Annotated in this window: 52 protein-coding genes, 1 rRNA gene and 1 riboswitch (2 of these 54 only partly in view); of the genes, 14 read left to right on the forward strand and 39 right to left on the reverse strand. The window is 41.9% G+C overall.

Annotated features, from left to right (window positions below; genetic code table 11):
* A 16S ribosomal RNA gene (locus QPK24_RS20330) occupies positions 1–1,004 on the reverse strand; it reaches 548 nt to the left of the window's first position.
* Between the two features lie 624 nt (positions 1,005–1,628).
* Entirely contained in the window at positions 1,629–2,507 is an 879-nt protein-coding gene (locus tag QPK24_RS20335) for a nucleotidyltransferase-like protein (RefSeq protein ID WP_285744227.1), read from the reverse strand.
* Positions 2,508–2,637: 130 nt separating this feature from the next.
* Between QPK24_RS20335 and QPK24_RS20340 the strand changes: the two genes are divergently transcribed.
* A complete protein-coding gene (locus QPK24_RS20340; protein WP_285744229.1) occupies positions 2,638–3,003 on the forward strand; it encodes a YgzB family protein in 366 nt (121 codons plus the stop codon).
* 165 nt (positions 3,004–3,168) lie between these two features.
* Here QPK24_RS20340 and QPK24_RS20345 read toward each other — a convergent pair whose 3' ends face one another.
* The 11 genes from QPK24_RS20345 to QPK24_RS20395 all read right to left on the reverse strand — a co-directional run bounded on the left by QPK24_RS20345 (position 3,169) and on the right by QPK24_RS20395 (position 14,332).
* A complete protein-coding gene (locus QPK24_RS20345; protein WP_285744231.1) occupies positions 3,169–4,899 on the reverse strand; it encodes a glycosyl hydrolase family 18 protein in 1,731 nt (576 codons plus the stop codon).
* A gap of 115 nt (positions 4,900–5,014) precedes the next feature.
* A complete protein-coding gene (gene perR, locus QPK24_RS20350) occupies positions 5,015–5,434 on the reverse strand; it encodes a peroxide-responsive transcriptional repressor PerR (RefSeq protein WP_191804064.1) in 420 nt (139 codons plus the stop codon).
* Positions 5,435–5,647: 213 nt separating this feature from the next.
* Positions 5,648–7,558: a DUF4097 family beta strand repeat-containing protein gene (locus QPK24_RS20355; RefSeq protein ID WP_285744235.1), complete on the reverse strand. Its 1,911-nt coding sequence runs from the start codon at positions 7,556–7,558 to the stop codon at positions 5,648–5,650.
* Between the two features lie 232 nt (positions 7,559–7,790).
* Positions 7,791–8,504 (reverse strand): MgtC/SapB family protein, encoded by a 714-nt coding sequence (locus QPK24_RS20360; protein WP_285744237.1) that lies wholly within the window; start codon positions 8,502–8,504, stop codon positions 7,791–7,793.
* A gap of 34 nt (positions 8,505–8,538) precedes the next feature.
* Positions 8,539–9,021, reverse strand: coding sequence for a GNAT family N-acetyltransferase (locus tag QPK24_RS20365; protein ID WP_285744240.1), 483 nt, complete (start codon positions 9,019–9,021; stop codon positions 8,539–8,541).
* A gap of 74 nt (positions 9,022–9,095) precedes the next feature.
* Positions 9,096–10,535 (reverse strand): Asp-tRNA(Asn)/Glu-tRNA(Gln) amidotransferase subunit GatB, encoded by a 1,440-nt coding sequence (gene gatB / locus QPK24_RS20370; protein ID WP_285744242.1) that lies wholly within the window; start codon positions 10,533–10,535, stop codon positions 9,096–9,098.
* 28 nt (positions 10,536–10,563) lie between these two features.
* Complete coding sequence (gatA, locus tag QPK24_RS20375; RefSeq protein ID WP_285744244.1) at positions 10,564–12,021, reverse strand: Asp-tRNA(Asn)/Glu-tRNA(Gln) amidotransferase subunit GatA; 1,458 nt, start codon at positions 12,019–12,021, stop codon at positions 10,564–10,566.
* A 23-nt stretch (positions 12,022–12,044) separates the two neighbouring features.
* Positions 12,045–12,332, reverse strand: a complete 288-nt coding sequence (gene gatC / locus QPK24_RS20380; RefSeq protein ID WP_285744246.1) for an Asp-tRNA(Asn)/Glu-tRNA(Gln) amidotransferase subunit GatC — start codon at positions 12,330–12,332, stop codon at positions 12,045–12,047.
* Positions 12,333–12,466: 134 nt separating this feature from the next.
* A complete protein-coding gene (locus QPK24_RS20385) occupies positions 12,467–12,853 on the reverse strand; it encodes an ATPase (protein ID WP_160035831.1) in 387 nt (128 codons plus the stop codon).
* A 276-nt stretch (positions 12,854–13,129) separates the two neighbouring features.
* Positions 13,130–13,765 carry an MBL fold metallo-hydrolase gene (locus tag QPK24_RS20390; RefSeq protein ID WP_285744250.1) on the reverse strand — a complete coding sequence of 212 codons (636 nt, stop codon included), beginning with the start codon at positions 13,763–13,765 and terminating at the stop codon, positions 13,130–13,132.
* Entirely contained in the window at positions 13,766–14,332 is a 567-nt protein-coding gene (locus QPK24_RS20395) for a thioredoxin family protein (RefSeq protein WP_285744252.1), read from the reverse strand. It abuts the gene before it with no gap.
* Positions 14,333–14,581: 249 nt separating this feature from the next.
* Here QPK24_RS20395 and QPK24_RS20400 point away from each other — a divergent pair, with 249 nt between their 5' ends.
* Positions 14,582–14,920: a hypothetical protein gene (locus QPK24_RS20400; RefSeq protein ID WP_285744254.1), complete on the forward strand. Its 339-nt coding sequence runs from the start codon at positions 14,582–14,584 to the stop codon at positions 14,918–14,920.
* Here QPK24_RS20400 and QPK24_RS20405 read toward each other — a convergent pair.
* The 5 genes from QPK24_RS20405 to yyaC all read right to left on the reverse strand — a co-directional run bounded on the left by QPK24_RS20405 (position 14,917) and on the right by yyaC (position 20,077).
* Complete coding sequence (locus QPK24_RS20405) at positions 14,917–16,404, reverse strand: O-antigen ligase family protein (RefSeq protein WP_285744256.1); 1,488 nt, start codon at positions 16,402–16,404, stop codon at positions 14,917–14,919. The two genes, QPK24_RS20400 and QPK24_RS20405, sit on opposite strands and share 4 nt — an antisense overlap.
* A 118-nt stretch (positions 16,405–16,522) precedes the next feature.
* Positions 16,523–17,689, reverse strand: a complete 1,167-nt coding sequence (locus QPK24_RS20410) for a class I SAM-dependent methyltransferase (RefSeq protein ID WP_285744258.1) — start codon at positions 17,687–17,689, stop codon at positions 16,523–16,525.
* Between the two features lie 103 nt (positions 17,690–17,792).
* Entirely contained in the window at positions 17,793–18,443 is a 651-nt protein-coding gene (locus tag QPK24_RS20415) for a DUF6483 family protein (RefSeq protein WP_285744260.1), read from the reverse strand.
* 140 nt (positions 18,444–18,583) lie between these two features.
* Positions 18,584–19,375: an alpha/beta fold hydrolase gene (locus tag QPK24_RS20420; RefSeq protein ID WP_285744262.1), complete on the reverse strand. Its 792-nt coding sequence runs from the start codon at positions 19,373–19,375 to the stop codon at positions 18,584–18,586.
* 126 nt (positions 19,376–19,501) lie between these two features.
* A complete protein-coding gene (gene yyaC, locus QPK24_RS20425; protein WP_285744264.1) occupies positions 19,502–20,077 on the reverse strand; it encodes a spore protease YyaC in 576 nt (191 codons plus the stop codon).
* A 101-nt stretch (positions 20,078–20,178) separates the two neighbouring features.
* On the opposite strand from yyaC, the gene QPK24_RS20430 reads away from it, so the two are divergent.
* The gene (locus QPK24_RS20430) at positions 20,179–20,403 is read left to right on the forward strand and encodes a DUF1128 family protein (RefSeq protein ID WP_160035815.1); all 225 of its coding nucleotides are present in this window, start codon (positions 20,179–20,181) and stop codon (positions 20,401–20,403) included.
* Between the two features lie 144 nt (positions 20,404–20,547).
* On the opposite strand, the gene QPK24_RS20435 is transcribed toward QPK24_RS20430, so the two are convergent.
* Positions 20,548–21,558 carry an asparaginase gene (locus QPK24_RS20435; protein ID WP_285744267.1) on the reverse strand — a complete coding sequence of 337 codons (1,011 nt, stop codon included), beginning with the start codon at positions 21,556–21,558 and terminating at the stop codon, positions 20,548–20,550.
* A 173-nt stretch (positions 21,559–21,731) separates the two neighbouring features.
* On the opposite strand from QPK24_RS20435, the gene QPK24_RS20440 reads away from it, so the two are divergent.
* The 4 genes from QPK24_RS20440 to QPK24_RS20455 all read left to right on the forward strand — a co-directional run bounded on the left by QPK24_RS20440 (position 21,732) and on the right by QPK24_RS20455 (position 23,822).
* Positions 21,732–22,409, forward strand: a complete 678-nt coding sequence (locus tag QPK24_RS20440; protein ID WP_285744269.1) for a phosphatase PAP2 family protein — start codon at positions 21,732–21,734, stop codon at positions 22,407–22,409.
* Between the two features lie 86 nt (positions 22,410–22,495).
* Entirely contained in the window at positions 22,496–22,753 is a 258-nt protein-coding gene (locus tag QPK24_RS20445) for a GlsB/YeaQ/YmgE family stress response membrane protein (protein ID WP_285744271.1), read from the forward strand.
* Positions 22,754–22,814: 61 nt separating this feature from the next.
* Positions 22,815–23,372 (forward strand): YtxH domain-containing protein, encoded by a 558-nt coding sequence (locus QPK24_RS20450; RefSeq protein WP_407082932.1) that lies wholly within the window; start codon positions 22,815–22,817, stop codon positions 23,370–23,372.
* Positions 23,373–23,465: 93 nt separating this feature from the next.
* The gene (locus tag QPK24_RS20455) at positions 23,466–23,822 is read left to right on the forward strand and encodes a DUF5665 domain-containing protein (protein ID WP_285744273.1); all 357 of its coding nucleotides are present in this window, start codon (positions 23,466–23,468) and stop codon (positions 23,820–23,822) included.
* A gap of 87 nt (positions 23,823–23,909) precedes the next feature.
* Here QPK24_RS20455 and QPK24_RS20460 read toward each other — a convergent pair whose 3' ends face one another.
* From QPK24_RS20460 to QPK24_RS20510, 11 genes are all read right to left on the reverse strand, one after another.
* Entirely contained in the window at positions 23,910–24,905 is a 996-nt protein-coding gene (locus tag QPK24_RS20460; protein ID WP_285744275.1) for a magnesium transporter CorA family protein, read from the reverse strand.
* Between the two features lie 100 nt (positions 24,906–25,005).
* Positions 25,006–25,779 carry a sigma-70 family RNA polymerase sigma factor gene (locus QPK24_RS20465; RefSeq protein WP_285744277.1) on the reverse strand — a complete coding sequence of 258 codons (774 nt, stop codon included), beginning with the start codon at positions 25,777–25,779 and terminating at the stop codon, positions 25,006–25,008.
* The gene (gene rsbW, locus QPK24_RS20470) at positions 25,776–26,228 is read right to left on the reverse strand and encodes an anti-sigma B factor RsbW (protein ID WP_160035803.1); all 453 of its coding nucleotides are present in this window, start codon (positions 26,226–26,228) and stop codon (positions 25,776–25,778) included. The genes QPK24_RS20465 and rsbW overlap by 4 nt, the downstream gene beginning before the upstream one ends.
* A gap of 18 nt (positions 26,229–26,246) precedes the next feature.
* Entirely contained in the window at positions 26,247–26,585 is a 339-nt protein-coding gene (locus QPK24_RS20475; RefSeq protein WP_285744280.1) for an STAS domain-containing protein, read from the reverse strand.
* Positions 26,586–26,675: 90 nt separating this feature from the next.
* Positions 26,676–28,331 carry a response regulator gene (locus tag QPK24_RS20480; RefSeq protein WP_285744282.1) on the reverse strand — a complete coding sequence of 552 codons (1,656 nt, stop codon included), beginning with the start codon at positions 28,329–28,331 and terminating at the stop codon, positions 26,676–26,678.
* Positions 28,332–28,348: 17 nt separating this feature from the next.
* On the reverse strand, positions 28,349–29,221 hold the full coding sequence (locus QPK24_RS20485; protein WP_285744284.1) for a CheR family methyltransferase: 873 nt from the start codon (positions 29,219–29,221) through the stop codon (positions 28,349–28,351).
* Positions 29,222–29,317: 96 nt separating this feature from the next.
* Positions 29,318–33,028, reverse strand: a complete 3,711-nt coding sequence (locus QPK24_RS20490; protein WP_285744286.1) for a response regulator — start codon at positions 33,026–33,028, stop codon at positions 29,318–29,320.
* 4 nt (positions 33,029–33,032) lie between these two features.
* Positions 33,033–34,205, reverse strand: coding sequence for a SpoIIE family protein phosphatase (locus QPK24_RS20495; protein ID WP_285744288.1), 1,173 nt, complete (start codon positions 34,203–34,205; stop codon positions 33,033–33,035).
* 241 nt (positions 34,206–34,446) lie between these two features.
* The gene (locus tag QPK24_RS20500) at positions 34,447–34,791 is read right to left on the reverse strand and encodes a YflT domain-containing protein (RefSeq protein WP_285744290.1); all 345 of its coding nucleotides are present in this window, start codon (positions 34,789–34,791) and stop codon (positions 34,447–34,449) included.
* 93 nt (positions 34,792–34,884) lie between these two features.
* Positions 34,885–35,415 carry a hypothetical protein gene (locus QPK24_RS20505; RefSeq protein ID WP_285744292.1) on the reverse strand — a complete coding sequence of 177 codons (531 nt, stop codon included), beginning with the start codon at positions 35,413–35,415 and terminating at the stop codon, positions 34,885–34,887.
* A 121-nt stretch (positions 35,416–35,536) separates the two neighbouring features.
* Complete coding sequence (locus QPK24_RS20510; protein WP_285744294.1) at positions 35,537–36,061, reverse strand: DUF948 domain-containing protein; 525 nt, start codon at positions 36,059–36,061, stop codon at positions 35,537–35,539.
* Between the two features lie 356 nt (positions 36,062–36,417).
* Between QPK24_RS20510 and QPK24_RS20515 the strand changes: the two genes are divergently transcribed.
* Positions 36,418–36,579, forward strand: coding sequence for a DUF1328 domain-containing protein (locus QPK24_RS20515; protein WP_160035785.1), 162 nt, complete (start codon positions 36,418–36,420; stop codon positions 36,577–36,579).
* Positions 36,580–36,901: 322 nt separating this feature from the next.
* The gene (locus tag QPK24_RS20520) at positions 36,902–37,378 is read left to right on the forward strand and encodes a hypothetical protein (protein WP_285744296.1); all 477 of its coding nucleotides are present in this window, start codon (positions 36,902–36,904) and stop codon (positions 37,376–37,378) included.
* Positions 37,379–37,496: 118 nt separating this feature from the next.
* On the opposite strand, the gene QPK24_RS20525 is transcribed toward QPK24_RS20520, so the two are convergent.
* Positions 37,497–38,372, reverse strand: a complete 876-nt coding sequence (locus QPK24_RS20525; protein ID WP_285744297.1) for a cation diffusion facilitator family transporter — start codon at positions 38,370–38,372, stop codon at positions 37,497–37,499.
* Positions 38,373–38,693: 321 nt separating this feature from the next.
* Between QPK24_RS20525 and QPK24_RS20530 the strand changes: the two genes are divergently transcribed.
* The gene (locus QPK24_RS20530) at positions 38,694–38,879 is read left to right on the forward strand and encodes a hypothetical protein (RefSeq protein WP_160035779.1); all 186 of its coding nucleotides are present in this window, start codon (positions 38,694–38,696) and stop codon (positions 38,877–38,879) included.
* A gap of 85 nt (positions 38,880–38,964) precedes the next feature.
* On the opposite strand, the gene QPK24_RS20535 is transcribed toward QPK24_RS20530, so the two are convergent.
* Positions 38,965–40,590, reverse strand: a complete 1,626-nt coding sequence (locus tag QPK24_RS20535; RefSeq protein ID WP_285744301.1) for an ABC-F family ATP-binding cassette domain-containing protein — start codon at positions 40,588–40,590, stop codon at positions 38,965–38,967.
* Positions 40,591–40,856: 266 nt separating this feature from the next.
* Between QPK24_RS20535 and QPK24_RS20540 the strand changes: the two genes are divergently transcribed.
* Positions 40,857–41,993, forward strand: coding sequence for a virulence factor (locus tag QPK24_RS20540; RefSeq protein WP_285744302.1), 1,137 nt, complete (start codon positions 40,857–40,859; stop codon positions 41,991–41,993).
* Positions 41,994–42,133: 140 nt separating this feature from the next.
* Positions 42,134–42,345, forward strand: a riboswitch (Lysine riboswitch).
* Between the two features lie 105 nt (positions 42,346–42,450).
* Positions 42,451–43,902, forward strand: a complete 1,452-nt coding sequence (locus tag QPK24_RS20545; RefSeq protein ID WP_213534683.1) for an amino acid permease — start codon at positions 42,451–42,453, stop codon at positions 43,900–43,902.
* 41 nt (positions 43,903–43,943) lie between these two features.
* Here the strand turns inward: QPK24_RS20545 and QPK24_RS20550 are convergent, their stop codons facing one another.
* The 4 genes from QPK24_RS20550 to xylA all read right to left on the reverse strand — a co-directional run bounded on the left by QPK24_RS20550 (position 43,944) and on the right by xylA (position 50,844).
* Positions 43,944–45,065: a transglutaminase domain-containing protein gene (locus QPK24_RS20550; RefSeq protein WP_249717617.1), complete on the reverse strand. Its 1,122-nt coding sequence runs from the start codon at positions 45,063–45,065 to the stop codon at positions 43,944–43,946.
* A 194-nt stretch (positions 45,066–45,259) separates the two neighbouring features.
* Complete coding sequence (locus QPK24_RS20555; RefSeq protein WP_285744309.1) at positions 45,260–47,620, reverse strand: YcdB/YcdC domain-containing protein; 2,361 nt, start codon at positions 47,618–47,620, stop codon at positions 45,260–45,262.
* 261 nt (positions 47,621–47,881) lie between these two features.
* Complete coding sequence (xylB, locus tag QPK24_RS20560) at positions 47,882–49,375, reverse strand: xylulokinase (protein ID WP_285744311.1); 1,494 nt, start codon at positions 49,373–49,375, stop codon at positions 47,882–47,884.
* A gap of 152 nt (positions 49,376–49,527) precedes the next feature.
* On the reverse strand, positions 49,528–50,844 hold the full coding sequence (gene xylA / locus QPK24_RS20565; RefSeq protein ID WP_213534688.1) for a xylose isomerase: 1,317 nt from the start codon (positions 50,842–50,844) through the stop codon (positions 49,528–49,530).
* Between the two features lie 346 nt (positions 50,845–51,190).
* Between xylA and QPK24_RS20570 the strand changes: the two genes are divergently transcribed.
* On the forward strand, positions 51,191–52,351 hold the full coding sequence (locus QPK24_RS20570) for an ROK family protein (RefSeq protein WP_285744314.1): 1,161 nt from the start codon (positions 51,191–51,193) through the stop codon (positions 52,349–52,351).
* Between the two features lie 463 nt (positions 52,352–52,814).
* On the opposite strand, the gene nagZ is transcribed toward QPK24_RS20570, so the two are convergent.
* Together nagZ and trxB are read right to left on the reverse strand one after the other, a co-directional pair.
* A complete protein-coding gene (gene nagZ, locus QPK24_RS20580; protein ID WP_285744317.1) occupies positions 52,815–54,140 on the reverse strand; it encodes a beta-N-acetylhexosaminidase in 1,326 nt (441 codons plus the stop codon).
* Positions 54,141–54,357: 217 nt separating this feature from the next.
* Positions 54,358–55,305, reverse strand: a complete 948-nt coding sequence (gene trxB / locus QPK24_RS20585) for a thioredoxin-disulfide reductase (protein WP_285744319.1) — start codon at positions 55,303–55,305, stop codon at positions 54,358–54,360.
* Positions 55,306–55,640: 335 nt separating this feature from the next.
* Between trxB and QPK24_RS20590 the strand changes: the two genes are divergently transcribed.
* The gene (locus QPK24_RS20590) at positions 55,641–56,372 is read left to right on the forward strand and encodes a ZIP family metal transporter (protein WP_285744321.1); all 732 of its coding nucleotides are present in this window, start codon (positions 55,641–55,643) and stop codon (positions 56,370–56,372) included.
* Between the two features lie 130 nt (positions 56,373–56,502).
* Here QPK24_RS20590 and QPK24_RS20595 read toward each other — a convergent pair whose 3' ends face one another.
* Positions 56,503–57,671, reverse strand: partial view of a heavy metal translocating P-type ATPase gene (locus tag QPK24_RS20595; RefSeq protein WP_285744324.1) — the 3' portion only. It continues 781 nt past the right edge of the window; 1,169 of the gene's 1,950 nt are visible here — the last part of the coding sequence; its start codon lies beyond the right edge, outside the window; its stop codon occupies positions 56,503–56,505.

Raw genomic sequence — 57,671 nt, forward strand, 5'->3', positions numbered from 1 at the left:
TCAAGACCTGGTAAGGTTCTTCGCGTTGCTTCGAATTAAACCACATACTCCACTGCTTGTGCGGGTCCCCGTCAATTCCTTTGAGTTTCAGTCTTGCGACCGTACTCCCCAGGCGGAATGCTTAATGTGTTAACTTTGGCACCAAGGGTATCGAAACCCCTAACACCTAGCATTCATCGTTTACGGCGTGGACTACCAGGGTATCTAATCCTGTTTGCTCCCCACGCTTTCGCGCCTCAGCGTCAGTTACAGCCCAGAAAGTCGCCTTCGCCACTGGTGTTCCTCCACATCTCTACGCATTTCACCGCTACACGTGGAATTCCACTTTCCTCTTCTGTACTCAAGTTACCCAGTTTTGGGTGCGACCCGAGGTTGAGCCCCGGGATTAAACACCCAACTTAAATAACCGCCTGCGCGCGCTTTACGCCCAATAATTCCGGACAACGCTTGCCCCCTACGTATTACCGCGGCTGCTGGCACGTAGTTAGCCGGGGCTTTCTTCTCAGGTACCGTCACTCCTTGAGCAGTTACTCTCAAGGACGTTCTTCCCTGGCAACAGAGCTTTACGATCCGAAAACCTTCATCACTCACGCGGCGTTGCTCCGTCAGACTTTCGTCCATTGCGGAAGATTCCCTACTGCTGCCTCCCGTAGGAGTCTGGGCCGTGTCTCAGTCCCAGTGTGGCCGATCACCCTCTCAGGTCGGCTACGCATCGTCGCCTTGGTAGGCCTTTACCCCACCAACTAGCTAATGCGCCGCAGGCCCATCCATAAGTGACAGATTGCTCCGTCTTTCTTTCTTCTCTCATGCGAGAGAAGAACCTATCCGGTATTAGCTACCGTTTCCGGTAGTTATCCCAGTCTTATGGGCAGGTTGCCTACGTGTTACTCACCCGTCCGCCGCTAAGTCTCAGAGAAGCAAGCTCCTCATTGACTCCGCTCGACTTGCATGTATTAGGCACGCCGCCAGCGTTCGTCCTGAGCCAGGATCAAACTCTCCAATAAAGATTTTTCGAGCCAGACATCCCTTGAATTGCTTCAAGAAAATATCTAACCTTCAAAACATATCGAAAAGAGCGATAAGCTCATTTAGAAAATGCTGACGAGAACTTAACGTTCTCTATTCAATTTGTTATGACCAACAAATTGAATTTGTATTAATTCACTCACGAGTTTTACTTGCGTAAAACTCCTCGTTGTTCAGTTTTCAAAGATCAATCTTCAATGTGAAACTTGATTTTTGTCGTTCGCTTATTTCAAGCGGCGACTTTTATAATATAACACATTGCCATTCATTTCGTCAAGCACTTTTTTTAAAAACTTTTTTCAAACTTTCTCAATGATTTAGTCCATGTAGTATGTCTAACCTGAAAGTTTGTCGCCTTTTTAACGGGCGATTTATAATTTATCATATTAAGAAGGGATGAGTCAAGCTATATAACTAACTTTTTTTAAGATTTTTCATCTCTCCTACTTCAATAGCCCTGTTGTACATGTAACAAGGAGATTTGTTAGTATAAAGAGCTGTACACCCGCTTATCCTCTCACACTTTACAAACTTATTTGATAAAAAAAGATAAGAGAAGATCATCCTCCTCATCTCCTCTATCTTTAACATACGAATTCGAATCAATTCACAAAGTATCGAATCTCTCTCCCGCTTTCAGTTAATGAAGGGATCCAGCTGCCTGTTTCCTTAATAATGGAACGATGCACTAACTTACGCAGCATGAGCGGGAGCTCCTCATGAAAATACATAAGATCTGGATTCATCATTAACTCAGCTAAACTTACAGGATGATTGCTTTTGCGAAGAACTTCTAATAATAACTCACAACAACCTTCCATTTTGGACATGACCGAAAACTCACAGGCTAACAAAGTTAATTCCACACGTTGTTCCAAGGTCTCTTCACTCGCTATAAGCTCGTCATATAACTTATATACCGCTCTGTCCATGTCTCTGATCTGTGCCCATACAGCCTGCTCGGGAGGAGTCCCCCTCTCAATTACTACGATTTTTGCCCAATGTTTGAGTGATTTCAGAATACTCTGGTATGCATCAATTACCTGTCCATCTGCGAGCCAACGTTTTGCCTCAATACAAGTATTTAAAAAACAAGAGTACTCGTAAAACATTTTTTGCTTACGCATCTTACTGCCAAACGCTAACACAGAATCTCTAAGTAAATGAATTTTCTCGTCTCGATCCCATAAGATATCTCCATCCATAAAAGCTTCCGTTACACTTCGCTCTTCTCCTGTTATCAAATCTCGATTAAGCTTCACCCAGTCCATGTAAACAATCTGGTAACGGAGTTCACCTATAATAGAGTGTCTAATTTTATTATGCAAAGAGCTGTCTTCGTGCAAAATCAACACGTACACTTCAAAATCCTGCATAAGAGATCCCTGAAAATGCTCTCCCGAATGAGGGTACGCAATAGCTCCAACGACGCCCTGATTATCCGACTCTTCGGATAGAAAAGACAAATTAGTTAATTCCACGCTTTCCCTCCATACAATAAATGGTGATTTTTTACCAATTAAGTTATAATATAGTTCTACATTCTACATAAGAACATAGGTTTCCTGCTATACAGTAAAGACAACTACTCTTACGTTAGGAGCATTGATAATGATTTTTAAATCAGCTAAGATTGAAGCCTTTCGAACCTGGGGATTGCTGCTGACCATGATGGGAATGGGACTTATGGTACTTGGTACAGCAGGTATTGTTTTTTTTGGTTCCGCTGGTAAGATCGCCGCAGGTATTGGACTTGTTATTGGTCTGATTTCGATGATGGGAAGTCTCGGGATCTATTTTTGGGCCGGTATGATGTCTGTCAGTGCGGTTCAGATCGAGTGCCCCGAATGTCATAAACTTACTAAAATGCTGGGTAAAACAGACCGCTGTATGTTCTGCAAAACAATCATGACGTTTGACCCTGCTCAAGCAAACATAACAGCAGACCAACTTAACGTCCAAAAATCAAGATCCTAGCAATCATCTCCTACAGAAAATAATAGCTACACTCTTTATACACAAAAAAAGCCGTGCCAACTCTCCTAGGAAGAGAAACACTCCCGTTGTTAGACACAATCTAACAAATCGGAGTGTTGCTCAAGAAGGAGCCGCAGCACGGCTTTTCTATATTATAAGATCGTATTAGTTCATATGAATTCGGTTTAGTACAGCCCAGGCGCCTTCATTCGCAAAACTTCTGCTCCAAGATGCGACTCCTGCTAATTCCAGTTTTTTTGCCAGTTCAACTCTTGCTCTAAGCGATGTCTTATCTTCAAGCCAGATTTTTTTAAGGACTCCTTGCTCCTCGTACTCTACATAATGCTGACCTGTATCTTCTAAATACTGAGGGGTCAGTTTCTGTGCCGAGATTATTTCCTGAGCAGTATCCATTCCAATTGCTTTGGAGCTCACTTTGACCTCTCCCTCAGTCATTTCCTCAGTCCAAACTCTTGTATAGGTCGGCACACCGAGCAGGAGTTTTCCCGCTGGTACTTCATCCTCATCCATAATTTTCGTCATCGCAGCTGCAGCCCACGGTATGGACGATACCGATCCGGCTATTGGACTTGTAGCCCAGTGCTCATCGTAAGTCATCACCATCATGTAATCAATAATCTGTCCAAGGGATCTGCGGTCAAGAAATTTACTCCATCGTTCACTATTTGATTTAGGTGTTACCGCTATCGAGAGCACTAAATCATTCTCCTTCGCATAAGGGCGAAGCTCTCTCATCAACTGAGTAACATTAGGACCGTCTTCTGTATATACATTCTCAAAATCAACATTAATGCCGTCCAGCTGATAAGTTTTTGCATATTCAATAATTTGGGTGATAATGGTGTTCCGCTTTTCATAAGTAGATAGCGCTGTTGCTGTTAGGTCAGCATCAAATGCATTACTTATGAGACCCCAGACTTCTATACCGAGTGACTTTGCTTTCTTCACATAAGCTAGATCGGCCTTACTTGCTACATTCCCTTTGTCATCTGAAATCTCGAACCATGTAGGACTAACTACATTCACACCTTTAAGAACAGAAAGATGATCTGGGTCAGCTGCTCGATTGTAAACTGCCTCCCATGTAAGATGAATCGTTTTATCTTTCCATCTTCGTTCTGCTGCTGTAGGCGCCACTTCCAGTTTCGGGACGGTTACCGTTTCTGCCTTTTTCACTTCACTAGCTAAAACATAACCCGTATAACCGCTGTCCATCTGCACAAATAGCCATTTTCCATCAGAAGACCATATTCTAACCCGGTCACCATGATTTATTTTTTTCACGGTCACCGCTTGATTGTTAGGTTTTTGATAAAGTGATATGCGTTCTTCTTGTTCTTTATGCTGGCCACTCCCTGCTACTACTGCATATTCTATGGTTTCACCTTGATTCATGAGCAAAACAGCTCCTGTGTCTGCGCTCTCATGAACGCTGATTCCGTACACTTCTTTCAATGCTTGTACAGGAATGTAAAGTTCGCCGTCCGTTTCTTCAGCTACGTTTTGTAAAATATAAGGCTTTCCATTTAGTTCTCCCTGTTCTTTCCCTTTTGTTAGCTGAAGCACCTTATCAGGGGACGTTAAAATAATTGTACCTTCTGACTCCTCGTAACGAATGGAAGGATCTACTTCCTCTTGGAGCACAGAAAGAGGGAGTTTCAAACTCTCCTTAGAGCCTTTTGCCTCCGCATCCATAAGTTCTCCTTGAACAAAGATTGGTTTTTCAAATCCTCTCCAATCCGTAATATCATCCACACTGCGAATCACAAAAGTCGTAATCAATAGGTAAGCAAGCGTGACGATACAACCTAAACCCAGGGCTTGTTTCCAAAAGGACGCTCTTGTCCCTCTTTTTCGTGTTTTTCTTCTCACCATGTAAGTATCCTCCATCTGATATAACAAGAGTAAAAACACAAAAGTTTTATAAAGAAATAAAAAACGCGAGAAATTCCAAAAAAGGAATTCTCACGTAATTGTAACAGTTTTCTGCTTACCTACAACTTTTACATACACCATAAAGTTCAAGACGATGACCATGCACTTCGAAATCCGTGCAGGCTGCGGCTTTCTCTTCTACGTCATGCAGTGAAGGATAACTGAAATCTTTAATTGTTCCGCACTTTTCGCAAATAATATGATAGTGTTCCGATATATTCGCATCAAATCGGCTGGAGTTATCACCATAAGTCAGCTCTCTCACCATACCTGCTTGTGTAAACATCTTTAAGTTATTATATACAGTGGCCACGCTCATACTAGGAAATTGAGGTTCCAGCGCACGATAAATTTCATCGGCAGTTGGATGTCCCATTGATTCCATTAGATAATTAAGAATCGCATGGCGTTGAGGCGTAATGCGGACACCAGTCGTTTTAAGTTGTTCTAACGCATGTTGGACACGTGTTGCCATAAGCCCACCGCCTTACCTTTCTTACACTCGCACCCTTACTAGGGATTAAATATTTAAATTATTAGACAAAATTTTTCCAAGTTAAGTGACAGACTTCATATTTATTGTAAATTGTTATTCTTACCGTTGTCAACGCATATAGGAAAAGGAAAGGTACATTAGACAAAAAAGAATTAATCTGAGTATAAGATAAATAAGAAAATACTCAAGCAATTAGAGTTCATCCCGCGGAGTTTTTTGCTGTTCTTTAATATCCTCCGTGATTTGGGTCTGATTGATGATCAAATCGCTATTTCCCTCAACTTTGATTTTATACTCCCCTTCACCAACGGTTCCTTGAATTTCTCTGTTCTTAATGATAAATGGCAATTCACTATTTAAGTTGCCATATGTGCTGGAACCTTCAAGGGTATAGTCTCCGTCATGAGGTAATGATAGATTAATATCCCCTACTGCACTATATATATTCCAATTGCCACCTACCATACTTGATGTTACCTGAACGGCTCCGTTCAATGTTTCCAGACTCAGATCCTGTAAAGGATTCATTACTTTTATATTCCCATTACGTGTTTTTGCTTCTATATCTCCTACAATACCGGAAGCCTGGATATGACCTACCTGTGTCGATAAACTGATTTCTTTGGATACATCTTCCGCTCGGAGATCTCCTCTATTCGTATCTAACGAAGCACTTCCTGTCACATTAGCAACCGATATATTTCCGTTTAGTGTCTTAGCACGTATATCACCGATAGCACTATGAATATAAATTTTACCGTTACCCGATTCGACATTAATGTTGTTAATCGCTTGCGGTCGGTCCATGTATATAGCACCGTTAGACGTTCTAACCTCCAGATCAAATCTGCGGTCGTCTGGGATGGTAATCGTCATATTGAGTCTTGGCTGGCGTTTCGATTCACTCCCATAACCTTGGGGCGAGGTAGAAACGTGAATGGTCTTACCTTCGCTCACCTTCACCTCTGAAGCTTCTGCTACTGCCTCTGCTTCTATTTCTTCTACCTGATCTACCCATACGATGGTGTTAATCTGAATTTCGTCCACATCGCCTCGATTCACTCTAATATCTCCGTTAACATTCTCAACAAGAACAGATGCAGTACTCATCTCTACAGGAACAGTAATGGTATCTTTGACAATCCGATTGTCTGCAGCTTCACTATAATCCATCGATGCAGAGGTAAGGTTCAAGCTCACTCTGTTCCATAGATGAGTGTAATGGTCTTGCTGTGTTACAACAAAGATACAAGCGATAAGCGTAACGGAGAAGACGATCCCTTTAAAATCAGGCTTAAATCTTGATTTATATTTTCTTTTACTGGAAGGCCGAAGTTGTTGATGCAGAATAAATGAAATAATAAATTCAATTCCCCATACTACTAGAATAAACGGCCAGTATCTTAAAAGTTCAAATGTATACTCCGTCTGATCAATCTGATCAAGGAGCAGAAGAGTGCCCGTTACCATAATAAATAAAGCAGCTGTATATCGACCAATTCGAATCTTATAAGGTAATGCCACTCTTTTCTTTTTTTGTTTTTTCCAAAAGCTCAGGGATAGTAAAATCTCTCTAACGAGAAGAATACCGCCAATTAAAATCAAGATAACGGCTGTACCCGTGGTTCCATATAGGGCAATGTACTGCTGCAACCACCTTGGTCGCTGAATGAACAGCACCATTAAAGTTCCGCCAAAAATAAGGAGTATTCCGAAAGAGATTCCTCGTTCCCACGCTAAAAATCTAATATGAGGAGCTAAAGTTTTGTCCTCATCATCGCTCTGCCCCTGGGGCCTGCGTTTGCGCATTACAATCTGATCTGCAAGCTGGAGAACTTCATAAATATTAATGAAATAGAGAACAGGAATAAGAAGACCCAGCAATATGAGCAGCGGTACATTAATTTGTATCCCGATCGTAGAGAAATAAAGAAGTGCTGATAGATCAAGTAACAAGAGAAAAATAAATGTCAGGCCCTTAATGTATACACCAAGATATAAATGACCCAAACCCGGTAATAAAGCAGATAAAAGACCTGCTATAAACTTATGTTTTTTTCGTGTAAATCGTCTTGATGAGCCAGATTGCATGGAAGGCTGCATGTGAATATCCACCTCCTGAATAACAACAATGAACGGTAAGTCCATTTTCTTTTTGATACTACCCTATTCTCTATTGTCTGTAACTGGAAATCAAATGGTATTTATTAGTCTAGCCCTTGTAAATAGGATGATTTTTAAAATAACATAAAAGAACTGTTCAGTAAGTCTGAACAGTTCTTTTATATGATCTTTATAAGATTAAAATTATAGCCTTTTTATGAAAAGAAATCTTCTATTCTACTGAAATTGAGCGAAATTGATGCCATTCCTGCAGCTTCGTAACAAGAGACACTGTATTAAAACTGTTAGGGACTAGCACATGAAGAGTAACCTCAACATGCCTTTCTAACTCTGATCGATAGTTTGATGAACTGATATCCAGATCATTTACTGTCATTTTACGAACGGCAATCTTCTCTTCCTCCATAAAATGAGAGATCTTCTCGATCAGTACAGGTGTAGATACCGCACTAAGTGTAATAATGTGTGGTTTATTCGCTTTCAGATAACGTCTCTCCACTTTATTAAACACCCAAAGGTTTAGAAGGACTAATACGGTGGATACGATAGCAGCAAAATAAAATCCAGCACCTACGGCAAGTCCAATACCCGCAACTACCCAAATAGAAGCTGCCGTTGTAAGTCCTGTAATAGACTTTCCTGTAAATAAAATGGTCCCCGCACCCAAAAAACCAACCCCTGTAATTACAGCGGCCGCTAAACGGGCAGGGTCCATACGTACATTTGCTTCATTCGCGAAACCAGCAAAACCATAAGCTGATAATAACATAATAAGTGTAGAGCCTAAGCAAACTAAAATATGTGTCCGAAAACCAGCTGCATGGTTAGACCGCTCTCTCTCAATTCCAATTAATCCACCAAGTGTCATTGCTGCGAGCAGCCTTAAGAGGATATCCCATTGTCCAATGTACCATGGATCGCCCATTTTATCTTACCCCTTCCGTTAAACTCATCCAGTATTAGGAACGATCGTTTATCCTATTCAAATGAAAAGTCGTTAATTCCACTCCAGGAGCAACCTCCTGCGTTTCTACGGGTTTAAATCCGTATTTTTGATATAAGTTCGAAGCGGGTATATTCTTAAGACCTGTTGAAACGATCATTTTGGGTACATCCCGGTAAAGATCCAGTACATACTCAATGAGCTGTCCTGCGATCCCTTTACGAAAATGAAGCGGATGAACCATCATCCGGGAGATCGTTCTTGTCCCTTCCTCTTCTGTCTCTACCGCTATCGCTCCAAGTAGTTCCATATCATCTGTTATATAACCAAAAAACGATTCACCGCATCCCTGAATCGTCTCTACGGTATCTAAAAGCGGCGGAATTTCGTTAAAGCCAATCCACTGTGCTTCGAGGCGATATGCCAAATGCTGAAGTCTCCAAATCTCAAGGACCAGATCTGTGTCCTGCAAAGAGATGGGTATGATTTTGCCTTCCATCTAAGCTAGTTCCTCCTACCATAAAAGAAGCCCGTCATCATAGACGAGCTTCTATCAGTATATTCAAGCATAACCTAGCGGCTTAAAACTTCAACAAGCAGTTTATTGGCTAGTCCAGGGTTTGCTTTCCCCTTACTTTCCTTCATTACTTGTCCAACTAAGAAACCGATCGCTTTTTGCTTTCCTGCTTTGTAATCCTCTACGGACTGCGGATTAGCTGCAACAACCTGTTCAACAATCGTCAGAATGGCTCCTTCATCACTGATCTGTACGAGCCCCTTCTCTTCTACAATCTGCTTAGGAAGTTTGCCGCTTTCGAGCATTTCCTTAAATACGGTCTTGGCAATCTTGTTGCTGATCGTTCCCTTCTCAATAAGACCGACCATTTCCCCAAGACCTTGTCCAGTCAACTGGAGTGCTGTGATTTCTACCCCTTCACTGTTAAGGTAGCCAAGCAAGTCGCCCATAATCCAGTTGGATACGGCTTTTGCATCGGAAGTGTATTTCATGCTGTCTTCAAAAAGATTAGCAAGATGCACAGAGGAAGTAATGACGTCCGCATCGTAGGTTGGAAGGCCATATTCCGAAGTATATCTTGCCTTGCGCTCATCCGGAAGTTCTGGAATCGAAGCCCGAACGCGGTCTTTCCATTCCTGACTTATATGAAGAGTAACTAGATCCGGATCCGGGAAATAACGGTAGTCATGAGCTTGTTCTTTACTGCGCATGGATAACGTTTTACCAGCAGCCTCATCCCAGCGGCGTGTTTCTTGAACAATCTCTTCTCCGTCATCAAGCAGTTCCGCTTGGCGAATCTCTTCGTATTCAAGTCCACGCTGCACTCCGCGGAAAGAGTTCATGTTTTTCAGTTCTGCTTTTGTTCCGAGTTTGGTCTCACCAAAAGGACGAAGACTGATATTAGCGTCGCAACGCAGCGATCCTTCTTCCATCTTCACATCAGATACATCGCAGTACTGCATAATAGCACGGATCTTTTCTAGATACGCACGCGCTTCTTCTGGAGACGAAATATCCGGTTCAGATACAATCTCAACAAGCGGAGTTCCCACACGGTTGAAGTCAGCAAGCGATGCATATCCGCCGTCAACGTGCGTCAGCTTTCCTGCGTCTTCTTCCAAGTGCAAACGAGTGATACCAATGCGTTTTGTTTTGCCATCTACTTCAATGTCTATCCAGCCATTCTCACCGATAGGCTGATCGTACTGTGAAATCTGATATGCTTTTGGCGAATCTGGATAGAAATAATTCTTACGGTCAAATTTACTTACATCCGCAATAGTACAGTTAAGAGCCATCGCTGCTTTCATGGCATATTCCACTGCTTGACGGTTAAGTACCGGCAGTACTCCGGGGTGTCCTAAACAAATCGGACATGTATGTGTATTAGGCGGTGCTCCAAATTCGGTAGAGCAGCCGCAGAAAATTTTGGATTTCGTATGGAGTTCAACGTGAACTTCCAGCCCAATGACAGTCTCATATTTCTTGGATGACATATTCTATTTCCTCTCTTTCCTCTGTGAATTACAGCTGTGGACGCTGTTTATGGTAATCGGTGTGCTGCTCAAAAGCATGGGCTACACGCAGAACGGTTGACTCGTCAAAAGCCTTTCCGATAATCTGCATACCAACAGGCAATCCATCTGCAAAACCACAAGGGACGCTGATCGCTGGAACACCGGCGAGACTTACAGGAATGGTAAGAATATCATTTAGATACATCGTCAGCGGGTTATCCACTTGAGAACCAAGTTTAAATGCGGTTGTCGGAGCAGTAGGCCCGATAATGACATCATAGTTTTTAAACACTTCATCAAAATCATTTTTGATCAAAGTGCGTACTTTTTGAGCTTTCAAATAATATGCATCATAGTAACCTGAGCTAAGTGCATAGGTTCCCAGCATAATACGGCGCTTCACTTCTGATCCGAAACCTTCACTGCGGGAACGGTGATACATATCCAGCAGATTGTCCGGATTCTCAGCACGAACGCCGTAACGTACTCCATCAAACCTTGCGAGGTTAGAGGAAGCTTCAGAAGAAGCGAGCAAGTAGTAACTTGCTACTGCATATTCGGTATGTGGAAGAGAAACTTCTTCCCATGTAGCGCCCAGGCTTTCAAGCACTTTCAGGCCAGCCATGACCGTTTCTTTAACCGATGCATCGACACCTTCTCCTATATATTCCTTGGGAACCGCAATTCGCAGCCCTTTCACATCGCCGGTCAAAGCACTGAGGAAATCAGGTACTTCTACATTAGCTGAAGTAGAGTCCATTGCATCATAGCCAGAAATGGCTTGGAGTACATAAGCCGAATCTTCCACATTTTTGGTAAGCGGTCCAATCTGATCAAGAGAGGATGCAAAAGCTACGAGTCCAAAACGAGAAACACGGCCATAGGTAGGTTTGAGTCCAACCACGCCGCAGTAAGATGCAGGCTGACGGATCGAACCTCCTGTATCAGAACCTAGTGTGAAATAAGCTTCACCCGCAGCCACAGCTGCAGCTGATCCACCACTGGAGCCGCCAGGTACATGATCTAAATTCCAAGGGTTACGTACGGGATAGAAACTGGAATTCTCGTTGGAACCCCCCATAGCAAACTCATCCATATTTAGTTTGCCGAGCGTAATCGTATCGGCTGCTTTCAGCTTTTTAACTACTGTTGCATCATAGACAGGGTCGAAATTTTTCAAAAACTGACTGGCACATGTAGTTCGAATACCTTCAGTTACGATATTATCTTTGATTCCTGCAGGTAGTCCAAACAGCAAACCTCGCTCTTCACCAGCCGCAAGCTTGTCATCAAGACGTCTTGCAGCCGCTTGTGCTCCTTCTTCATCTAAAGTCAGATAAGCACGAACCTGTTCTTCTACTTTGCTGATTCTTGCATAAGATGCAGCCACTAATTCAGAAACTGAAAACTCCTTGGCATGCAGCTTATTATGTATTTCAGGTAATGTAAGATTAAGCAAACTCAACGGTATTTACCTCCCTATGGTATCTATTCAAGTATAGCCGGAACTTTAATCTGACCCTCTTCTTCATCCGGCGCGTTCAGCATCACTTTTTCTATTGGCAAACTTTCACGTACTTCATCTTCACGCATTACATTGGATACATGCAGTACATGTGTAGTCGGCTCGATCTCATCGGTGTCTAGCTCGTTCAGCTTCTCAGCATACTGCAAAATCGCGTTCAATTGCTCCGTTAGCTGTGTTTCTTCCTCATCGCTTAGGTTAAGACGTGCCAGCTTTGCTACATGCTGGACATCCTGATTCGTAATACTCATACTAAGTTCGTTCCTCCTTCAAATTAACCCTATCTATTCATATTGTGTCCATTTTAACACGTCCATGCAGTGAATCAAATGAAATCGTTATAAAGAAACAAAAGGAGCCGGAAAATTGATCCGGCTCCTTACCATTAAATCCATGCACGTAGATTAACTTGCTTTATAAAATCCGCTTGTGACATTGGTTCGTTCGCGGCCTCTTCTTCCTCTTCCACTAATTCCAGTTCATCGCCATTTAATAACTGACGGAACAACTTCTCATTATGTGTGGCCAGTGCGTAATCAATAAGGGCATCCCTCTCAATACGCTCTGCTTCCTGTCTCAAGATTTGTTCTTCCGGTTCGATATCACCTGATGGAACAAAAAAGTTGCGATTTACCTGAGGAACACGAATCACATAGTCAAAAGCGTTATCTGGATTCCGATCATAAGCAATAATATAACCGTAATCTCCTACAGGAAGATTCTGCTCAAAGGCGTCCGCGACGATGATAATCTTTTCCCCTAAATTCAGCATCGTCTACCTCCTGATTCATTATTGTCTGTATAGTCTACTAAAAAAAAGTAACGATGTCTATGGAAAGAATCGCCCCATACAAGATAAAAAGATAGATAAAGATAGATAAAGATAGATAAAGATAAAGAGAGCTACATAAAAAAAGAACGCAAACCGGGACGAATCCTCAGTCTGCGTGCTTGTCATAGTTGGGTGTTTCTAATAAAGTTCATTCTACTCATTAACAAGAGCGTTGTCCATACTTTTTGAAGAAAAATGTCGGATTCTCTACTATTTTTAGCGAGAAGCACGAACATATGGATTATTTTGTTTCTCAAATCCGATAGTCGTTTTCGGTCCATGACCGGGATATACCACAACATCCTCATCAAATGTATAAAGCGTATTCTGTATGGAATCAATCAACTCTCGCTCACTGCCTCCAGGAAGATCCGTACGTCCAACACCCGAACGGAATAACACATCTCCGGCAAAAAGATCTTTACCGCTAAGCAGACTCACACTGCCTGGGGAATGTCCTGGAGTGTGGAATACTTTAAAGGTATGTCCTACTAAATTCAGAGTCTGACCCCCAGCAAGGTCATATTCCGCCGGGCCTGTCATGAGCGGTTCCGTCACATCAGGCCAGCGAAGCGATCCATTCCATTTAGGAGATTCCAGCCATTCTGCTTCCGCTGCATGCAGATAGACAGGGCACCCTTTCCACTTCCGAATTTCTTCTACACCGGCCATATGATCAAAATGAGCATGAGTAAGCACGATGGCTTCAATCTCAAGATTCTCAATTGCCCGGACAAGCGGCTTAGGATTCATACCTGGATCAATAATAAAAGCTTTACTCGTATCTTCTCCTTGCACCAGATATGCATTGGTTTGCATTGGTCCAAGGTTAAATGTTCGTATATTCAGCATCTAAAAACCGGAAATCAGTTCACGCAGCTCACGTATAATCGCTGCCTGATACTCCGTACCCTCCCCGTAACGTTGTATAATTTCCTTGCGTGTTTCTGTAAGTTTGTCCTGATAATCTGCCGCCTCAGGATCTTTATTCTCTGTCTTAAATTGAACCATCGCCTCCTGCACATGAGCAGGTCGAGGTCCCCAAGTTCCAAGCACGTGACCGCCAGAGTCAGCAAAGATAACTACCGGAATCGAACGTCCTCCCAAGGTTAAAAATTGATCCATAATTTCAAGGTGATTCTCCATAATCAGTACTTCTGTAGGAATTCCTGTAATCTCCATTGCTTGGAATACAACCGGAATATTACGAACAACATCCCCGCACCAATCAGCCGCCAGAATAAGAACACGCAAATCATCACGATAATTTAAGCTTTCAAAGAATGCCTGATCTTCGGCATTTGTCCACTCAAACCGTTGATACCAATCCTGAAAAGCCTCTTTATTCTGAGTCATGTTCGAAACAAATTCTTCTGGTGATAATCCTTTACCGAATTTATGCGATAAATTTGGAGCCATGAGAAGCACTTCCTTTCCGTTTCAGAATGTGATCAATTGATATAATGATTACATATAAACCAAATCGATAAAATACAAACAGAAAAGGGAAATATGAGCATCCTTACCTTATATAAATACGGAGAATACCCTGTATAGATCAAAGCCTCTTCTTTTTCCATCATATCATGAAGTTCTTATTTTCTTCTACCAAGACAGGTTTCCACTGCAGCTCCGTCCGCATATGGTACAAAAAAGGAGGTCGATGGCATGAATCACGCTGCCCGTCCCGGACAGACCGCTCCCTACGCGAAAGGACCCAAGACGAAGCTGCCCTCAGCTCGAAAAATCCGCAGGGCTTGCAACAAAGAATTGTACCGGACTATCAAGCGACTCAAGGTTTATATTGCACCAGACCTTGTAACACAAGGAGAAAATCTATATTACCGAAAAGTGATCGGCAACCTAATCTGGGTGAACGAAAATCATAATAACCGAAAAGCTCAGTGTGACTGGTGGGACAAAGATGTACTCCCTGAGCTTGCCGCACTTTGGGATATCCCAGAAGCCAAACTTTCCGCCGCATTTCGGGATTCCTATGGAGGTTAATCCCTGCTCCTTATGGCGAAGGTTCTTTTTCTCTCCGGTTCATCAGTGCGGTGGCGTCGAACAGGTAAAGCCAGGGCTCCCAGTAAGATAAGAATCATCCAGAACACCGTATAGCTAAAGTCAAAATCAATCCCGCCATGCAGGATAAGAAGCAGTCCGGCAGGTAAGAGTTCCGGGGCATGCCGCCGCAAAAGTCCTCCTATGTAGATAAAGAGACCCACCATTAGCAGCAGCCCTATTAAACCGGTATCGAGCCACATATCGAGATATGCGCTATGTATTTCATTCCCTGCATACGGAGCTGATTGTACCGTATGCACGGCATGTTTCCAGGCATCCCCGCCATGGCCCAGCCAAGGGGAGTGCAGAGCAAATCTGGCTGCATCTTGCCACATCACCTCCCGGGAGACCCAAGTCTCTCCGGAGGTTATTCTTGCGGATGCAGTGCGGATTACGAGCCAGGCGCAGCTGGCAAGGCTCGCTGCACTTACTGCGGCAGCGGCCACCCTCCGGCCGCGCGCAAGCAGTGCATGAAGCAGCAGCGCACCTGTGAGCGCTGCGATCTCTCCCCCGGCCAGCCACAGCAGGCCGGGGGCGGTTGCCGGCGCCAGGCTCGCGCCGGCAAGGGCTCGGTGCGTGACTGCCGCCGCAAGAAGCGGCGCAGCACCCGCACCGAGCAGCAGCAGGCGCTGTCCGCGCTGCTGCAATAGGATCATTGCGGCGGCGCATACGCATGCCGCCAGCCAAGCACCGCGCGACTCGCTGAGGAGAAGCGCGGTTGCCGCTGGATATAGAGCAAGAGAGGAGACGATCACTTGCTCCCTTGCCCCTTTTCCACTGCTTCTAAAGCCAGATGCTGCCGCCCTAAGGCGCTCCAGTAGAAACATCCCAACAAGCGCTGCATAGGCATTGGGGTATTCAAGCACCCCGGATAATCTTGCTCCCGCAAAGCTAATTAACGGATCATCCGTACGCATAATGGTATAAGGCAAGACAAACAAGCCGCATACAGCAGATAAGCCGCTGATTACAAGAAACCAGCCTGTTACCTGAATACTTGCAACAAGCCATCTTTTTCCGTGACGTTTTGTGCCAAGTAGAAAACAGACTGCCGCATAAACACTAATAAATCCAAACCGGATCATATTATGAAAAGTCCCTTCGAGACTGATTGGATTTCCCGATACGAAATGGACTGCATATATAACAGATAGAAGCAGAGGAATCACATATAAAAAAGTTCCTTGGCCGTAAAAATGATCATACCAAAATCTACTTCTCTTTCTTAAATTAAGCCATACATATAAGTACATAACAAACAGAGCACAAAGCAACGCTCCTCCAAGTTTATATACATCCTCTATATAAAAAAGGCCGCGGTCTATGATTCCCATTACGAGTACAAAGCCAGTAAGAACACCTAAAACTGAATATAACCATCGTTCTTTTTTCGCAGATTGTCCTCTTAACTTTTGATGTATCATGAGCTGAACAATCCCTCTTTTCCTTCCTATCTACCTATCTACTATTCCCTATAAAAAAGAGATCAACCCTATATTAGGATTGACCTCTTAACTAACATTTTGTTTTATTCTACACCATCTACGATGTAGGAAGCAGATCACGACAAGCCCGTTCCAGGTAAGGATCGACATGCAAAAAGTCCCGGTAAGCCTCGTATTCTTTCCACAAGACAGCCCGATCGCCTGCTTGTCCGCGCACTGCTCGGATCAGAATATTTTTAGGTGTATGTTCCATATCTATAAACTCCAGCAACTGAGTTCGATATCCCATCATATCAAGTAATTTCGCTCGAATGGAATCTGTAGCAAGAGCAGCGAAACGCTCTTTCAGAATGCCGTGGGACAATAATGGATTCATAACGGAAGCTTCCATCTGCGCAAACAATTCATGCTGACAGCAAGGTACCGATAAAATAACCGAAGCACCCCAGCGAACTGCTTTATCGAGTGCGGCATCGGTTGCCGTATCACAGGCATGAAGCGTCACTACCATGTCTACTTGTTCGAGCTCATTATATTCCGCTATATCCCCTACCAAAAACTTCAGATTCTGATATCCCAGATTTTTGGCGATCTGACTGCAATGTTCAATGACATCGGCCTTCAAATCAAGACCAACAACTTGAATTTTCCGTCTTTGCTTCACTGCCAAATAATGATAAAGGGCAAACGTCAGATACGACTTACCACACCCAAAGTCCACGATTGTGATCGGTCTCTCCTCCGGCAGACTAGGCAGAATATCCTCAACCATTTCTAAAAAGCGATTGATTTGCTTGAATTTATCATATCGGCGAGCAAATACTTTTCCTTCCTCACTCATGATACCGAGTTCAATGAGAAAAGGAATCGGTTTGCCATCTTCAAGTACATATCTTTTTTTACGATTATGTGAAAGGTCAATCTCCTTTTTGGACGGAGAACGCGTTAGAATGGACACCTTGTATTTTTTACTAATTAAAATTTGATAGTCCGCTTCTGGTGTACATAGCATACCTTGTCTAAAGGTTTCCTCAAACATCGCAGTCACAGCCTTAACTGCCTGCTCTGGTTCTAAATTTTCATGAATTACCTTATTGTTCTGATGATATGCAAACTGATAGTGCAATTTATTCTTTAACAATACAGGTTTAATCTGTACTTTTGAATAAAGCTGGCCTTCTCGTTTGCGTAATTGGCTGAGTGTAGCATTGATCAGTGCCTGCTCTTCAAATATATCTGTAATTAATTTTCGTAAAGAATCCAAAATGGTACATCTCACTTTCTATATAACTTTATCTTAGTAACGATAACATATTAAACCATTATGTTCAGTAAGTTTATTTTTATCACGGAATGACCGAATCATACTACTTTCTTTGCAAATGATGAAGTCCTTCTTCTACCTCTTGACGAGGCAGTCCACCTTGTTTAAGCTTCCCATCTTCCAGTTTCAAAAGACGCTGATAGAATAAACGTGCTTCTTCTTTGTATTGTTCTTCAAGGTCACGGTCCACCAAACGATACCAACTATTCTCAGCTTCCGCATATTGGCCTATTTCTTCATGGTATAATGCCGATAATCTTTCCGTTTTGTCCGGAAGTTCATATCCTTTCACTTTCACATATAGCTGCTGAATTCGTACCGGTGCTTGCAAAATATCCGGATTTGCCCCATTCAGCATACAGTACAGATATAAATGCAATGCTTTCATATACCGAATTAAGCCTTCATCTGTGTGTCCTTGATCCTGATAGATCTCGCCTTCTTCTTCTAGAATGCGGGCAACCTGCTGAACTTGATCTACTTCGATCCCGCTACCTTGACGGAAGAAATCAATGATATCCTCGGTAGATAATGAATTCAGGAGCTGAGAATTTAAACGAAACTGGCGTTTCAGCCACTCATCGAGTTCCCATAAAGCTTCTATGTGTTTTTTCTTCTGTTTGAGTTCAAACACTTTACCGATCATGCTGGTCATTTCCTCCACCATACGAAGGAGATAATCTCTTCTGAACATATGGATTTTCACTCCTTAAACAGCTTATCCGTACTGTATGTATTGATTTTACCTGCATTCATACGAAAAAGCCAAACCACACAAAAAAGCGAACAGGTTCTATCCTTCACCTGTCCGCTTCCCTTATCTATTCTAGATTATTATTTTATATTCTTATCCAAAAATTCTAAGATTACTCGTGTCAGCTCATCAGGTGCCTCTACCATACTCATATGTCCAGCACCACGAATTAGAGCCTGTGTAACTCCTTCACCCTCTGCCGTAAAGGTTCTATCCGGCGGTACGACTCCATCGGATTCTCCCGCGATAAGCAAAACGGGGACACTCGATTTCTCTAGAACATGACGCCGATCAGGACGTTCTCTCATAGCGATTGCGGTGCTTGATGCTCCCAGCGGAGAAGTACGATATCCAATCTCCTGAATTTTGTCGATTACACTGGACATTTGTTCACGATTTTCCTCTGCAAACAAACCCGGTACAAGAGAATCCACAAAATTTTGAATTCCTTTTGATTGAATGGTAGAGACGGCTGCTAATCTTTTCTCTTTTGCTTCTTCGCTGTCTGGATAAGCAGTGGAATGGACAAGTCCAAATGCCTTTACCCGTTCAGGGTAACGTTCCGCTATAGAAAGAGTAATGTATCCGCCAAGTGAATGACCAAATACACTTACCTTAGCTAATTCAAGTGCATTTAACACTCCGATTACGTCGTCCGCCATCTGATCTATGCTGTAACTGCTATTTGGAGCATCTGACTGACCATGTCCTCTTAGATCAGGAACAATGCAGCGATAATTCGCTGTGAGCTCAGGCAATATCTCGTCAAAATAAGCCGAGCTGCCGCAAAAACCATGTAATAATAAGACGGCCTCTCCGGCTCCTTGATCCTTATAAGCAATGTTCTGGTTTCCAAGTTCCACTTTCTTCATCAGTTACGCCTTCTTTCTGTTAGCAGTATATAGCCGTATCAAAATTAAAACACCTGGATTAGACTTATCTATTCTATTACTCTTTTTATGACCTATTGAAACACTTGTCTTATCTGTAATTATTTCCTAGACCTTAGCAGCTGATTCATTTACTTGACTCATTCTCGTATAGTCCACACCCGCTTTAGCAGCGTCTGCAATCTGTGCTGCCATATTCATTACCTGGAAGAGTGAGGTCATCTGCAAGATGGAGTACGGTCTGGGACCATTTTTATTTACAATGCCGGCAATACTATAATTCCCAACAGGAGGCAGTTGTCCTTTTACGGACTGTCCCGGGAACAAGGCAGTTGACTTACTTATAAATCTGCCTATATTAGCTGCGTCTCCAAGACAGGCATCTATAGCAATCACGATCTGATTAGGAGGAATCTCTGCAAGATACGACTCTAGGTTCGTTGCATCACAAGGACTTGAGAGCGTGCCGATCACTCTTGTAAAACCATGGTCACACAGATAGGTTCCGGTCAGCGGACCAAGTGCATCGCCAGTAGAGCGATCTGTTCCAATACATACGAAAGTAATCTCTTCTTCCTTGTGTTTGGTATATATTTGTTTAAAAAAAGAGACAAGCTGATCCGCTGTTACCGCGTTCCCCACTGACATTCCGCTCCGAGAAGTAGGGGGAGTGAATTTAGACAATACCCGTCATCTCCTTTTCGTGTCTTCTTTTTCTTTCTATCCTGCTCCTTACATGATACAATACGAACAAACTTTACTGTACCGAAAGGAATGGACGGAATATGGATTTATCTCAAAAAAGCCCGGAAAATATCGAATACATGATTGAAGCTATTAAAGAAAAATTAAAAATGGCGAGCGCTTCTGCTCTGCAATCTTCTGCTTTTTCCGTGGAACAATATGATGATATCTATGACCTATATGATGTTGTCAATTCAAAAACAAATCTTAGTATATCAGAAGTGGAAGCGCTAGTGTCTGAGCTTGGTCGGCTGCGCCGCGTGTAACACATGCATCATAAAATATAAAAACAGCTCTGTGCTTACGATGGCATATAGATCATTTCCTTAATTAGGAAAAAGTCTATAGGATCCACGTTAAGTTTACAGAGCTGTTTTTATATAATAAAGAAAGAAGAAACGTTCTACATTCTATGCATGGGATTCCAGTATGAAAGCAGATTCTGCTTTGCCTACCACATTACGTGCGTCATTCCGAATTTCTCCGGGGAACTGCTCCGTAAGGCGCTGCAGCGTCTCTTCATTGTCATAACCAATCTGTGTAAGAATGGATTTCACAATAAGTCCCCACTCTTCGTCTGAACCATCCAGTACTTTAAAACTAATACCTAATCGTTCCTTCCGTAAAGCCAAACAAAATACACCCTGAAAACCGCCTTTGGCTACAATATTATCATCATGGAGCAGGACAGAGTCAACCCGGCCTGTTCCTCCGACCATCTCGGGGGCTCTATTCATAGCTGCAGTAATCATCTCTGCCGCTTTGCGGGTTTCTTCATCTTCTATGAGATCAGGGCAAGCCAGTTTGAGAAATCCCGTTGCCATGGTTGAAATAGGTAAGGCGAATACGGGAAATCCACAGCCGTCCACTCCGGCTGCCATATCACTTGGATCAATTTCACCTAGTTGAGATATCACTTGTTTAATTTCTTGTTGAACCGGATGATTCGGATCAGCATAGGAAGCAAGATCATATCCTTTTAACTTACTGTACGCAAGAACTCCCATATGTTTACCTGAACAATTGTGAAGGAGTCTTCTCTTATCTCCTTGTTGCCGAATATACTCTGTACGGCTCTCCTCATGCAGAGGAAAACTTGGGGCACATACGAGTCCGCCTTCATCCAGGTTTATCTTTTCTTTCATTTGCTCTAATGTATTTCTATGAAAAGCTTCTGATCGATGGGAAGATACCATAAGTGCGATTTCTTCTTGGCTAAAATCGTATGCATCTACAATTCCTGCCCGAATTCCGGGTATGGCTTGAAGCGGTTTTGCAGCAGAACGGGTAAATGTCCTGAAATGAGGATCGCCTGCCGAATAAACAACCTGCTTCTTATCATTCACGATACATATATGTCCTCGGTGTGCACTTTCAAGTACACCCGAACGATATTCCTGTATTAACGTTGTGTCTGTCATGCTGGTTCTCTCCTTCTAAGTAAAGGGACCTATTCTTCATGTGACAGGGTCCCTACGTTCACCATAATACAGTATAGTACAAAGATGATATTTTGACAGAGAAAATAGGTAAACTATTATGAAAGGTTCATATTTAGATTGAAAGTTTCCACTGTAAAGGAGCTCATTAAAACATGCGAAAAATTAAAAACCATTCGTTATTATGGACAATTATCGGTCTTGTTGCAAGTCTCAGTATTATTTTCCTAATCGCTTTTCTAATGTACATCGTGGGGATGGACCGTATACAACAACTTGATATTCGTATTCAAAAGCTGTTGTTTCCTTCTGCAAATAGCTCGTATTACACTCTCCTCCCTCTTATGCGGGCTGTCACTTCCTTTGGGTCCTTTCCTTATTCTTTATTGGTGGCACTTGCCTTCGCTTGTTATTACATAATCTACCGAAGTCGTTATCTGGAGGGAAACATCGTACTCCTTAGTTTTCTCGGAATGTGGGGAATAAACACCCTTAGTAAATTTATTGTGCGCCGAGAGCGCCCGGACCTTGACTTTCTTATCAACGTCAGCGGATATAGTTTTCCAAGCGGACATGCCATGGTTGCTGCTGGATTCTACGGTACCCTGCTATTAATCGCAATCTATTCGAAGAAACAGAAAAAAGGAGATCCCACTTTACTAGCCATGATGGGTATCTCTGCTATTCTCTTGCTTGGATTTAGTCGTATTTATCTTGGTGTCCATTACCCTTCCGATGTGTTAACTGGATTCATTTCGGGGAGCGTATGGTTGGTTTGTATAAACCAGGTCTTTCGAATAGAATTTGCATCCTCTCCCTCTGCAAAACACTAGATGTTACCATCCTTGTTTCAATACTGGCAAGGGACGTTTATATATCGAATAGCAAGGCAAATGATCAAGCAAAGGAGGCGATTGTTATGTGGGCCATCATCTTAAGTATCGTAATGGCGATTCTTATTGGACTTATCGGCGATGCTCTCGTTGGCCATCACATGCCAGGCGGTATTTTAGGATCGATGATTGCGGGTTTAGTCGGTGCTTGGATCGGTTCGATGCTATTCGGTGACTTTGGTCCCGTCATCGCTGATTTTGCCGTCGTCCCAGCCATTATCGGAACAGCTGTCTTTGTTTTTCTTCTCGGACTTATTGGAAAGTTGTTTAGAAAAGCAGCTTAAAGGGGTAAGAAAAGAACAAGAAGTAATGAACTTATAAAAATTATAAATTAGAGGAGCGATTATGATGAATCAAAATGACATGGACTACAATAGATCAATTTCGGACTACAGGAACCAAGATACGGGAAATAGCAGCAGCTTTTCAAAAGGGTTATTTATCGGAGGACTCATTGGTGCTGCAGCAGCACTGCTTTTCGCACCGAAACCGGGCCGCGAACTTCGCGGTGATTTATCTTACCGAATGGGCGAAGTATCCGATAAAACGAAAGAAGTGGCTTGTGTAGTTGGCGATAAAGCTTCTGAAATTGCAAAAACAGTTTCTTCTAAAACTACAGATTTGGCTAAAACCGTTAGTGATAACACTTCTACTGTCCTTTCCAGTGTGAAACAAGCAACTGCTGACGTAACGGATGAAGCTAGAAAAGCTTCTCAGAATGTAGCAGAGGAAGCAAAAAAAGCTTCTGAAAATGTAAGCAGCGAAGCACAGAAATCTTCAAACAACATTGCTAACGAAGCAAAAAATGCAACCTCTCAGGTTGCTGCAACTTCAGAAAAAGCAGCGGGTGAAGCGAATCGTGAACTGAATCGCAGTTCTAACCATTCATCCACTAACCATTAATCTCGATCATTCATCTACGTAGCGTATAGCCAGCTGTATACAGCTGGCTATTTTTTCATCATTTTAACGATACGGCTTAAAGGAGGAGAATCGATGAGTACGATGAACATAAACACAGATAAGAAAAAAACGGAACAAAAGGCGATCGTAAATGATCATCCTTTTGAGCTAAGACATGAAGTAAAGAATCTCAATTCACGTCTTGATGGAATCTATAAAGCAATGGAAAGTGTAGAATTTAAAGATTTGTTGGAAAACTACAGCAGTACAAAAAGACGCCTTATGTCCAATTTCACTGCTGGGATTGCTAGGGGTTTAGGCATGTCTCTGGGTACTGTAGTTGTACTCGCTTTATTAGGATGGCTACTCAGTCTAATTGTGGATATGAATCTGCCAGGTATCGGAAGATATATCGCTGAACTGCAAGGTTATATAGACCAGGCCAAATAAATAATTTCTACGATTTCGGACATCATTTATATTATTATAAAAAGCCTTATCATTATCTACCAAAGATAATGATAAGGCTTTTTAACTTCATTCCAGACTCTTCCTTTTTCGAGCCTTGCCAGTTTTGATTCTGAGAATATCCCCTGTCCAGCCTTTAAAATACATCCATAAGAGCATGCCTACCATGCTGAGTAAAGTAACCGTCATTGTCACGGTAAATCCCCATGGCGTCGTAATCCAAGGTAAATTCTCAAAGTTCATCCCCCAAATCGCACCTACCGCAGTAGCTGGAGTAAATACAGAGGTGACAATAGTCAGCGTCTTCATAATATCGTTTCCTCGAATGGAGGAGGAAGCATCATCGATGGAAATGAGTGTATCAATCTCTTTTTCATAGTGTTTAAACAGACTATCCATGCGTTTCATTCGGTAGTAAAGCTTATTATAAGACAATCTATCCTTCAAATTCAGCTCATAGAAAGCTTCATTTGCTGCATACATCAATTCCTGAAAAGAAATAAATTGATTACTCCAAAATAACAATTCAAACCGCGCGGTCAAAATTTTATCCATTAAGGTCCGGGCATTCTTTTCTTCCATACTTTTTTCTAACTTACGAAGATTGAGTTCAAATTCATCCATACCAATATGGAAATAATGCAGCAGCGTACGTGCTATAACAAATAATCCAGATATCGCATCTTCTGCTTCCGATAATACCATTAATCTTTCTTTTGAATAGAGCATCTTCCGGGTGCCTTCATCTATGTTTAAGGTAACCAGCGTCCCCGTCTCAACATAGAAATAGAATTGGCTTTCAATACCTTCTTCACCAAGGTCTTTTTTTATCGTATATAAGGTAGAACCAAATAACACTTGTTTCCCTTCTGCTACCGTTCGGGCTGATATATAATTTGACTCTAGATTGGGCAGTTTATCAAGCCACTCTGTTGCGCCCGGTAAAATTTCCCTAAGCTCTTTCAGTTCTTCACAATCAATATCGGTTACGTTATAGTTCCTCCACTGAAAGTGATCAAAGATCTTTACATCATGGCCCATTTTCTTTAAATCACGCTCTTCCACAGCAGCCCTTCCTTCCTGTTCCTTCTATAATATCGCAATAAAAAAAGCATGCCCGCATTCCGATGGAAATGCAGGCATGCTTCCAAACTTGATAAGTAAGTTAAAAAGAAGATGATTGCGACATGATCTGTTTTAATTTTTCCGTAGCCCTCTTCTGTATACGAGAAACGCTCATTTGGGAAACTCCTAGTTTCTGAGCAATAGCCCTTTGCGACTGCCCATCTTGGAACGCGAGCAGAAGTACTTTCTGTTCTTGTTCTTTCAATTGGTTCATCGCTTGCTGAAGATCCATGCGTTTCTCTACCGAATCATAATCATTCACATCGGAACTAATCAATTCACCAAGCGTAGCTGTACTCTCATCTTGTGATAACGGCGAATCGAGTGAGACATAATGATAAGATTCACGGCCTGCAAGCACCTCTACTGTTTCTTCAACGGTGAGATCCAGATAACTCGCAATTTCTTTCACATCAGGCGAACGTTCAAGTTTCATCGTCAGATCATCAATGGCGTGCTGTACCAGCGCACCTTTCTCTTTGATCCGACGTGGAACTTGTATGTACCAAGATTTATCACGAAGGTAATTTTTCATATGTCCAATCATGCTTTTCATTGCATAAGGCTCGAAAGGAATCCCCAAGGTTATATCATATTGACTGAGTAACCTAACGAGCGCCATTTGACCAGTTTGATACAAATCTTCATAGAGATCCGGCCTATTTCTAGATATTTTCCCAGCAGCCATTTTGACCATAGGCTCGTATTTCTTAATCAGTATGGTGGCAATTTCGTTATCTTTGGTTTGTTGATATTCCCAAATTAATCCTACTGCTTCATCCATAGACTCTTGGGGAGTCGACCGTTCAGTCATACTGTTTCCTCGCTTTTAGTGAGGCGTTTGGTCAGTACAACCTCAGTTCCTTTACCAGATTCACTTGTTACATTTACGTCATCCATAAGAGCCTGCATAAGATAAAAGCCTAGGCCACCAATTTGAACCTCGTTCAAATCTTTGTCATGCAGTGTAGCGACTCCTTCTCTTTGCTCAACACGTTCAAAGCTCTCCCCTTCATCTTTGACCGTAATAGCAAGTTCAGAATCGTCAAAATTAAAAATAACTTCTACAACTCCATTTTCCTCACCATAGGCATAAAGCACGGAGTTATTACATGCTTCTGAGACTGCGACTTTCATGTCCTCGATCTCTTCATAGGAAAAACCCATTTTTGATGCAATACCGTACAAATTAAGCCTAACAATATCAACAAAGTCGGCTGTCGCCGGCAAATTCAGTTTTACACTTTGTGATTCTGCTTTCATTTTACCTTCGTTCCTTTCCTATTGGGTATTCTCCTGTGAGACAAAAAATTTTGAGATACCGGTCATATCAAATAATTTTTGAATATTTGCAGGCACTTCTTCAACTATAAAATTCGCATTCTTGCCATGTCTTACTTTTAAGATCGATAACAAGATACCGATTCCTGTACTATCAATGTATTTCAAGTCTTTCAGATTTACGATTAAGTCCTTTTCAGTGTCCCCCACGAGTGGTTCCATTGTATTCCGAAAATCAGGTGCAACCGAGAGATCAAGTTCTCCGCTCAGATATACCTTATTCGCATTGTCAACCGTTTCCGTACTTACATTAAACTTCTCATTTTTGTTTGTATTCATTAGACATCTCTCTCCCGATAAAAATGTTATCTATATTGAATTAACCTCAGGTATACGATATGAAACACTTTTTATCTCCCATCTTTTTCCTTAAAGTATGGAGGTTGCTCTGGAAGTATTATATGTCTGACGAAACTCACTTATTTTTTGTTTCACATTTGACATTTTGACAGGTTTACTAATGTAACCGTTCATTCCTTCCAGAATACAACGATCTTGTATTCCATCCATTACATTAGCCGTCATTGCTATAATCACAGGTTGAGGCCTATTTCTAAGCTCAGATCTAATCCGGCGAGTGCATTCAAGTCCGTCCATAATCGGCATCTGCAAATCCATGAAAATAAGATCATATGAATTCGTTAACGCCATCTCCAGCGCCTGACTTCCATCCTCAGCAATATCCGAAGACAAACCAAGTTTTTTCAGCATACTGGTCATTAACTTCTGATTGATCGGATGATCATCCACAACAAGAACGGTCGCTTTCGAATTTTCCTCTTCCTCAGAACCTTCTGAGAAATTAGGCAGTTCCTTATCTTCCAATAGTTGATTATAAGGAAGCATATTCACCGTAAATACAAAGGTAGCACCTCGCTCTTCCTCCGTATCCACTCGAATCGTTCCTCCCATCATATCCACTAGATTCTTACAAATAGCAAGACCAAGGCCTGTACCGCCGTATTTCCGCGTCATAGAAGAATCCAGCTGTGAAAATGGTTTAAACAAATGATCGGCTTTCTCCGGCGCAATGCCAATCCCTGTATCCTTTATTGTAAATTCGAGTACATAGCGGCACTGGGCAAACTCCTTAAGGGACGCCATTAAATACACTCCGCCACTCTCTGTAAACTTAATAGAATTGGCAATCAAGTTCGTAAGAATTTGTCGTAGTCGGGACATGTCTCCATAGAGAACACTAGGGATCGCCTCATCGATGAAGTAAACAAGTTCCAAGTTCTTTTTAGATGCTTCCACTTGAAACAAACTGTAAATTTCTTTAATACAAGAAGACAACTCGAATGGTTGTTGTTCAAGTTCCATCTTCCCAGATTCCATTTTTGTGAAATCCAAAATATCATTAATAATGACAACCAAAGCATCGGCACTGTTCCGAATGATTTCGGTATATTCTTTTTGTTCCTCTTGTAACTCTGTTTCCATGAGCAAATCAATCATTCCAATGACTCCATTCATCGGGGTTCTGATTTCATGACTCATCATCGCCAAGAACTCGGTCTTGGCTTGCACTGCAATTTCTGCTGCTTCTTTAGCCTGAACTAGCTCTTGGTTAATCCGTTCCAGTTCCATCGTTTTCTGCTGTAAGAGCATGGACTGAATTTTGAGACGTTTGTTGGATAAGTACATATCCACAAACCCCTCAATTTTGGATTTCAAGATTTGAGGAATAAAAGGTTTTACCATGTAATCAATCGCCCCTGCAGAATAACCAGCAAAAAGGTGCTCTGCCTCTTTGCTGTTCGCAGAAATAAAAATGATAGGGATATCTTTTGTTTTATCTCTAGCCTTGATTAATTTGGCTGTCTCTATTCCATCTAGACCAGGCATCTGCACATCCAGAACAATGACTGCAAAGTCATACTTCAGCAGGCATCTAAGCGCTTCTTCACCTGAAGTCGCTTTAACGAGAACATATTGCTCACTTTCGAGGACTGCCTCAAGAGCTAGCAGGTTCTCTGGACGGTCATCGACAAGTAAAATATGAATCGGTTCTTTCATCCCCATAGCCATGGTCCCCCTTACTACTTCAACTTACGATATATTTTTTCAACCCGATCCATCGGTTCATAATCTTCACTATAACCAGAGAAGTGAATCGACTCTTTTGATCCGAGTACCAGTACGCCAAGGCGACTCAAACTTTCATGAAACAAACCGTGTACATGACGCCGTAACTCGTCATTAAAATAAATCATCACATTTCTACAGAATATAACGTTAAATTCGTTAAAAGAACGGTCGGTTGCGAGATTATGTTCAGCGAAAATAATATTCTTTCGTAAATAAGGATGAAGCATGACCGAGTTATAACGCGCTGTATAATATTCAGAGAAAGCGCGAGTGCCTCCTGCTTCCATGTAATTTTTGGTATACAACTTCATTTTCTCAATTCCATATACGCCTTCTTTGGCCTGCTGAAGGGAGCGTTCATTCATGTCGGTGGCATAAATACGAGACTTCTCATAAAGCCCCTCTTCGTGAAGTAGAATCGCCATAGAATAAACTTCTTCTCCCGTAGAACAGCCGGCATGCCAAATTCGTATATAAGGATAAGTCCTAAGCAGCGGAACTACTTTCTCACGGAACATCTTGAACAAGCTGGGGTCACGAAACATTTCCGTAACGGGAATAGATAGACTTTGCACCAATTTCTTAAATGCAGCACGATCATGCAGTACCTTATGCTGAAGCTCAGATATTGAGTTCACATGTTCTGTATCCACATGATGAAGAATTCTCCTTCTCAGTGAAGGCATGGCATAGTTTCGAAAATCATATCCATATAAACGATGAATCCCTTCCAGAAGCAAATCGATCTCGATTTGCTCCCTTTCTTCCTGTACAGGTTTCTCTTCGAAAGGTCCTTCTGAAATGATCGTTTCCCCAGTTGTCATAAATTGCTCCACTTCCTTACTTTATACTTCCAATTATAAGTACAGAATTCAATTCTTTTAAATAAGGGTACTCACTCTTATACCCACTTTTTAAGCTTACGAATACAACCATACTCGCATTAGTGATAAAAGTTGATCCGTTTGTATCGGTTTTTTCACATAATCTGAGGCTCCCGCCTCTATACATTTGCCTCGGTCGTCTTTCATTGCCTTCGCTGTCAAAGCGATAATTGGCAATTTTTCAAACTCAGGAATTTGCCTGATTCGAGTCATCGCCTCATATCCATCCATTTCAGGCATCATCATATCCATCAAGACGAGATCATAATTTCGATTCTTTTCAAGAAGTTCTATCGCTTCTCTTCCGTTCTCGGCAAAAGTTACATCCATACGGTAGCCTTCCAGTACACTCGACAAAGCGAATACGTTACGAATATCGTCATCTACTAATAAAATTCGTTTACCTTCAAATAAAGTTTCCTTGTTATAAAGGTTTTGCAAAATCTTTCTCTTGTCTTCCGGCAAGTTTGCCTCTACCCGGTGTAAGAACAAAGTCGTCTCATCCAGCAATCGTTCGGGAGATTTAACATCCTTAATAATAATGGATTCAGCGTACTTACGCAGTTTCAGCTCTTCTTTACTATCCAGTTCCTTACCTGTGTAAATAATGATCGGAAGATCATTCAGCTGTGCGTCATCACGAATCTGATCCAACAGTTCAAATCCGGTTATATCCGTTAACATGAGGTCAAGCACCATGCAGTCATATCTTACTTTACGCAGTTCCTCAATTGCTTCTTTCCCCGTAGAAACTGCCGTTATGGCTACATCATCATGACCGATAAGTTCAATAATTGCATTACGCTGTATCTCGTCATCTTCTACAATAAGAAGTCGTTTCAGTGATTTATCTATATAGGATTCAATGTGGGCAAATGCCTGATCCAGTGATTCGCGGGTAGATGGTTTTTTCAGATAAGCAATCGCCCCCATCATAAGTCCCTGTTTAATTTCATCCATTACAGAAATCACATGTACCGGGATGTGACGTGTAGACAGATTTGCCTTCAATTCATTCAAGACACCCCAACCATCCATCACAGGAAGCTGAATATCAAGAATGATTGCATCTGGCAAGTAGCGTTTCGCCATCTCAAGACCAATGTCTCCTTGCAAAGCAACGAGTGCTTTGAAATCATGTTGTCTTGTCATATCGAGCAAAATGTTAGCAAATTTCGGGTCATCTTCGATAATGAGCATCACACGATCCCCGTTTTGAATATCTTCCCGATCATCTTTAATGTTGTTAACAACAGCTACGGACGAGGAAGATATTACTTTAGGCGGACTAGAAGGAATCGTCATTGATTTATCATAAATAACTCGATCCTGCTTAGCAAAACTTTCATGCGTCGCTGCTGATTCTTTATACTCATTCACTGCCCCATTAAGTTTCACAGCATCCTCTTCAAGAAGCGGCAAGAACAGAGTAAAGGTACTTCCTTCGCCTTCTTCTGAGCAGAGCTTAATTTCCCCGCCGAGCAGTTTAGCTAACTCTCTGCTGATGGATAACCCAAGTCCCGTGCCTCCATATTTCCTGCTTGTCGTTCCATCCACTTGCTGGAAGGCTTCAAAGACTAAATCAACTTTGTCTTGTGCAATTCCAATACCCGTATCTTTTACCGACATCGAAATATATGGAATATCAATATCAAGATATTCTGGCAGTTCTTTTCTCTCAGCCAGCTTCATATTGACCGTAATGGAACCAGATGTCGTGAATTTGAAAGCATTGGATAACAGATTACGTAGAATCTGTTTCACACGATGTCCATCGGACACAAAGGATGCTGGCAGACTCTCATCCGTTTTAAAATGAAGTTTCAGGTTTTTACTCATCGCTACAGGTGCAAAGTTCTGTTCCACGAAGCTCTGTAGATCAGAGAAGTTCACCTTCTCATGATTAACTTCCATTTTTCCAGACTCTACTTTAGATAAATCTAAAATTTCATCAATCATTTTCAAGAGATCCGCACCTGACATATAAATGGTTTGTGCATACTCTTTTTGTTTTGGTGTCAGGTTTCCATCTTTATTCTCTGTTAGAAGTTGAGATAGAATAAGCAAACTATTAAGCGGCGTTCTAAGCTCATGTGACATATTAGCAAGGAATTCCGATTTGTATTTCGACGTAATGGAGAGCTGCATCGCTTGCTGCTCAAGTTGACGTTTGGTAATTTCTATCTGTTCGTTTTTCTCTTCTACCTGCTGTACTTGTTCTTCAAGCGCTCTCGTCTTACCAAGAAGTTCGGTATTAAAATGCTCCAATTCTTCCTGTTGCCGCTGGAGTAGCTCTTCCGAACGTTTGAGTTCTTCTGCTTGTTCTCCCAAACTTTCGTTCGAACGGCGCAGTTCCTCTTGCTGGGTTTGAAGTTCCTCGGATTGCATTTGAAGTTCTTCTGTCAGAGCCTGTGACTCACGTAAGAGCTCTTCCACACGGATACGACGATTAATATTGTTAATGATAACGCCGATATTATTGACAAGCTGCTCAAACAGCTGTCTTTGCATGAAAGTAAGCGGTTCGAACGAAGCGACCTCCACTACCCCAAGCATCTCTTCTTCAAATAAAATAGGTCTAATCAGAATGCTGGCAGGTGTAGAATGGCCAAGTCCTGATCCAATTTTTAAATAGCCATCAGGAGCTTCGCTGAGTTCGATCACTTTCTTATCGAGTGCGCTTTGTCCAACAAGCCCTTCTCCAATTTTGAAGGTAGATTTGCTATTTGTATCTCCCCCATCAAAAGCATAAGCTCCATAACACTTTAACTCGTCTGGATGTTTATTCTCATCATGAAGATACACAGCACCGTAATTCACCCCAATAATAGGTGCAAATTCACTTATAAATAACTGGGATACTTGTTCTGTTGATCCTACGCCCCGAAGTAGATCCGTAATCCGAGCCATATTGCCATTAAGCCAGTTTTGGTCCTCTTGAGCTCTCGTATATTCTTGCTCTAATAGCTGCTTTTGTTCCAGATCTTCAGCCATGTCTTTAAACACACGGGCAATCTGACCAATTTCGTCTTTCGTCTTGACTTTGATTCTTCGAATCGTACGGAATCTTCCTTTCCCAAAACTTTGAATCATCATCGAAACGGTACTTAACCCTTTTGTAATACTAGGAATAACCCAAAGAATAATAGCAAGAGCGATAAGTAAACCTGCTGCCAAAAGGCTGCCGAGCCACTGTACTGTGTTATTCATTTTTTCTTTAGCGGCATCAATTTCCTGATCTATTAATAAGTCCTGATAATCGTTCAGTTCCGTTAAACTACTCAGTGTAGCCAGCTGTGTTGCTCCCCCTGCATTATTCCGATAGGAGTTAGCTTCTGCCACTTTTCCTTCTTCAAGCAATTCCATAACACGAATGGTGTAGTCCTCAAAATTTTGAAGATTCTCTTTTACTTCACTTACCAGACGGTGTTCCTCTGGTGTAACCGCACGTTCCTCAATTTCTTCAAAATTCTTATTTGCGCTTGCTTTTTTATCATCCATCTTCGTGGTTGCGGACTGTAATGTATTTGCATCTGGATTCATCATAGCTGTGGCAAGATAAAAGGCAACATCATTCACATCTGCACGTACACCTGAAGTGTACCTAGTCTTCATATATCGATCATTATACATATTATCGATTTCGTTCTTCATGTTGTTGGTGGCATTAAAACTGAGCATGGTAAGCACAAGTAATATCGCCATCATTGCACTGAAGCCAACAAGCAATCGAGTGCGTATTTTCATTCTTTTATTCTCCTTTTAGTGAAATCCATACCAAACAAATATCATCTTCATGTTCTTTCGTCACTTCTTCATCAAAGAACGTCTGACGCATCTCTTGCTCATCAAAATTGTGGTCCTTACTTAAGCGCTCTTTCAAAAATGCAAGCTGCTCTTCTGTTTCTCCATCCACCGCTTCAAGCAGCCCATCTGTATACATCGCAATATGACTATCTCCTGTATAATAGACGGTGTGAGTTTCTGCCTCCATCGTATCAAAAAGCCCCACAGGATGCGTAACGCGGTCAAGTGAAATCACTTCACCATTCCCTTCAAAAAGCAGTGCGGGAGGATGCCCGGCATTGACGTAATCAATCCGCATTTCATTCGTGTCAATCACAAGATATATAGCTGTGAAATAGTACATAACCAGCTGATCATCCAAATAAAGTTGATTAAACCTTCGGTTTAATTCCTTCATGACCCGGTCTGGTTCAATATAAGTCGTTACTGTATCTTTTAAAACAGAAGCAATAAACATACAAAAGAGTGACGAGGAAATTCCATGCCCCATCATATCCAGCAATATAACCCCGTATCTTCCTTTCCCAAGCGGATACCAAGCATATAAATCTCCTGCAAGTTCAGCGGATGGTTGATATAAAGCATTCACTGTAAACTTAGGGTCTTCAATAGCGGGACTAAGCACCGCATTCTGAACAAGACTGGCTAGTTTTAATTCATCTTGGATCCGTTGGTCTCGCTCTTTACGCCAATCTTTCTCCTGCTTTAGACGTAAAGCAAGACGAATGCGGGCCATGAGTTCCACTTTGTTAATTGGCTTCGTAACATAATCTACCGCTCCTACATCAAGAGCTTCAGCTAGTTTCTTAGAATCACCGACAGCCGTTACCATAATGATCGGAATATCTTTAAGATGAGGATAAGTTTGTACAATACGACAAGCTTCAATTCCATCCATTTCTGGCATCATCATATCCAGCAAAATGAGATCTACATCCGGTTCCTCCGCCGTATCGGATGGGAGATCTTTATTCGCCCCTCGAACTTGAACCCCTAATACATCAAACATCTCAAAAGCTGATTTCGCAGTAACGATATTTTTATAATGTTCTTTCTTTAAAATTTCACGAATGATAATTACATTGGTCGGATTGTCGTCTACTATAAGTATTCTCATAACCCTCTCCTTCTACTAGCAATAATTATACTAGGGTCTTGTTTTCTGTAACAGAAATAATATACTTTCTTAACTATAGCAAATTTTAAAGAGATAAGATATTTAAGATAAACGTTCTCTTTCTTTATACAGCTGTATAAAGTAACACCCTTTCTTTAAACGCACAGAAAGGAATGGGAGTATATCTCCCATTCCTTGCCCTCGTATTTTTATATTTACTTCATTTAGGTATATGCAGAATCTATACACTACGCACAGCTATGACAAGAACCTTACCTTTATCAAGCTCTCTTTCGTAATATTCTGCTTCCGTTTCCGTAAATCCAATGGATACAATTTTAGCGCGAAGTTCATCTCCTCGGGAGCGGAACAAATTGGCAATTGAATCGATTACGCCTTCTTCTTTTAAACCAATCTCCTTCGCATTTGCTTTATCAGCAATTCGATCCGTTCGATCCTCACTATGTGCGAGTACGAAAATATCTTTCGCTAGATAATCTGAGTTACGAAGTTCATTTACCGTTTCCACTGCCTGAATGCCGTTCTCAACGAGTTTAGCATACGCTTTCGAATTCGTTGCTTTCATGATATTCACGCTCCTTAGAAACCTCAAATCTTTCAGATTTGTTTATATTATATATAAACGATCCTATTTCTTTTGAAACCCTGATTTATTTTATTAAAAAGAGGCTTCATCAAAAAATTCTACATGTTTCAGATGCTGGTTTTCGTCCAAATAGACTTTTACTGCCTGATGACCTTTAATGTACACATCTCCATCTTCAGAAGCGAAGTCTGGTTTTCCAAGTGTGTGTTTAATACTGCGCGGAGTAAGTTCCATGTATACATCATTTACCTTTAAGTAAGCTGCATCTTTCTGCACCTGAATATAGGAAACCGTTCCATCTATAATACCGATGGTCACATCATCATAAATAAACTCTCTGCTACCAAGCAGTAAGTCTTCTTTTGTTTGTCCCGGGTACCCTTTCTTGCTCAGCACCTCTGACTTGGTATCTTGTAGAGAAATATCATTTACCGTTTTGAATTCATCTTGTTGCTCAATTGGCAGTATTTGAGTTGGTGCCGACTTCTTTACCGCCAACTCTACTGATTGATTGCCTTGCCACATTGCGGCAGGTTCAGCCGTAGGTTGAACGGAAAAGGGAGATGTGAGCGCCAACACAAGCAGAATGTTTTGTAACATCATCTCTCACCCTTTCTTCTTCTCCTGATGCTGTACCATCCTGCCGCACGGACGTTTATCCTGTTAGGGACCCTTGTTATATCGCTATGGCAAGATTTCCTACATAAATCGTATTTATTAAAAATTAGCGTCTGATTTTGTTCCAAGTATCTGCAGCAATATCCACATAATTGAGCCACTTTTTACTTGTTGAATTCTCATGATGAGCAAGACTTGGGGTTACGATTCCTGCAGAAGTTCCTCCCGCAGCAGGCAAAGCTTTTACTTCCGAAGCTTGTTTTTCTGCTGCACGGCTGCTTCTTACTGCATTACCGGATTCTTTTTTGTGTTGAAACTTACTCATTACCGTACTTGATACTTGTTTAGCAGCGCCTGTTACTTCTGCAAGCACTTCACCTAGATTTTTCACAGAAACCATGACAGGATCAATTTGTTTCATTTTTTGTTCCACATCTACTGTAATTTCATTAGCATGACGAACGGTTTGTTTTACCTCATAACCTAATTCATCGATCGTACCTTGAACTTCCTTCAATGTTTTGGATACGTTATCCAGGGATTCTTGAGCTGTCTTTAATGTCTTAATCAAGAAGACAACCAGTACAGCAAAAGCAATCGCAATAATAGCTACGCTAATTTGCCACAACATATACACAACCTCGCTTTCGTTTCTTCATCATTAGTGTTTGTTATTCGAGAATTACCCGCCATGTACCATCTCGAAACAAGAGGGCAAGCTCCGTGAAATATAAAATTACTAAATTATTTTTAGAAGCATATATCTATAATTCGAAGGGGAAATTCAAACATCGCTGACTCTTACTTCGTGCTCTTCTCTTTTTGTTTCACCAGAAGTTCACTCGGTTAATGAGAACTACGAAACGAAAAGGAATTGCTGCTAATCAATCGGAACTGTCCTACTCATACATAACAATCTATAGGATCGTTCTAAGGGCCGCTTCTGAATTTCTTGTCGTAATACAAAAATAGAAAGGATTGATTCTCATGCTAAAATGGACTCTTATCTTTTTAATTATTGCCGTTGTTGCAGGTATCTTCGGATTCTTTGGTATCGTAGAGGCAGCAGCTTCCATTGCTAAAGTGCTCTTCTTTATCTTCTTGGTACTCTTCGTTATTTCTCTTATTATGGGGAAAACACGAGCCTGACGGGTTATAAAACCTAAATAAATCAATTTCATAACTCATTAAAATGATGAATTTGTAACTATATATAGACAAACAAAACCATTTTGATCTATATATACCCCTGATTAAAGCAACTAAAGGTATTATGAAGTTGATTCAAATAAACACATAAAAAAAGCTGTTAGCCTTTGCTAGCAGCTTTTTTTTATGTGTTCAAACAAGGAAAATACATCTAATGGATAAATATTCAATTAATTGTTATTTTCTGTGTTTCAATTCCTAGCTAAGTTGGTTATTGTTATCACAGAACAAACCATTACATATATCCTTAGGAGGAAAACAAATGAAAAAATTGATTTCTATTACAGCAGCCCTCGCCCTTACCGCTTCTTTCGCAGGAGCTGCAAGTGCAGCAACGGAAACAACAGAAACAACAACTACCCCAACTACGAATGCGGTAACTGTTTCCACCGAGACACCAAGTACTACTACAACAACTACTACAACTACTACTCCAAATGCTACTACTGCAGAAACGACTGACTCTAACGAGGCAACGACTACTACTGTTGTTTCTACTGAGAAAACCGAAGATACGGTCCTTGTAAAACCAGGCGATGGTATTGACCTTCCACTGATTCCTTTGGAAATTACAAAAACAACCTATTTCTATGATACACCGAACGGAAAAGCCCTTGGTGCTCTGAGTGCACAATTCGTTTCCGTTACAGGTAACGAAATTACGAACCGAATCACTGGGGATACATGGGTTGAGATTTACACATGGAAAGGTGCTGCATGGGTGAACACAGGAAAATAACCTGATCCCATTTAAAATTCGTCCTTTATAACATACGTAAGGGTGCCCGCTGTAAGTGATAAACTTTCAGCGGGCACCCTTTTTTTTGTAACATCCATTCGATTCGATCAATGAGTTCTCAGTGCATCGTCATTTTAGGTTCTACATGCACATGAACATGCATAATGTTATGGTGCCGTTTCATATTTTCTTCAATGGTGTCACTAATTTGATGTCCTTCCACCAGACTCAAACTCGGGTCTACTTCTACCACAACATCGACCATAACATGGCTTCCATATAGTCTTGCTTTTACATCCTTAATTCCTTGGACTCCGGAAGTTTTGGCAATTGTGCTTCGTAAATCAAGGAGTTCTTCTTCGTTAAAACCATCCGTTAAACTATGCGTTGACTCTCTAAATATATCCCAGGCCGTCTTACAAATTAAGAGACCGACAACAAAAGCAGCTACCGTATCAAGCCATGGCAAGCCAAGCTGTGCCCCGAGTATACCAATCCCTGCACCTACACTGACCAAGGCATCCGATAGGTTATCTTTGGCAGCTGCCATAAGTGCCTGACTTTTGATTTCCCTTGCAAGTTTACGATTGTAAAGATAAACAAAAATCATGACAATGGCTGAAATCGCTGCTACTGCAGCCGACCAAGCGTTCGGAATTTCTCTGTTTCCTTCGAATAATCCTTTGCCTGCTTCAATCAATACCTGAATACCAACCATGGCCATAATAAAAGAAGCCACCATTGCCGCTACCGTTTCTGCACGAAAATGTCCATAAGCGTGATCTGAATCAGGTGGTTTTCTTGAAATTTTAAGGCCAATCAGTACAGCTATGGATGCGACAATGTCAGTCATGTTATTAAGACCATCGGCTTTCAGCGCACTAGAATTAAATAGGAACCCACAAAATAATTTAAAAGCAGACAAGACAAGATAAGCTCCGATACTGATCCAGGCACCGCGCTCTCCTCTTTTTATATCTTCATATGCGTTCAACGAAAAAGACACTCCCTCAAATTAACTTTATCCATAAAAACGATAAGTCGGTAAACATGGTCTACCTATGTTACCAAACGGTAAGCGAGTGGGTCTACAGAAACAGTGTTGCCATCCCACATCGCTGTAGTCAGTGTGAAAAATTGTTGCTTTATAGCAGGGCTGTATGATTAGATAAACTTTTTTTCATTAGTGCAACTATACTTTGCTTCCTTTAAACCTACTTTAACTATTCTTTCCCTTGTTCCCGTATTTAAAAACGTATAAAATGAGATGGATATCAGATAAGTAATCTAAACATCTCTTAGGAGGATGTATCGTATGAGCGAAGATCAAGAACAGCGCAAAATAAGCCTGGCTGATGCAATTAAACAAAAGCTGGCACAGAAGAAAGAACAAGCTTCTTCGGGAAATCGTGGTGGATTTCAAAGCGCAGGAACCAAAAAATTGGTCAGTCAAAATAACAAAAAACCAAATAACCAACGCCGTCGTACTGGCGGTTCATAAAAGGTTCTCTGTTAACAGCCTAAAAAAGTCCGTATCTCTTCATTAGAGATACGGACTTTTTGTATTATATACAGCTAAGCTAGACTTATACTTCTGCTGGGTACATTTGAGCACGAAGCTGTTTTACTTCTTCACTATCAAGATACTCATCGTAACTCATTGTACGATCAATTACGCCATTTGGTGTAATTTCAATGATACGATTCGCGATGGTTTGAATGAACTGATGGTCATGGGAAGTAAATAGAATTGTACCATCAAAATCAATCAAGCCATTATTCAGTGCTGTGATGGATTCAAGGTCAAGGTGATTCGTCGGCTCATCCAAAATCAGTACATTCGCACCGTTAAGCATCATTTTGGAAAGCATACAACGAACTTTTTCTCCCCCGGAAAGTACACTTGCTTTCTTAAGTGCTTCTTCTCCGGAGAACAGCATACGTCCCAAGAATCCGCGCAAGAATGTTTCTTCCTGATCTTTAGAAAATTGGCGCAGCCACTCCACCAGATTCAGATCAACACCGTCAAAATATTTAGAGTTGTCTTTCGGGAAGTAAGCTTGAGTTGTCGTAACACCCCATGCAAATTCGCCTGAATCTGCTTCTGTTTCGTTCATGAGCACTTCAAACAATGTAGATTTAGGCAAGCTGTTAGGCCCAACAAAAGCAATTTTGTCTCCTTTGTTTACTACAAAGCTCAGGTCATCAATTACTTTCTCACCTTCTACCGTTTTAACAAGGCGATCTACGGTAAGCAGCTGTTTTCCAGCTTCGCGTTCTGGTTTGAAGTTAATAAACGGATATTTCCGGTTGGACGGACGAATATCATCTAATTGGATCTTCTCGAGTTGTTTTTTACGAGAAGTTGCTTGCTTGGATTTCGAAGCGTTCGCGGAGAAACGCTGAATAAACGCTTGAAGTTCTTTCATTTTCTCTTCTTTTTTCTTGTTTGCATCACGCTGCAAAGCAAGTGCAAGCTGACTTGATTCATACCAGAAGTCATAGTTACCTACATAAAGCTGGATTTTACCAAAGTCGATGTCAGCGATATGCGTACATACTTTATTCAGGAAGTGACGGTCATGGGATACGACAATAACAGTACCTTCGTAATCCATGAGGAAGTTCTCAAGCCACTGAATGGATTCCAGATCCAAATAGTTGGTAGGCTCATCGAGCAGAAGGTTATTCGGGTTACCGAATAAGGCTTGTGCTAGGAGAACACGCACTTTTTCATTACCGCTCAGGTCTGCCATTTTGCTATCGTGCAATTCACGAGGAATACCTAGACCGATCAGAAGCGCAGCAGCATCCGGCTCAGCATCCCACCCGTTCAGCTCAGCGAATTCACCTTCAAGTTCACCTGCACGCAGTCCATCTTCTTCTGTAAAATCAGATTTAGCATACAGTGCGTCTTTTTCTTTCATAATTCCGTAGAGTTTCGTGTGACCCATAATTACGGTCTCCAGCACTGGGTACTGGTCATATTCGTAATGGTTCTGTTTCAGTACAGCCATGCGCTCACCCGGAGTCATGTGTACTTCTCCTTGGTTTGGTTCAATCTCACCGGACAAAATTTTCAGAAATGTAGATTTACCTGCTCCATTTGCACCAATAAGACCATAGCAGTTACCTGGTGTAAACTTAATGTTTACATCTTCAAATAATGCACGTTTTCCGTAGCGGAGTGTTATGCCGCTTGTACTAATCATGTTAGAAATCCCATCCTTTTATATGAAATTAAATTTATTTCTTAATTGAATCGTAAGGTTCTATGCATGCCTAATGTGCACACTTCAACCATTAAGCCGCATTTACCCGTATGGCAACATATTATAGCATAAATATGATGAAGTTTCTCAATTTACCATAGGAATACATACTTTTTGGATTTATTTCAATCCTCATGTACAATTAAGTGAGATTATTAACAGCTTAATATCATTTTTATATATATGAACGGAGGTATTTTAAACTTATGAAAATTATATCTATTGAACCTACGCCTAGTCCGAATACGATGATGCTTCACCTTAATGAACAACTTGAAGCGGGAATTCGAAAAACATATACGCTTGATAATGAACGCTCTGCTCCTGCTTTTATTCGTCAAATGCTTCACATTAGCGGAGTCAAGAGTGTGTTTCACACCGCAGGTTTTGTAGCACTTGATCGTAAAGGAAATGCAGATTGGTCTGAAATCCTTGGAGAGGTTCAAAACAAACTGGGTCAAGAAGGCGCTGAATTAAGCTGGACCCAGCCTGATGACGCTGCTGGTGAACATTTTGGTGAAGCTGAGGTGTTTGTTCAATTCTTCCGCGGTATTCCCATGCAAATCCGGGTGAAATCCGGTTCTCAAGAAGAACGGATCTCTTTATCAGATCGTTTTGTCAAAGCTGTCACAGAAGTCGCTTCCAGCACCCTCATTAAAGAACGTAAATTAACTGATTACGGAGTACGCTATGGCGAACTGCCTGATATTGCTCGGGAAGTAGAACAAGAACTTGAAGCCGCATTTCCACAGGAACGACTCATTAAAGTCATTGATCAAGCTATTGCTCACGGTGCCAATCAAGAGGAATTTATAGAGCAGCGTCGGGATCTTACAGATGATGAAATTAAGGCAGCACTACAAAATGAGGACTGGCGCGTTCGTTATGCAGCTTTAGATCAAATGGAGCCCTCTTCAGAACGAATCGAGATGATCCATACAGCTCTGCAGGATGAAAAAATGCAAATTCGCCGCCTTGCGATCATCTATCTTGGTGATCTAAAGACACCAGAAGCGCAGGAACTATTATATGAAGCAATGCAAGATAAATCACCTGCCGTTCGCCGGACTGCCGGGGATACGCTGTCTGATATTGGGGATGCAGCTGCCACACCTGTCATGATTCCAGCTCTCAAGGACAGCAGCAAACTTGTTCGCTGGCGGGCTGCGCGTTTTCTTTATGAAGTAGGAACCGAGGACGCGAAAGAAGCCCTCCAAGAAGCAGTAGAAGATCCTGAATTTGAAGTCAGTCTTCAAGCGAGAATGGCTCTTGAACGTATTGAATCCGGTGAAGAAGCTGCGGGAACGATATGGCAGCAAATGGCCGGTCGTAATAAAAACTAATTTCACACTTAGCTCACATTAAAGGGATTTTGTACCATTGATTTAGAAGTATCCTTCCTTTATACTAGAATCTGTTTTAAATAAGAGTAATGAACAATCAATCACATAATTAAGATACACCTCATCATACGTAAGTTATTCGGTGAGGTAGAGGTCGCGAATACGATCAGTAAACCAGGAGAGGCATATGAGCTGCCGCTGGTATCCGGGCTGAAAGGCGTATTTGCCGAAATCTGCGAGTAATGCTCTATTGAAATATACTCCAGGTTGGGGCTGTTATCCGAAAGGGACAGAACTGTCATAGCATGATTCTCTTTGTGAAAGGGAACAGCTATGTTGAGCTATCTTCACATTTAACAAAGTAACGTATGGTGCCGAATTCATGATATAGACCGCCGGTGCCTGCCCGCGGTCTTTTTGTATTGTTTGACTCAAATCGAAGGAGTGTATTTAGAACATGCAGCACGACTCACCAGCACCCACCCTAAAAAAAGGGCTTAAAGCCCGTCATATGACTATGATTGCTCTTGGCGGTTCCATTGGAACGGGACTATTTCTAGCGAGCGGCGGTGCCATTGCTACCTCTGGTCCCGGCGGCGCGCTAATCGCCTATGCAGCGGTCGGCATTATGGTATATTTCTTAATGTCGAGCCTAGGAGAACTGGCCACATTTATGCCGGACTCAGGTTCATTTAGCACCTATGCTACCCGGTTTGTTGATCCTTCGCTTGGGTTTGCGCTAGGTTGGAACTTCTGGTATAACTGGGCAATCACGATTGCAGCAGAACTTTCGGCGGCAACACTGATTATTAAATACTGGTTCCCAGACAGTAACTCTGCGCTTTGGAGTTTACTTTTCCTACTACTTATCGTTGGACTGAATGTCCTCTCTGTTAAAGGGTACGGCGAATCTGAATATTGGTTTGCTCTTATTAAAATTATTACCGTGATTATATTCCTAATCGTTGGTGTGATGATGATTGTAGGAATCATCGGCGGCGAAGCCATTGGCTTCACTAACTTTACATTCGGAGATGCTCCGATGCATGGAGGATTTTTTGCACTGCTCGGTGTATTTATGGCTGCTGGTTTCTCATTCCAAGGGACGGAGCTCATCGGCGTTGCAGCTGGTGAGAGTGAAAACCCGCGTGAAAATGTTCCGCGTGCCATTCGTCAAGTATTCTGGCGTATTTTGCTTTTCTATATCTTGACGATTCTGGTGATCGGTCTCGTGATTCCATATACCAACCCTAATCTGCTGAAATCGGGAGTGGACAATATTAGTGTCAGTCCATTTACGTTAGTTTTTCAAAAAGCAGGTTTTGCATTCGCTGCATCGGTTATGAACGCTGTTATTCTTACTTCTGTTCTTTCAGCAGGGAATTCAGGCATTTACGCTTCCAGCCGTGTATTGTTTGCTCTTGCTAAAGAAGGTAAAGCACCTCGTATCTTTGGGAAACTAAATGGCAAAGGCGTGCCGATCTATGCCCTCTTAGCCACGGCAGCTGTAGGGATGCTGGCTTTCTTTTCATCTATGTTTGGAGATGGTGTGGTATATACTTGGCTCCTGAACGCTTCTGGAATGTGCGGATTTATTACCTGGCTTGGTATTTCAGTTAGTCATTATCGTTTTAGAAAAGCTTATATCGCCCAAGGACGTGACTTAAAAGACTTACCTTTCCGTGCAAGATGGTTCCCATTTGGACCAATCTTCGCTCTTATTTTATGTATGATTGTCATTGTGGGCCAAATTTTCACTTTGGATCTAGCTGACTTAGGATGGCTTGATATCATCGCAACTTACTTCACTATTCCACTGTTCCTAATCATCTGGTTTGGATACAAATGGAAGTATAAAACAAAAGTAATCCCGCTTGAGGATTGTGATTTCGAAACGGGTCAATCTTAATAATAAAGCCTGCTCTACAATTGTTGTAGAACAGGCTTTTCTTATTTTAACTCCCAGCTGACCTTTACTTTCATATCTCCTGTATCCTCAAAATCAGACACATAGTAGGAGACGGAATTCAGCCCTAGACTATATAAATCCTTAAGTGCCTCTAAGAGTCTTGCTTTCTCCCCGCTGTAGCGAAAAAGCACTGCCTTCTGTTCTTCTTTTATTTTCCCTTTTACAAGACCTTTCAGATCAGCAGAACTGCGTATAATTTTATCTTCATTATAGAGTACATAATCCAGTTTGTTATACAAACGATCATACGCCGCTGTCTTATTCATGTCTGTTTGCTGCAATACAGCCAGTGTTTCACGGTATAGAGATGTTGCTGCAGGATACTGTTTCTGCCATGTATGGTCTTTTCCCATCTCTTCGTCAGTGAGTAAGTAATAGTTATAACTCACCTTCCCTAGTTGATTAGGAGTTGGATCATCCCAGGTGGTGTCCATATGATACCATTTGCCATCAAGCAACAACAGATTCCAGGCATGAAGTTGTCCTCCTGCTTGCCCCTCTACAATTTGGTTCTTAATTCCCGATTGTTCTAACAACTTATAAGCTAGTAACGAGTAACCCTGACATACGGTACTGCCTGTAGCAAGACCATCGTAAGCCGTATATTTTCTCAGGGATACATCATAAGCCAAATGGAGGACAATCCAGTCATGGATGGCTTCTACCTTCTCGTGTGAATTCATTTCGGGCGTGATAATCTCTTCTAATATCTCTTTCACTCTTCGTTCCACATACACGGTTTGGGCTTTGGTTTCACGGTATTTCAGATCAATCGTCACTTCTGCTGATACATTGTTCCCTTTGTAATGATAAGCATAACTTTTAATATTGTATTGAATATAGGGGTCACTTGCCATTGCCTCTTCAATTGCTTTCTGCAGTGTAGCCTTGAGCGTTTTAATTTTTCCTTTATACGTAAACTTCACACTTTCTGTCCTGTCCAGCATAGCTGTCGTCAGTACGGTATGCATGCTCTCTTGTGTAACTATTTTCTCTGTCGAAGCTGCATATAGTGTATCGAGGTCTACTACCCGGGGGATCACAATGATGATCGCAAGGACGAACAGTACAACGATTAACAAACCAAAACGGTTTTTCCTCAAGATCGTCTCCGCCTCTCTTCGGGTAATGGGCTCTAGTCTTTGCAGGAATATTGTAACACAAACGCTCTTGGCATCTCTTTTCTAGTTTTGTCGATCCACATCGAAAAAAAATAGCTCCCTTAGTAGGAAGCTATTTTCTGTATCTAATTATAACTATTCCGGTTAAGTCAAATAAGTACCTGTACATCCATTTATTAATAATAACGATAATAAGACTGACTATTCATGAAAAAATCAAGTTTCCCTTGCAGCTCTGCGAGACGATTCAGTACTTGAGCTGCTTCTGCAACCGTCACATAACGTTCTGGCAGGAAGCGTCCATCAATGAGCGGCAACAAATCCAGCTTAATCGCTAGTGAAGCAGCACCTTTGTTGGTAATTTGTGAGGCATCTGCTACAGCAGCCAGATCTGTTCCCTGTTGATAGAACTTAGAAAGTTTCTCGTACTTCAGCACGCTCATGATCATATCAGCTAATTCCCCGCGTGTAAGTTGTTTTTCAGGGGATATTTTTAGTTCCGGATCCGCTTCAACCCAAGATTGATTAATAAGAAGATTGAATACAGAAGCATAAGGACTGTCTATATCCACATCCGCAAATATCTTATCTTCATCATTTCCTGAATAATATACGTCATTTCCTACACCAGGATTAAGCCCTCTTGCTAAATACGTATACCAATCCCCTTTGGTAATGGTGCGTTCCGGTTCGATCTTTCCTTCGTCATTCGGTGTTAACACCCCATGGGTAACCATCTTCTGTAATAGAGATTCCGCAGAGTGCCCTTTAATATCTACAATATCGGATACAATATTTTCCTGTGTAGTTCCATAGAGAAGTTTCCATTTGCCACTCGAAGCATCAAGCGCTTCATTACTGTAATAGTCCATATCGCTTAATTGTGGATGATACACAAGCTTAATGGATCTTTCTTCTCTATCTCCTTGAATTCCATAATACCCGCCAAATCCTTCGTATTGAAGTGTTGTTTTGGTTCGATCAAGGAAAATCTTTTTTGCTGCCTCTTTCGTCACTGCTGGTTCAGATGGAGCCGGCATATTAGCAGCATCAGCTGAGAACTGAGAATAAAAGCTCTGCACTGCGCCTGTTTTGTCCATTGAGATGCTCACATTATCGCCATACACAGGAATCCCATTTAAGTAACGAGTAAAATTAAAGAAATAACTTGTGTCAGAACTGCTCACCGTACTCAGTTTTAGTTCCTTCGCTGCGTTTGGAACGAGAGCTAGAACTTTATTGATTGCCAGCTTTTTCGCAGCTTCTGCTGTGATTTTCTGTTTGTTCTCTACTGGTTTATCGACCTCAGTCTCATTATCCATACGATGGTTGTAAATGTCGTAACTTTGAATTTCTCCCGTCTTTGCGTTAACTTCGGCGGAGATCCCATTCATGTACATATACGAATTATCCTTATCCTCTTTAGTCCACTGGATATTCCAACTCGGCTCTCCAGACCGGTAACTTCTTTTCTCATAACGGCTTTCCGAAACCTGATACCCCTTAGGAGTCGGGAATGTGTTTTCTACGAATTGCAGGGCCTCCTCAGCGGACAGTTCTTTCTTTGCAGGAACAAAAGCATTTCCATTTGGCAAAGACTCAGTAACATATTCTGTTTTTGTATCTGTTGAATTATAAGCGCTAAAAGTTTCTCCAGTATTCGCATCAATGGATTCCATTCCTGTTGAAGGCAAATAACCAAGATAATAATTGCTATGTTTTTTATTGTAACTGTATTTATTAGGGATGTAGGATAGCTCTACATTAAAGTTCTTTTCGAATATAGATCTCGCTTCTTGTGCAGACAATTTGGGATTAGGAGAAGGAAAGTCGGACTGTGGTATGTTTCTCGAATAATTAGTCACAACCCCGCTGTCGTGTACGGTGACATAGACTGTATTTTCACTCGCAGGCAGTCCATTCACATGAAGTTGATAAACAAAATAGTACTGTGCATAACCAAAAAGCGGAGATATCGTATCTCCTCCATTAGCGTCTAATTTAACATAATCATCCTCAGATAATCCTTTGATGGCTTTATGCAAAAATGCTTTGCTGATCGCTTCAGATTCTGCATAAGAAATGCGTTTAGCATCACTGTCTGCTTGTTTCTCCCACAAATATTCAGGCAAATACACAGATAAAACTTCTCCTGTCTCACCATGCACAGTAGCACTGAATCCATGTGAGGATGAACCCATTCTAACTTGGAATTGCAAGTCCCAGACTTTATAATCTGGCTGCGGGTATGAATTCCCTCCACCATAATTAGATGATGTTAACGTTGCTTTTTTTAATTCAGGAAACAATGCAATCACATTGTTATACGCTTTTTCTGACGAAATTTTAGCGCCTTTTGGAAGTTTTGAGTCTAGAACAATTGAAGATTGACCACTTCCCGCCTCACTTGCTGTCTCTGTTACAACGACAGAAGCAGCGGAAACACTATGAATTGCTCCTTGCGTATGTACTCCAAGCATAATAGCCGCCATGGCAGCCGCTACTTTTTTCACAGAAATCGATGACCTTATATCCAAAATTCATACCTCCCCCTAAATTTCCAATCTATTCCATTGTATCATACTATAAACTATCACATTCCATATTTCCCAATTAAAAATTTCAAGATAAACACCCAACTTTTTGCTAGAAAGTGTGTTGCAAACCTCATACACTCTAACATAAACTGCCACGCTAATTAAACCCTATCTCTTTAGTTCTTCTTCACATTTCCTAAAAATAGATACATAAATAACCGCCCCGTAGATCTCGGAGCGGTTATTTGGGGGTGCCACTATCTATCTGTACTGTGCGAGTTTCTCATTTAATTCACGTGTTTGTCCGTAAATCTTCTGATAGAGCGCGAACAGTTCATTGTATACTACAGCTGTCTCCGGATTTGGCTCATAAGTTTTCGCAGGGCGGATAAATGCTGCCGCACACGCCTGCAAAGAATCAAACCATCCACATCCGTAAGCCGCAAGCATGGCAGCGCCCATTGCAGGACCTTGTTCGCTTTCGAGCTTCACAATCCGGCTGTTGAAAATATCTGCCTGCATTTGCAGCCATGTTTCATTTTTAGCCCCGCCGCCAATAGAAATAACTTCATTAATTGTCTTACCGGATTCACGGATAATATCAATGGACTCTCTTAAAGAGAACGTGATACCTTCGAGTACAGCACGTCCAAAATGAGCAAGAGAATGACCGGCGTCTACGCCGATGAAGCTTGCGCGAATATTCGCATCAGGATGCGGAGTTCTTTCTCCAACGAGATAAGGAGTGAATAACAGTCCTTTACTGCCTGCTGGGATGGCATCAATGCCGCTAAGCAGTTCATCAAAGGAAAGATCTTTTGCAAAAGTGTCCTTAAACCAGGTCAAACTATACCCCGCAGCAAGTGTCACACCCATGATATAAAAAGCATCTTTCTCCCCGTGGTTGAAAAAGTGTACTTTCCCTTCAAAATCGAGTTCTTTACGCTCTTCATAAGCTAGTACAACCCCTGAGGTTCCGATGCTGCTCATCGTCTGTCCTTCATTCAGAATGCCAGCGCCAATCGCCCCGCAAGCATTGTCTGCTCCCCCGGCAAATACTTTCGTGTTTGCAGTAAGCTTGGATGCTTCTGCAATCTCTGGAAGCAGGGTTCCCACCTCTTCAAAAGACTCGACCAGTCTTGGACAAAGAGAAAGTGGAAGTGAGAAGGCTTCTGCAATTGTCTGACTCCAGCTTTTGCTTGCTATATCTAGCAGCAGCGTTCCCGCCGCATCGGAATAATCCATTGCAAAGTCGCCGGTTAACCGGTAACGAACGTAGTCTTTAGGAAGCAGAAATACAGCTGCCTGCTCCATGATTTCAGGTTCATGCTTTTGCACCCATAATATTTTAGGGAGTGTAAAACCTTCTAATGCCCGGTTTTTCGCAATCTGTAAGAGATCCGCCCCTAACGTTTCCTCGATAAGGCGGCATTCTGCCGTCGTCCGTGTGTCATTCCACAAAATAGCAGGGCGCAGCACCTGACCATCCTTATCAAGTAACACGAGTCCATGCATTTGGCCAGAAAAGCTAAGACCTGCTACTTCCTCAGCCGAAATGTTAGACATTTCCATGAGCTTACGAAGAGACACTAACGTCTGCTCAACCCAATCCTCTGGATTCTGTTCGCTGTAGCCCGCTTTGGGTTGATACAGCGGATACGGCTGTGATGATTCGAATAAAACTTCCCCGCTGCGGTTCACCAGTACCGTCTTCACTGCACTTGTTCCTAAATCTACCCCAATAACATAACTCATTGTATTCCTTCCTCCTCTATGTCCACTTGTTTCTTCCTTTACATAAAAAACGTCCCCGCACCTTTCGCATACGGGCGAAAAAGGCCGGGGACGATCCGTAAAGTCTAACTAACGTTGTGGCGTCCTGTTGGCATGATCAAGGCCGAAAAGTATTAGTCAGCCAAGATATACTGGTTAAGTGTCGCTTTCAGAAGTTCTTGACGACCTGATTTATTAGCACGTGGTGTTTCATTATTCAGAGCGTATTCAGCAAGGGAGCTGAGTGTTGCTTTTCCTTCTACTACATCAGCACCGATACCCTCTTTAAAGCTTGCATAACGATCTTCGATAAAGTTATCAAATACACGATCTTCGATCAGTTTTGCAGCGACTTTTAGACCTTTCGCATACGTATCCATACCAGCAATGTGAGCAAGGAACAGATCTTCTGGTTCGAAAGAAGAACGACGTACTTTTGCATCAAAGTTTACGCCGCCTTTACCAAGGCCGCCATTCTTAAGTACTTCATACATAGTAAGTGTTGCATCATAGATATCTACTGGGAACTCATCTGTATCCCAACCGATCAAGAGATCGCCTTGGTTCGCATCCAGTGATCCAAGCATACCGTTAATACGAGCGACACGCAGTTCGTGATCAAATGTATGACCTGCCAGCGTAGCATGGTTAGCTTCAAGGTTCAGTTTAAAGTCTTTATCGAGGCCATATTTTTGCAAGAATGCAATGGAAGTGGCAGCATCGAAATCATACTGATGTTTTGTCGGCTCTTTTGGTTTAGGCTCAATGAGGAATTGAGCGTCAAAACCGATTTCTTTTGCATAATCTACAGCCATATGGAACATACGAGCAATATTGTCCTGCTCAAGAGCCATATCTGTATTTAGCAAAGTATCATAACCTTCACGTCCGCCCCAGAATACATAGTTTTCTGCACCAAGACGTTTACCTACTTCAAGGCCTTTTTTAATCTGTGCTGCCGCATGTGCATATACATCCGCATTACATGTAGAAGCTGCACCATGCATAAAGCGAGGATTTGTAAACATGTTTGCTGTATTCCAAAGCAGCTTTTTGCCTGTTGCTTTCATTTGTTCTTCAATTAGATCTACGATGGTATCAATATTGCTGTAGAACTCACGCAGACTATTTCCTTCTGGAGCGATGTCTACATCGTGGAAACAGAAGAAAGGAAGATTCATTTTTTCCATGAATTCAAATGCTGCTTCTACGCGAACTTTTGCTAGGTCAAGTCCTGAATATTTATTATAAGAACGAACAGCAGTTTCTGCACCAAAAGGGTCAGCGCCGCCCGCTGTTAATGTATGCCAGTAAGCCATACCAAAACGGAAATGTTCTTCCATTGTTTTACCTGCTACGACTTCTTCCGGATTATAAAATTTAAATGCCAAAGGATTCTTCGATTCTTTACCTTCAAATGCAACTTTGCTAACGGATTCAAAATAAGCCATTGTTACAAAGCCCTCCTCTAAATTGGTCTAATGTCCGATTCGCGAAATCGTTTACACCGATATACTAACACACCCTCTGCCACTTTGTCTATTGGTTAAACAAAGTTTGTTTATTCTCTTTTTTTTCTGGTACAATAGTCTTTACTTGAATTCATTTCATAATACCGATCATTGCTTTAAGCAGAGTATCTATAGATCAAAACGTTTCTATTTGTCTATATATAATTTCAAATTTATCTTTTTAATGAGTTATGAAATCGATTCACTTAAGTTTCTTAATACGATAAGTTTTCGTGAACTTTTCGTAAATCATGTAATGTAAAATCCTGAAGGGACGTGCTGATTCATGGCAATAACCGGAGATCAGGCTCTGGTCAAAAAAATTAATAAAACAATTATTTTAAATACGATCCGGGAACACGCTCCTTTATCTAGAGCCAACGTGTCAACTCTATCCGGATTAAATAAAGCAACAGTATCTAATCTTGTGGCGGAACTTATAGATGGGCATTTAGTCACTGAACTTGGCCCAGGTGAATCCAGCGGAGGACGCAAACCGCTTATGCTTCTATTCAATAAACACGCTGGTTATGCAGTGGGTCTTGAAGTCAGTGTGAAACGTATACGAGGTGTTCTAACCGATCTTGCCGGAGCCATCATTGCTGAGGATGTTCAGCCTCTTACAAGTCACGACGTGTCATACGTCTGCAGTTCTATCGTCTCTATGACGAACGGGCTTCAGCATCAAGCGCCTCCTTCACCCCACGGTATCATTGGTGTAGGAATTGGAGTACCAGGTATGGTGGATGAAGAAGGAACCGTTCTATTTGCACCGAACCTTGGGTGGAATATGGTTCCTCTTCGAAGAATGTTAGAAAAAGAACTGGCGCTCCCTGTCACAATTGATAATGAAGCCAATGCAGGAGCACTTGGTGAACTTCATTTTGGAGCGGCTAGAGGAACACGTCATCTGATATACATCAGTGCGGGCATTGGGATTGGATCTGGTATTGTCATTGATGGAGAACTTTATAAAGGTGCATGGGGTTATGCGGGAGAAACAGGACATATGTCCATAGATGCAGAAGGAAAGCAGTGCTCCTGCGGAAATCGGGGGTGCTGGGAGCTTTATGCATCTGAAAAAGCGTATGATGAAGCCAGCTTGAAGCTACCTTCCCGTTCCACTTCCGATCTTACGATCCTTGCTGCCAAAGGTGACCCCATCATTCTTGAACTCTATAAAAGCATGGGACACCGGCTCGGTGTGGGGATAACGAACATCGTAAATAGTTTTAATCCAGAACGCATCATCATTGGGGGCCCCTTATCGAAAGCACAAAAATATATAGAAAGCTCACTGCAAAGGGTTGTTGCAGAGCGAACACTTCCCTACCATCGGCGTAGTCTCCATATTGAATTTGCTGAACTTGGAGCAAACTCTACCTTAATCGGTTCTGCCTATGGAGCCATATCCCAATTTCTCGGGCAGATTCGAGTTCGATCATAAATGTAAAAAATTTACTGAAATAGACAAAAATTCGCCCCATTTTCTGGACCGTTACCATTCGTATCCAAGGTATAATAAGTCTTATTATGTGTCATTTATTACTGCAAAGTTCCCATTTGCAGCTATACTTCACGCACGGAATGGAGAGAACTCTCGTGACTTATGTGGATACTTCCGATATTTCAGCCGCGATGTTCATCACGGTCCTGCTTTTCCTTATTATTATTGCCCCCTTGGTAAGTTTAGGAATTCTCAAGTTATTTCAGGGTAAGAAAAGACAGGCATTATGGTATGTTCTATCGGGTGTAGCCGTCTATTTTATATTCCAGTGGTTTATGTGGTTTGTTTTTTAGCTAACGTTTCGCTGCTTATTCCTTTTTTAAAAAAGAGAGAGACAAGTTATGTCTCTCTCTTTTTATTTTATCTCAAACAACACCCCTGCTTTTTTTACGTGAGATGTTCCTTAATTCTGTTTTATCTTGTCTGCCACTTGCTGATTCTCATCAGAGCCGAATTTGGTAAGTGCGTCTTCCGTTAGCTTCTCAACTGAGTGTATATATTTCTCCTTCAGCTTCAGAACTCGGAGCACATGTTCATCTATTTTAGATTCGGATAACCTTCCCGTTTCTACTGCCGTTAGTATGGCCTCATAAGCTTCTGATGCTTTGTCTGGAGTATGACCAAATAAAAGGATATCCACTCCAGCCTCAAGCGCCATAACTGCGGCCTCTCCTGAGCCAACATTTTGTTCAATTGCTCCCATCTCAAGGTCATCCGTTATAACAACTCCATCGTATCCAAGATCGCCTCGTAACATATCTTGAACCATAACAGAAGAAAGAGACGCCGGTTTTCCAGAGGAATCGATCTTTGGATACTTGATATGGGCTACCATGATCATGTCTGCTCCTTCTTCTATCGCTTTACGAAAAGGAATCAGTTCTCTTTCTTCCAGCTGAGCTTTCGTTTTATTCACAACCGGCAAACTTTCATGTGAATCAACCGATGTGTCTCCATGTCCGGGAAAATGCTTTATAGCAGAGATCATCCCTGCTTTCTGGAGTCCTTTCATTACAGCAATCCCATGGACGGATACTTCTGCAGCGGTGGTGCCATAAGCACGATCGCCGATTACTGTATTTGCCGGGTTGCTAAAGATATCAAGTACAGGAGCATAATCTACATTAAAACCAAAAGCACCAGCCTCTTCCCCAATCACTCTGCCTACTTCTTCGGATAAAGCTGCATCTCCCTTCTTTCCAATCATAAGGCTGGGTGGAAACTCCGTTTTGCCCTCCGGTAAACGAGACACCCGCCCGCCTTCTTCATCCAAGGAGATAAAAAGCGGTCTATTTTCCGCAGGATTATTTGATTTTATATCATTAATAAGATTTAGCAGCTGTTTCTTGCTCTCGATATTTTGCTTAAATAGGATGACACCGCCGATGCGGCCTGAAGCAATGAGCTGTGCCTCTTCATGTGAAAGTTCTGTACCCGAGAAACCTGAGATCATGAGCTGGCCTATTTTCTGTTCCAAGGTCATCGACATGAGTTCTGACTTATACTTGTCGGACTCTTCAATTGAAATAACACGATCAGGCTCAAGTGACTCCGTATAGCCCAGACCCTGTTCGGAATTTCCTTCTACTTCATTCGGTTTATTTTCTACTTGGTGACTATTTAATTCCGTTAAGGAATCGGCTGATTTCTCAGGTATAGCTGCTTCCCTGGAACAACCCACCACGAAGAACACGAGTAACAGTGCCCATAGATAATAACTAATTTTCACGGATTATCGCTCCTACCCTACCATTCTACTATCGTATGATTCCCTTTATATAAGTAAAAAACCGCATCCATAAAGGATGCGGCTCTAGGCTTCCATTGCATTACCTCAGCTGAATAAAATTAGTAAAAATTCTATTCACTTATTTGCTGCCATCTGAATATATAAACTAGGTAAAATCAATTCCATAAACTGAATGAGTATAAAATGAATACAGGTATTAATTCGTTACTGCACTGTGCTCAAGACTCTCGATGAATCTTTCTGTATCCATTGCTGCTTTACATCCACTGCCTGCAGCTGTAATCGCTTGTCTGTAACGCGTATCCTGAACATCTCCGCAAGCGAATACGCCAGGTACATTCGTTTCACTCGTTCCAGGGTTAACAACAATATACCCGTTTGCATCAGTAGTCAGTTGACCATTCAAGAAAGCCGTATTTGGATTATGGCCAATGGCAACAAATACACCGCTCGCTTCAATCATTTCTTCTTCGCCGGTAGCGTTGTTAAGCACTTTTAAGCCTTTCACTCCGCTTCCATTTTCGCCTGCAACAATCTCAACAGGTGTCCGATTCAGTGCCCATTCGATTTTTTCATTATCGCGAGCACGATCCTGCATGATTTTTGAAGCACGAAGTTCTTCACGGCGATGCACGAGGGTAACTTTAGAAGCGAAGCGAGTCAGGAAGTTTGCTTCTTCCAGAGCAGAATCGCCGCCGCCGATTACGATAATTTCTTTGCTGCGGAAAAAGAATCCATCGCATGTTGCACAAGTACTTACCCCATACCCTACGTTTTCTTGTTCTCCAGGAATACCAAGGTATTTAGCAGAAGCTCCTGTGGAAATAATAACCGTCTCGGAAACAATTTCGTCTTGTCCTTCGACCTGAATTTTAAAAGGACGTTCTGCCATATCAATACTATTAACCCATCCAGTACGGAATTCTGCACCAAAGCGCTCCGCCTGTTTGCGCATATTATCCATAAGTTCAGGTCCCATAATACCGTCAGGGAAACCAGGGAAATTTTCCACTTCTGTTGTTGTAGTAAGTTGTCCTCCCGGTTCTGGACCTTCAATTACGAGTGGTTTCAAATTCGCACGAGCCAAATAAATGGCTGCAGTCAGGCCGGCTGGACCTGTTCCGATAATAACTGATTTATACATTCACTTTACCTCCTGATTTCTTCCGCAAACACTAGAGTAAATGAACTTCGAATGAACCAGGGGCGAACAAGCATACAATAAGTTATTACCTTATTCATGGAAGACACTGCATATCATATCAACTCTTGTCATCCATATACGAATGGGAAATAATATAATGAATTGCTTTAACCCGTTCATGTTATAAGTAAACTTTACGGAAAAGGAATAAATAATTTATAATAATTCTAATCTAGATATAATTATGATCATTTTCAAACTCGCTGTCAATGCTCTTTGCTCGCCTTAATCCTGATCTAAATAGAAAGACAACAAGAGGAGGTATTCGAAAGTTTATGACAGAAGCAATGATTGGAAGTATTATCTCTGCCTTGTCTACGGGACTTGGGGCAATCCCGATTCTGTTTATGACCAAGGTAACTCACCGGCTTCGTGATATTCTGCTTGCTTATGCAGCGGGAATCATGACTTCGGCATCCATGTACAGTCTCATCCCGGAGGCTCTTGGCCAGTCGAATCTAATTGTCCTGTCCATTGGAATCTTGGCAGGAAGCTGTATACTGCTTATCTTGGAGAGGTATATTCCGCACATCGATTTAGAGAATCCTGAATCACGGCCATTTAATATTGAAGGCAAGGCTTTTCTGATCATTGCTGCAATTACGATGCACAATCTTCCAGAAGGGCTTTCCGTTGGGGTAAGTTATGCAAGTTCGGACGACAGTCTAGGTAATCTGATTGCCTTGTCGATTGGACTCCAAAATGCACCAGAAGGATTTCTTGTAGCCCTGTTCCTAGTGAATCAAAACATCGGCCGATTTAAAGCGCTCGGTATCGCTACCTTAACGGGAGCAGTCGAGATTATTACAGCGTTTATAGGATACTCCCTGAGCAGTGTAGTGGATGGTCTTGTTCCTTACGGCCTTGCCTTTGCTGCAGGAGCAATGATGTTTATTGTGTACAAAGAACTGATTCCGGAAAGTCACGGAGACGGCAACCAGCGTGTAGCTACGATCTCTTTCCTTCTAGGTCTTATCACGATGATTACTCTTACTGAGATTTTCTAGACACATTTACTTAGAGAATAAACTGCTCTTTACAGCAAAAAGCGTCGTTTCCACGACGCTTTTTATTTTTCGTTCGCTTTTTTTCTTTTCTTATCTGCTTATCTTTTCTTATCTGTTTCGCTCTACAGCATTATTTTAATAATCGCAACCCATTTAGAATAACTAAAATCGTACTGCCTTCATGGCCAATCACGCCAAAGGGTAAAGCAACCTCAGTGAGGAAGTTACCTGCAATCAGCAGCGTAATTACAGAAATAGCAAAAACAATATTTTGTTTCACTACCCTCGCTGCTCTTCTAGACTGCTTAATACTCCAAGCAATCTCTTCAATATTGTCATTCATCAGAACCACATCAGATACTTCGATCGCCGTCCCGCTTCCGGACATGCCCATCCCCATTCCTACAGTTGCTGCAGCTAGAGCTGGTGCATCATTCACTCCATCCCCAACCATTACGACATGACCATAAGTTTCACGGAGCTTACGTACCTGTTCCACTTTTTGCTGCGGTAAGAGTTCAGCATAGACAAAATCTACACCAGTCTCTTCTGCTATAACATCCGCGGTACCTTGGCGGTCTCCCGTCAGCATAGCGACTTTGACTCCTAATTGTTGCAATCGTTTCACCGCAGCCGCTGCCTGCGGACGCACCGTATCACGCATCGCAATGATCCCTGCTATATCGTCACCTTGCATAATGACGGATACGGTTTTTCCTTCTTGCTCGAGGGATGCTCTCGTATGAACCCAGAACGAATCAACCTCTCCCTGATCGAATCTTTCCGTCTTACCAATACTCCATTTCACACCGTTAACGCTTCCTTCAAGTCCCCATCCTGTGATGGACTGAACTTCATCAGCTTCAAGAATTTCTGCTCCTGATATGCGTGCCTTATTTACAATCGCTTCTGCGAGAGGATGCATAGACTGGCTTTCAATGGCAGCAGAGACAGCAAGCAACTGCATTTCGTCATAACCCTCTGCTGGATACAAGTCAGTTACCTCAGGAACTCCCCGCGTAAGTGTACCTGTCTTATCAAAAGCGACAACAGCTGTTTTCGCCATATTTTCTACATGTGCTCCCCCTTTAAAGAGGAGTCCTCGTCTTGCACTGCTTGAGATAGAAGAGAGCATCACTGGCATGATCGAGGCGACCAGCGCACAGGGAGAAGCTACGACCAGAAATACACATGCTTTGTAGAATGAATCTCCAAAGGTCCAGCCAAACAGGAGGGGAAGTGCCCCAATGATAAGAAGCGTGATTACTACAATGAACTTGGCATATATTCCTTCAAACT

Source organism: Paenibacillus polygoni, from assembly GCF_030263935.1.
GTDB classification, from domain to species: Bacteria; Bacillota; Bacilli; order Paenibacillales; family Paenibacillaceae; genus Paenibacillus; species Paenibacillus polygoni.

Coding starts and splice junctions, on each gene's coding strand:
- QPK24_RS20340 (WP_285744229.1), top strand. CDS start 2,638: ATGATTTTTAAATCAGCTAAGATTGAAGCCTTTCGAACCTGGGGATTG.
- QPK24_RS20345 (WP_285744231.1), bottom strand. CDS start 4,899: ATGGTGAGAAGAAAAACACGAAAAAGAGGGACAAGAGCGTCCTTTTGG.
- perR (WP_191804064.1), bottom strand. CDS start 5,434: ATGGCAACACGTGTCCAACATGCGTTAGAACAACTTAAAACGACTGGT.
- QPK24_RS20355 (WP_285744235.1), bottom strand. CDS start 7,558: ATGCAGCCTTCCATGCAATCTGGCTCATCAAGACGATTTACACGAAAA.
- QPK24_RS20360 (WP_285744237.1), bottom strand. CDS start 8,504: ATGGGCGATCCATGGTACATTGGACAATGGGATATCCTCTTAAGGCTG.
- QPK24_RS20365 (WP_285744240.1), bottom strand. CDS start 9,021: ATGGAAGGCAAAATCATACCCATCTCTTTGCAGGACACAGATCTGGTC.
- gatB (WP_285744242.1), bottom strand. CDS start 10,535: ATGTCATCCAAGAAATATGAGACTGTCATTGGGCTGGAAGTTCACGTT.
- gatC (WP_285744246.1), bottom strand. CDS start 12,332: ATGAGTATTACGAATCAGGATGTCCAGCATGTAGCAAAGCTGGCACGT.
- QPK24_RS20385 (WP_160035831.1), bottom strand. CDS start 12,853: ATGCTGAATTTAGGGGAAAAGATTATCATCGTCGCGGACGCCTTTGAG.
- QPK24_RS20390 (WP_285744250.1), bottom strand. CDS start 13,765: ATGCTGAATATACGAACATTTAACCTTGGACCAATGCAAACCAATGCA.
- QPK24_RS20395 (WP_285744252.1), bottom strand. CDS start 14,332: ATGGCTCCAAATTTATCGCATAAATTCGGTAAAGGATTATCACCAGAA.
- QPK24_RS20400 (WP_285744254.1), top strand. CDS start 14,582: ATGAATCACGCTGCCCGTCCCGGACAGACCGCTCCCTACGCGAAAGGA.
- QPK24_RS20405 (WP_285744256.1), bottom strand. CDS start 16,404: ATGATACATCAAAAGTTAAGAGGACAATCTGCGAAAAAAGAACGATGG.
- QPK24_RS20415 (WP_285744260.1), bottom strand. CDS start 18,443: ATGTTCAGAAGAGATTATCTCCTTCGTATGGTGGAGGAAATGACCAGC.
- QPK24_RS20420 (WP_285744262.1), bottom strand. CDS start 19,375: ATGAAGAAAGTGGAACTTGGAAACCAGAACATTGCTTATAAGGATCAA.
- QPK24_RS20430 (WP_160035815.1), top strand. CDS start 20,179: ATGGATTTATCTCAAAAAAGCCCGGAAAATATCGAATACATGATTGAA.
- QPK24_RS20435 (WP_285744267.1), bottom strand. CDS start 21,558: ATGACAGACACAACGTTAATACAGGAATATCGTTCGGGTGTACTTGAA.
- QPK24_RS20440 (WP_285744269.1), top strand. CDS start 21,732: ATGCGAAAAATTAAAAACCATTCGTTATTATGGACAATTATCGGTCTT.
- QPK24_RS20445 (WP_285744271.1), top strand. CDS start 22,496: ATGTGGGCCATCATCTTAAGTATCGTAATGGCGATTCTTATTGGACTT.
- QPK24_RS20450 (WP_407082932.1), top strand. CDS start 22,815: ATGATGAATCAAAATGACATGGACTACAATAGATCAATTTCGGACTAC.
- QPK24_RS20455 (WP_285744273.1), top strand. CDS start 23,466: ATGAGTACGATGAACATAAACACAGATAAGAAAAAAACGGAACAAAAG.
- QPK24_RS20465 (WP_285744277.1), bottom strand. CDS start 25,779: ATGACTGAACGGTCGACTCCCCAAGAGTCTATGGATGAAGCAGTAGGA.
- rsbW (WP_160035803.1), bottom strand. CDS start 26,228: ATGAAAGCAGAATCACAAAGTGTAAAACTGAATTTGCCGGCGACAGCC.
- QPK24_RS20475 (WP_285744280.1), bottom strand. CDS start 26,585: ATGAATACAAACAAAAATGAGAAGTTTAATGTAAGTACGGAAACGGTT.
- QPK24_RS20480 (WP_285744282.1), bottom strand. CDS start 28,331: ATGGGGATGAAAGAACCGATTCATATTTTACTTGTCGATGACCGTCCA.
- QPK24_RS20485 (WP_285744284.1), bottom strand. CDS start 29,221: ATGACAACTGGGGAAACGATCATTTCAGAAGGACCTTTCGAAGAGAAA.
- QPK24_RS20490 (WP_285744286.1), bottom strand. CDS start 33,028: ATGAAAATACGCACTCGATTGCTTGTTGGCTTCAGTGCAATGATGGCG.
- QPK24_RS20495 (WP_285744288.1), bottom strand. CDS start 34,205: ATGAGAATACTTATAGTAGACGACAATCCGACCAATGTAATTATCATT.
- QPK24_RS20500 (WP_285744290.1), bottom strand. CDS start 34,791: ATGAAAGCAACGAATTCGAAAGCGTATGCTAAACTCGTTGAGAACGGC.
- QPK24_RS20505 (WP_285744292.1), bottom strand. CDS start 35,415: ATGATGTTACAAAACATTCTGCTTGTGTTGGCGCTCACATCTCCCTTT.
- QPK24_RS20510 (WP_285744294.1), bottom strand. CDS start 36,061: ATGTTGTGGCAAATTAGCGTAGCTATTATTGCGATTGCTTTTGCTGTA.
- QPK24_RS20515 (WP_160035785.1), top strand. CDS start 36,418: ATGCTAAAATGGACTCTTATCTTTTTAATTATTGCCGTTGTTGCAGGT.
- QPK24_RS20520 (WP_285744296.1), top strand. CDS start 36,902: ATGAAAAAATTGATTTCTATTACAGCAGCCCTCGCCCTTACCGCTTCT.
- QPK24_RS20530 (WP_160035779.1), top strand. CDS start 38,694: ATGAGCGAAGATCAAGAACAGCGCAAAATAAGCCTGGCTGATGCAATT.
- QPK24_RS20535 (WP_285744301.1), bottom strand. CDS start 40,590: ATGATTAGTACAAGCGGCATAACACTCCGCTACGGAAAACGTGCATTA.
- QPK24_RS20540 (WP_285744302.1), top strand. CDS start 40,857: ATGAAAATTATATCTATTGAACCTACGCCTAGTCCGAATACGATGATG.
- QPK24_RS20545 (WP_213534683.1), top strand. CDS start 42,451: ATGCAGCACGACTCACCAGCACCCACCCTAAAAAAAGGGCTTAAAGCC.
- xylB (WP_285744311.1), bottom strand. CDS start 49,375: ATGAGTTATGTTATTGGGGTAGATTTAGGAACAAGTGCAGTGAAGACG.
- xylA (WP_213534688.1), bottom strand. CDS start 50,844: ATGGCTTATTTTGAATCCGTTAGCAAAGTTGCATTTGAAGGTAAAGAA.
- QPK24_RS20570 (WP_285744314.1), top strand. CDS start 51,191: ATGGCAATAACCGGAGATCAGGCTCTGGTCAAAAAAATTAATAAAACA.
- trxB (WP_285744319.1), bottom strand. CDS start 55,305: ATGTATAAATCAGTTATTATCGGAACAGGTCCAGCCGGCCTGACTGCA.
- QPK24_RS20590 (WP_285744321.1), top strand. CDS start 55,641: ATGACAGAAGCAATGATTGGAAGTATTATCTCTGCCTTGTCTACGGGA.